Here is a 56,530-nt window from a genome sequence, read left to right as displayed (position 1 = left end):
CAGCAGACGAAGAACCTCCTCGTCTCGTACTCCCCGAAGAAGCTTGGGTTCTTCTAGCAGCACGAAGACAGGCGTTGGTTCCCGCCATTTTCGGCAGGAACCAACGACAGATTATTACCGTCTACCGCTTGAACGCCCGTAGTTGGCGGTCAGGGTTGTGGCGTACTGAGCCGGCACAGTCCAGCCCGCGAATGTCCGCGCAAGATACGACTGCAACGCTTCCGACACTCCCAGGAAGGGCCCGAACTGCGTACGCCATTCGTTCTGAGCGGCTGCGCTCGGGAAACCACGGAAAACTGCCACCTCAGGGTCTCTTTCACCCCAGCATCCCCACCTTCCGGAAGGGCCGGTCACGGCGATAACGTTCGCCGAAATCGCGATCGACCCCATGACGTCGCCGTCTGGCTCATGACCGATCGCCGCCCAGTAGTCATCCACACCGGCCTCGACGGATAGCGAGATCGCCGGGTACATCCGATAATCCGCGAGATAGAACGCGTCGCACTCCGGTTCAAGAACCAGCAGTTCGACGCATGTGTCGCCGTACCACCGCGCCATCGTGCAAAGCGCCGGCCAGAATTCCGGGGTAAGGACTGCATCGAACTCACAGAACAGTGAGTCGCCTATGTCCTTCTTGAAGACCTGGCCGGGCAACCTGGCGTCAAGGTCGAAGGTGGTCGCAGCATGAGACCGAACACGCAGATACTGGCTGCGGTCAGTCACGATCGAGCCCATCTCTGCCATCAGTCCTCACCCAACCTGATCTTGATGTCCATTTTTCTTGGATCCTGGACGGTAGTAATCCGCCGCCCGACTCGGTAATGTCCCCGTATTTCGACGAGATCGGGCAGTCGCTGTTGTGAACGAGCACCGGAGCCTTGTCGGCCAGCACATAGTAAGTGTGGTCTTCGGCGACGGTGAGGTTGTAGGTACGTGCTCGGAGGCCATACGAGCGGTCGGTCTCGACCCGAACGTTTTCCTCAGTACTGGTACGGAGGTTGGTGCGGGGGGGCAGGTCGCGGGCCAGGGTCCAGCGGTGTGCGGTACCTGACCGGCCGGGGCATCACCGACCTGAAACGGACCGCGCTGGTGGGCGGACACCCGTTGGACCTGTTGTTCTCCGACGCGGGCGAGAACACGGCGGTACTGATCGGCCCCGAGCCCGGCGGTGACGCCGCGCGGCGCCTCCGGCTCGTCCACGCGCGAGGCGACCTGCCCATGGGGCTACCCTCCGGAGGGCGTGGGGCTAAGCCCGGTCCGGTGAGCAGGGTGGTGCGGGCGCCCGCCTGGCGGATCCTGGCGGGCGGCACCGCGCCGGCAGTGTCGTTCGGCTGAGTCCCGCGGCGCGGCCGGGCCCGGCGGCCCACTCAGCCGTTGGTCAGGCTCCGTACGACGTACATCATGTGCTGAAGGTTTCCCGCCCACAGCCACTCCCTGCGCCCACCCATGCCCTCGCTGGTTGAGAGCGGGCCGTTCGCGCAGTCGCTGAGCCATTCCTCACCGCCTCCGGCTCCCGCTCTCCGGAACTCGGGCAGCCGGACGATCCGGCGGGCCGCACCGCGGGTGACGGCGATCCGGTCGGGCCCCCGGGGCAGCGTCTTGAACAGCAGGTACGAACTGGCAGTGGTGTAACGGAGCACGCCCCAGGACGGCCCTCCCTTCCCCGTGGAAGGGGCCTGCGCGAGGGCGCTCGGAGGCTGCACGCCGTAGTCGCCGTAACGGAGCAGCGGGGTATAGGGCCTGCCCGTCGCCCGCACCTCGTGCCACATGCGCCACTCCGCCCGCGCCCTCTCGCACGATCCCCCTTCCAGCATGCCGGCGGTCAGCTGAGGAAAGGCCCCGCCGAGCAGCGCAACGCTCCGCCAGGCCGCCAAGGGCATCAGCGCGTCGAGGGCGCACAGCGCCTCCTTACTCGCGTCAGGCCGGCCGTCGAGCACCGCTTCCATGTCGAGCAGCAGGTCCACGGGCACCTCCGCACCGGTCCGGGCCAGCAGGCTCCGGACGCGCTCTCCCCGGCGGTCGTCCCACTCCCCCGTGACCCGCACCCGGACGCCCAGTCCGCGCAGACAGCGCCGTGCCGTCTCCCCGGCCGCCGTCTGTCGCGCCTCCGTCCTCTCCGGCCCGGTGACCGGCCGCAGCAATCCCAACTCACAGTAGATTGAGAGCGCTTGGTCCACGGCGGGGAACTGGGCGTCCCCACCGCAGGGAGCGTCGGTCCACCCGCCGTGACGGCTCACGGCACTCACCCGACCGACGTACTTCCCCACCCCTGCGGTGAGGGCCTCCTGGGCCACTCCGGGCAACGGCGGCAGGTTCCACAGCGGCCTGATCGCGGCCCGAACGTCCGGCGCCAATCGCCGGAAGACCCCGGCCGCATGCGACCGGGCCGGCAGAACGGGAACATAGAGCGGTCCGGACGTCGCGGGCTCCCCCTCGGCACCACCCGTGCGCTTCCCTCCCCTTCAGGGTCGGTTCGCCGCAATGCGCGGGAAGAGAGCGCCGTTTCAGCCCGCATGGCCGATGCGTTCCCGTACCTGGTAATGGCGTGCCACGAGCTGCGCACGCGTCACGCGCGTGGGGCCGGACACGAAGGCCAGGGCGCGGGAAACCGCCTCGCGCAGACTGACGATGTGGTGGTGCACGCCCCCACCGCGTCGAAAAGGACGCGCTTCGTGCCGCCGAGCCGGGCGAGTCCACTGCCCATACATCGATCGGGCCAGGACTGGAAGGCACAGGAGCGGGACAGTGAACAACTCGACGACCTGTCGATAAAGGTGTTTTCCCGTATCCGTTTCCGTGAAGCGCCCGCTTGACCGGCAATTACGTTCGGGCACTTACCCCACCAAAACGCACACTACCTGAATTGGCGTCAACTACCGCTGATCCACTAGACTTTGCATCGCAACGGCAACAAGAAAGGGCGCCATCCATGGGCACCAAGTTCATCGAGGTAGACGAAACCCGCAAGGGACTTCCGGGCGTGGAAGAGGGAGTGAAGACGATCGAGGTCGGTGGTCAGACGATCACGACGCCGATTTACGTTCAGCGGATCGACTTCGACGACCTCGACCCCGAGGTGACCGAGGAGTTGACTACGGTCAAGTTCGCCGTGACGGTGACCGAGGAGATGGAGGACTTCACGGGGGAGGTGGACGAGGACGGCTCGCCGGTGACCGAAATCAAGGAAATTCAGGTTCCGAAGTGGCTTGAGGTCGACCTGGGCGCCGAATCCTTGAAGCGGTACGAGGAGGTAATGGCGCCCTACTTCGCCGCCGCGCGCGAAACCGAGGCCCCGGTGATCCCCGCGCCCCGCAAGCGCCGGAAGAAGTAATTCGCCGCACCCTCGCCACCCCTCTCCTGGAATTCGGGAGAGGGGTCGCCCCCGTTTCAGGGCGTCACTGTTTCGCGGACAGCGGCTCGTGGTGGCGCCAGAGGAGGTACCGGTCTTCCCGGCGGAGTTCCGCGGAGCCCCATTCGATGCGCATGACGCCGTGCTCCATGGAACACGCGTAGGCGACGAGCACCAAGCCGTGCCCCTCGGGTATCAGCGCCAGGTCGGGGTGGATTCCCGGCCCGTCGAGCTCTTCCTCCAGACCCAAGTCCAGGGCCTGTTGCATGGGCTCGGGCCCATGGCGCCGGATGAGATCGGCCCGGAGGCCGGTGGCGCGCCGCAGACGGGCGGTCGTGACGGGAACGTCCTTCTTCGCGTAGCGGAACGGATAGATCACCTGCCCACAGACGATCACCACCGTACGCCCCTGGAGACGAACGGACTCCCCGAACCGGCCCAAACCGGAACCGAGTGCCTCGCACTGCGCCGCGTACAAGCCGTGCTCGTAAGCCTCCAACGGCGCAGCGCGGCCATCGCCTTCCCCAACACGGTCAGGTCGTGGAGCCGGTGCTCGGCCGCCTCGCTCACCGCCAGCTGCGCGACGTCGGCGCGACGGGCGCGGGCGTGCTCCAGCCCGTCCGCCTCAAGGCGCGCCCACGTACGCAGCAGCATGCGGGCGTAGTCGGCGGGCGCGGTGCTGTGCAGGACGCCGAAGTAGGCGAGGCCGGCGACCTGGAACCCCGTCAGCACATCGGGCGCGGCAGCGGGCTCGGCGGGGCCGCGGCCGGCGGCGGTGGGGTCGGTTGCGGGGCCGAGGAACTGGGCGAGGAGCCGGAGGAAGATGGCGTAGACGCGGTCGGCGGGCCAGTCCAGGGGCCGGCCGGTCTCCCGGCCCGCGACCAGAGCGCGGACCTGCGAGGGGAGAAGGACGTCGGCCCAGCCCGTCGGGTCGTCGAGCACGGTGGTGTAGCGGGTGATGCCATCCGGCCCGGGAGCAGTCAGCGCCCGCAGGGTCTCCAGCAACATCTTGCGGGCGCAACAGCCGGGCCCCGCTGGCCCGCCCTGGTCGGCGACGAGAAGGTAGTTCGCCGCCTGGTGCACGACCAACTCGAGCTCCTCGCGGGTGCCAGGGGCCGGCCAGACCAGCGCGCTGGGCGGCAGCTACCCCGCCTGCGGCGGTCGGCCGCGAGCTGCAGGTCGGCACCGAAGTGACCCCGGGCCCGGGCGGCGTCCCAGCGGCGCACGATGAAGCACGTCGCCCGCGCCTGCGGGGCGAGACCGAAGAGATGCTCCAGCAGCCCTTCAGCGAACTCCTCCCCGCGATGGTCGGGGACGACGGTGAAGTCGAGTCCGAGGCCAAGCACCAGCCGCCGTCGGGCCGCTGCTCGACGGCGGCCTCGCCGCGCGCGCGACCCGCCGACGAGCGTCCACCCTGCACTCCGCCACAGGCCAACTCGCCTGGGCCACCCGCATCATCCGCGACGGCCACTACTCCGAAACCGCCGGTCGCGTGCTCTTCGCCGAACTCGCCGAATGCGTCGGCTGGATGAGCCACGACGTCGCCCAGTGGCCCGCCGCCATCCGCTAGCTCACCCTCGCCGTCCACGCCGGCCGCGAGAGCGGCGACCGCAACCTGACCGCCCACCTACTGCAGTGCCTCGCCCGCAGCTGGGGCTACCTCGGCAGACCCGAAGTCGCGGCCGACTGCATCGCCCTAGGCCTCTACGGCACCTACGGCCGGGCCCACCCAGTACTCCGCGCCGGCCTCTACGCCCTCGCCGGCCGCTTCGCCGCGCTGCGCAACGACGCCGCCGAAGCCCGCCGCAACCGGCTCCACGCCCAGGAAATCTTCCACGAGGAGACCCTTGAGGAGCTCCCCGCGTACGTTACCTACCTCGACACCGCCGAGCTCTGCTCCACCCTCGGCGAGGTCCTGCTCTCCCTCGCCCGCACCAGCGGCAACCCCCACCCCGCCGCTGACGCCGTCGCCGCGGCACGAGTCCTGTTCGTCGTCGGCGACTTCGACGCCGCCTGCCAGGCCGGCCGCAAAGCCCTGACCATGGGCACCGCCGTGGACTTCTCACGGGTCCGCCGACGTTTCCTCGACCTGGCCCGCGAGGCCCAGCCGCACGAGGCGGTACCAGCCGTGCGGGACCTCAGGGGACAACCACTCGCTGCCGCCCGGCCCTGACCCGCCCTGTCAACCTCCGCAACCCGCCGAGCTGGTCCCTGTCGTCGCAGTCCGCCAAGGAGCACGCGTGGACGAAGCCACCGCGTGGAAGGAGGCGCTGACCCCGGCCGCGTACGTAGGTCGGAATAGTCACGACCCTTCAGGGCTCTGTCCTATGAGGCTTCACCTCTGATTACTCAACCCATAGAGTCCGCGAACAGGGTCTTGGTTCCTTGATCGTCACAAGCCCGGCCGGTGTGCCCGGCCGGGCTTGCTTGCTTCACACAAGGAAAGTTAGCTGACGAGCTCGATGCCTCCGTGAGTGCCGTCTCCGTTGGCGCCGGGGTAGACGCCCAGGTTGCCGTTGGCCCAGCTGATGAGGATGTCGTTGATTTTGTGGGCGTTGTTGGCGAATGAGCCGGTAGTCAGGGTGCGCGCATTCTTCCAGGGGGAGCCGGCCTCACGGAGCTTGGTGTGGCCGTGGTACCCCTTGGTGTCGACGCCGGAGTAGATCCTCGTCTCGCCGTTCTGCCACTGGACCAGCAGGTCAGAGGTCGTCTTCCCGGTGAAGTCGCCCGTGCTGATCTGTACAGCGCCATCCCAGGACTTGCTGGCTTCAGTCAGCTGAACGTGGCCGCTCAGGCCCTTTGAGTGGATGTCCGTGTACATGGCGGTGGAGCCGTTCTCCCACACCACGAGGACGTCGTCGCGCTGGCTGTTGCCGGTGAATTTGCCGGCCGTCACGAGGCGTGCGTTCTTCCAGAAGGGATTGGGGTTGTTCTTCGCACCCTTCTGCAGGGTCTTCTCACCGTGGGCTCCCTTCTCGTCGAGGTGCGCATACTCGGTTACCTCGCCGTCCGTCCAGCGGACGAAGAGCCCGTCCCGGCCATCACCGGCGAAGTCACCACCGGTGATGGCTCGGGCGTACTTCCAGGTGCTGTTGGCACCGGCGATCTGGTACTCGGCAGAGAAGGGCGTCTTGGGGTCACTGCCCATGGAGCCCTGGTACAGGCTGGCCGATCCGTCCTTCCAGATGACGAACAGGTCCATGTATCGCTTGCCGTCACTGCGGCCGGTGAAGTATCCGGATGCCGTGTAGGCGGCGTTCTTCCAGTCCTTGCGGCTGAGGAGGTCGCGGGCGCCGATGGTCTGGATCCAGTCCGCGATGTCGTCCACACGGGTGCTGGTGGCGTTCCGGCGCGTCTCGCTCTCATCCGTGCCCCAGCAACCAGCCTGCCAGAAAGTGGAATTGATCGCGGCCAGCTCGGCCTTGCCGCCCTTCTCACGGAAGGCAGGTGAGCCCGTGTCGCCCTTGCACAGGGCGGCGTCGGCACTCTTGCCCGCGAGGTCCAGGGAGGCACCGGATATGGCGGAGACGTTGAAGTCGGTGGAGTGGAGGCGGTCAGGCGTCCACTCGTCCTTGGTACGGCCGTAACCGGCGGCGCGAAGGTCCTCGCCCTGCCGGGGCTCGCTCGTAGCCACAGGCACAGGGGTCACACCGGCCACTGGCTTTGCGAGCTTGACCATGACCAGGTCACGGTCTCCGCGCGGCACGAGTTCGACGGCGCCGACAGTGGTTCCGTCCGTCCCCGACAGGTCGGTGCGGCCCACAGTGACGCTCGTCTTCATCTTCGGGGTTCCGCCAGTGATGCGGAAGCCCGTCGAGGGGTCGTCGGCGAAACAGCTTGCGGCCGTGAGCACCCACTGGCTCTCCACCAGCGCACCGGTGCACGCGCGCTTGCCATCGCCGATGTCGATCTTGGCAGTGAATTGGTACTGCCCGTCCTTGGCCTCGTCGCCGACGACGGCGTGCGCCTGGGGGCCGGCCAGGATGCTGGTGGCGACGGAGGTGGCGAGGAGGCCTGCTATCCACGCGGCGCGCGGACCATTGCCAGACATGGAGGTTCCTTCAGGGTCGTGGGATCTACGAAAGAGGGCAGGCTGAGACTTCCTTCGCCTGCCGCTCACTTGTGGTTCGGCTGTCGCCGGCGGCCTACTTCTTGGCGACGATCTCCAGCAGGTCGAACTCGCGGCGCTGCGGGTCATCGGTCTCACCGACGCCGGTCCACTTGTTCTTGTCCAGGTTGTAGGACTTCTCCTCGTTGGCCGTCACCATGTTGAGCTTGACGGCGTAGGCGTTGCCTTTGGCCCCGTAGACCGAGGGAATCTCCAGGCTCAGGTAGCCGGTCTTGCCGGTGACGCGGAAGCAGAATTTACCTTGGCCGACGGTGTCCGTCGTCTGCATGCCGCGGGCGTAGACCTCAATGAGGTTGGGTCGGCTGTCGCAGGCGACGAGCATGATGTGGCCGTCACCGCGCTTCAGCTTGATGCCCCGGTCCTTCAGGATCTTGTCGGCTTGGGGGTACTCGAAGTCCTCGACACCTGTGGGCGGGGTATCGGCGGCCACCGCTGCGGTGGAGCCGGCGATGGCCGTAGCAGCGACGACGGCGCTGGCGGCCAGCACCCGGGAGAACAGCTTCATGGGTTGGTTCCTTGCCCCTCATAAGCAACGACGACAGAAAACGCGCATGGTCGCGCTGCCCGTCCAGCGAGGAACTCGTGGCCTTGCGATCTGCCTCTGAAGACCCTTGTCAAGGCTGATGGCGCGTCAACTGTGCCCTGCGCTCGGACTGGCGACCTATTGATATCACTTGAGAAGCTTGTCCGAAAAAGCGCTACATGCGCTATCTATGTCGTTTGGACTTCACAGGGGCTTACGAGAGCTTTGAGAGCTCTGACGGGAGAAGCCCCCAAAAGATATCATGTATAGGGCACGTATACGATCCGGAGGGTATTGCAGGCCTTTGCCGCTTCCCGGCAAGTTCCTGACCAAACCCGGTAAATATTGAGGAGATATGCACAAACGGAAGGCTTCGCGGCCTAACGCCGTGAAGATACGATTTGTCCGTTCTGCGGCAGCGATGACGACGACACTCGCGGTCTCGATCGGAGCGCTAGGGCTACCGGCCGCGATGGCAGCGCCTGCGGAGCAAGGTTCCGAAAGGAAGACGGCAGTCAGTGACCGCGGCCGGGTAGTCCAGGCGTGGCGGTCTGGAGACCGCGCGGTCAAGGCTGCCGCCGGCAAGGCTCTGCTCGGCTCGGACCAAGACATCCAGGAGTTCCTCAAGTCCGGCCAGCGCATGGCCGTCGAAGAGGACAACCGGTTCAAGGTTCTACGGATGTTGAACTCCAGCGGTAAGGGAGTTCGCGACGCCGCACAAAAGGCGCTGGATGACGGCTCCGGCGAGGCCCTGGCCAGCTTCCTCGACTCCGGCTACAAGGGGCCTTTCCAGGACGACCAGCGCGTCGCGGTCCTCACCGCCATGAACAACGGCGAGCGCGCGGTGCGCAACGCTGGCCAGAAGGCGCTGAACGACGGCTCCCCCGACGCGCTGGCGAAGTTCCTCGCCTCCGGGCAGTACACGGCCCAGGAGGAGGACGACCGCGTCGAACTCCTCTCGATCATGCGCGACGGTGGCCCGCAGGTGAAAAAGGCCGCTCAGGAGGCCATGAGCGGTTCCCCCGAGGACATTCGGGACTTCCTGGAGACCGGGCAGAACGTGGCGCGCGCCCGTGACCAGGAAACGATGACCATCGCCCAGCTCGCTGACGCCGCAGCGAAGGCGGGCAAGCGAGCCAAGCGCGAGACCGACGCGGCCAAGGCAGCAGCATCCCGCGCCGAACAGGCGGCATCGGAAGCCAAGAAGGCCGCACAGAAGGCTGCCAAGGAAACGGCAGAGGCCAAGAAGGACACAGGGCGCGCGGCCAATGCCGCAGGCCGAGCAGCGGACGCAGCCAACGGCGCCGCGGATGCCTCTCGCACGGCCATCCAGGCAGCGAACACGGCGATGTCGGCGGCGCGCACGGCCGCGACCGCAGCATCAAGGGCCGCGGCCGCGGCGGCTGCCGCTGGACAGGCAGCCCAGCGTGCCTACGAATACGCGAGCGCCGCGGCCAAGAACGCGGGGGAGGCTTCAGCTGCTCGTGAGGCAGCGCAGCAAGCCCGCGGTGCGGCGGCCGGCGCCCGTACCGCGGCAGCAGCCGCGCTGAGCGCGCTGAACGCGGTGAACGAAGCGGTGAACTCCGCGCATGCAGCAGCCAACGCCGGTGCCAACGCAGCTGACGCCGCGACAGCGGCGGCTGAAGCCGGCGCATACTCGGACACCGCTGGGGAGGAGGCCCGCCGGGCACAGGCCGCAGCCGCCAGAGCGCGTAACGCCGCCGCTGCCGCGAACGCCGCCGCCAATCGGGCCGAGGCACTGTCCCGCAAGGCCGCTTCGGCAGCGCAAGAGGCCCACAACGCAGCCAACAACGCGGCCAAGCATGCGGAGGCGGCGGCCAAGGCAGCCGACGAAGCAGCCAAGGCCGCTGGCAAGACCAAGGACTGGGCGAACAAGGCCACCGAGCACGCCAACGAAGCCATGAAGGCCTCGGACGCGGCAGCCAAGGCAGCCAAGCAGGCCCACGACGTCGAGCAGATCGCTCGCGCCTCTGAGGCTGCTCAGCTGGAGGCCGATAAGGCCCTGGCCATCCAGGAAGCTCAAGACCTGAAGGAGAAGGAGCAAGAGGGCAAAAAGGCCGAGGCCTGGCAGGAGGCCGACTCCGAACGGCAGGACAAGGAGACCGACGAACTCCTCAAAGAAGCGACTGCCAAGGGCAGCAGCACCCACGACGCAGTGACCAAGGGACGCCAGGCCGCGCTGCGCCTGATGTCCGTCGGCGGACCGTGGACTCAGGAAGCCGCCGCAGATGTGCTGTCCGGTGCGGACGCCGATGTGCAGCAGTGGCTGCGCTCGGGTCGACAGCTTGCGGTGGAACAGGACAACCGGGCCCGTGTCGGCCATCTCGTCGACCACGGCAAATCAGCGGTGAAGAAAGCCGCTGAGAAGGCGCTGTCCGGCTCCTCCGACCAGATCGAGGAGTTCCTGACAACCGGCCAGCATGTTGTCCAGGCCGACGACTACCGCGTTCAGGTCCTCGAACTGATGAAGGAGGGCGGCAAGTCCCTCAAGAAGGCGGGCAGCGACGTGATCGACGCAGGCACGCCCGATGCCCTGCGGAGCTTCATCGAAACCGGACAGTACACAGCCCGCGAGGAAGACGACCGCGCAGAGACGCTGTCGATCATGAATCAGGGTGGGCCCCGGGTGAAGGCCGCCGCCGAGGTGGCGCTCAGCGGCCCGACGTATATGTTGCGAGACTTCGTCGCTGAGGTCCAGTACAAGGCCGCCAAGCAGGATCACGACGCTGCGGTCCACGTCTCCGAGGTCAACCGCCTGGTTGCCAATGCCCAGCGCTCAGCCGCTGACGCCAAGGCACATGCTGCTCAGGCCGCCGAAGCAGCGGCCCGGGCCCGCCGCGCGGTCGTCGAGGCCGACAAGTACGCCAAGCAGGCCAAGGCATCGGCCAACGAGGCTCGTGGCTACGCAGACTCGGCCAAGAAGTCCGCACAGGATGCTGATCGCTCCGCCGCACGGGCCGCAGAGTCAGCCCGCCAGGCCAAGCAGGCGGCGGCCTCCGCCAACAATGCAGCAGCGGCTGCCACCGACTCGGCCAACCAGGCATCTGCTTCGGCGGCTCAGGCCCGCACGTATGCAGAGCTGGCCTACGCCTCGGCCGACTCCGCTCGCCAGTCCGCGCTCGCCGCACAGAAGGACGCCGCCGAGGCCGCCAAGGCCGCGGAGGAGGCGAAGCTGTTCGCGGTGACCAAGCAGCGTAAGGAGGCCGAGGAGTGGCGCAATAAGAATCCCAAGCCGGACGAGGGTGACCATCCCGGCACGGTCGACGCGCTGCAGGACTACGAGAACGGCTCGACCCTGTTTTCCTTCGACGGCACCTGCTATCTGAACGGCGTCCCTCTTCCCAGCAAGTTGGGTACTGGGTCCTGCGAATCTCTGGCCGCCGACTTCGACAGGTGGATGGGCCAAAACGCCAGCGGCCTCGCCATCGACTCCTTCAAGGACAGTGATCAGGCGCCCGCGATCCTGCTGGCCGGGTACTGCGCCTGGAAGAGCACCAGCATCTTCTCCAACGCGAACAACCGCGGTAAGTGCGGCCCGGACTTGATCAAGCAGCTGGCGGACGTTCCTCCCGCCACGATCACCAACGAGGCCGGTGTAGGCTCCGGACTTTCCAAGCTATTCCGGCCATTCGGCAAGAAGCTCGGCAAGAAGTTGGGCTGGAAGTGGTTGCAGGGCTCGCGGCCGCTCGACCAGATCGCCCGCAACCGGTACTTCCACGAGCTGTACAAGGACACGCTGCGGCGTGAGATGGAAAAGCCTGTGGTCAAGGACCCGTACCTGGTAAACGTGATGGATAGTCTGTGGCGGCCGGGCGCCAAGATCGGCAATGGCAGTTCTGCTGCGGCCGTGCGGTTCGAACTCGCCACGGGGAAGCCAGTCGGTGGCCGGTGGCACTCCGTGAAGGTCGAACAGTCCGTCGACGGATTGACAAACTGGCTCAAGAGCCGAGCGGGCCAGAAGGCGAGCACTAGCGATCTTCAGGCAGTGCACAATGTCCTGCGGGACTTGGAGAACGCTTTGAAGGGCAACTGATGTCAACGCCTCCGTGGTGGGATGATCTTCTCGCGGCCAGTGATGTGCTCGCGGCCAGCGACCGGGACGACCTTGAAGCGTGGCGGGGCGAACCCGAAACCGATGATTCCAGCCTGCTCGTAGAGCCCGACGAGGATGACGTCCCCCCGCCGATTATGCGCCTGGGAAACCTCGCGCAGGCGTTCGCCAAGAATGCCTCCAGGATGGATCCACTCGAGCGGCGCCAGGTGCTCGGCGTGCTGGAAAGGATCCTGGTCACTGGCAGCGAGATGGACGACACGGTCGTGGTCACCGGATTCTTCGAAGCGCTGCTTATGGCGTGGGACCAAGGATTTGATCTGCAGTCAGTCTGGAGTGACCTCGGCCCCAAATCCCAGGCTGCCTGTCTTATCCTCAATGAAGGCTGGGGAGTCGAGTCGCCCCCCTGGATGCGCTGATCCCAGTCGAAGGCCACGTCGATGTCAGAGGGCTGGGCCCGCAACCGCAGAGGTTGCGGGCCCAGCCTTTCATTGACGAGTTACTCATGACGAGTTACTCACGTGCACGAGCCCGGGCAGCACTTGTAGGACGTGTTTTCCGCGCTGGGCGGGTCTGCCGGTGGAGCGGCCGACGTCCGGGGGAGGACGGTCGATGCCATGTATCGGCTGGGGGAGGAAACGCTCGTCCGGCTGCCACCGGCCGAGGGCGGGGTCGCGGACGTGGCGCGGGAGCGGGAGTGGTTACCACCACCGGCGGGCGCGGCTGCCCGTGCCCGAGGCGCTCGAAGCCGGGGAGCCGGCCGAGGGGTTTCCGTGGCCGTGGTCGGTGTACCGGTGGCTGCCTGGGTGCCACCCCGTCGAGGGGGCGCTCGACGATCCGGCGGGGGGCGCCCGGAACCTGGCCGGGTTCGTGGCGGCGATGCGCGAGGTCATCCTGCCTTGGACACCGCCGCCTGCACACCGCGGCGGGCCGGCCCGCGATCGGCGCGCTGCGCCGCATCCCGGAGGAGGGTGTCGATTGCGACGCTGCGCTCGCCGCCGGGGAGGACGCGTTGGGCGCCCCCGAGCCGGCCGGGCCGCCGGTGTGGCTGCAGGCCGACCTGATGCTGGGGAACCCCTCCTGGCGTCCGGGGGCTCGCCGCCGTCATCGGTTCTGGGTGCGCGGGGGGGGCGGGCGATCCGGCCTGCGACCTCTTCCCGGCCTGGAACCTGCTGCCACTCGGAGCCCGCCCGGTCTTCCGCGACGCCCTCGGCGTGGGCGCCGCCGCCCGGCGCCGCGGCCCGGGCCGAAACCTCCCCCAGGACCTGCCCCCACCGGACGGCCGATCCCTCCGTAGCCCGCAGCGCCCGGCACGTCCTTCGGGCGGCGACGGGAGATGTCGCCAACGACACCGTCGCCGAGACGAGTTGACGGGATTCACCCCGCCTCCGCGACACGCCCGACACGCCCGGATCACCACCGGCCAGCCCGGAATCCTCCCCCGCCCCCCGTTCAGCCCGTCACCGGCGTGTCCCTCCCCCGCCCGGAGCAGTCTCGTCACCGAATGGAGCAATACGGACACGCTCCGGATGCCGCCATGAGGGTGCCGGGTGAACCTCGGATCAAGGAGGTACACCCAATGAAGTCAATTCGTACCGCTCTCTGCGGCACTCTGACGGCAGTCGCCGTCTGTGCGGCACCCGCCGCCGCCTACGCCCTCGAAGCCCCCTCGGCCTCGGCCGGTCAGGTCGTCAAGCACGGCGACCACGACCGCGACCACGGTGACCGCGATCACGGTGACCGTGACCACGGCCGGGACGACGACCACGGCCGCGACCACGACGGCCGGGACGACGACCACGACCGGAACAAGGGGCGTGACCACGACGACGGCTGGAACGAGGACCGCGGTCGTGACGGACACGACGACCACGGCAAGGACGACGACCACGGCCGGAACCATGACGGCCGGGACGACGACCACGACCGGAACAAGGGGCGTGACCACGACGACGGCTGGAACGAGGACCGCGGTCGTGACGGACACGACGACCACGGCAAGGACGACGACCACGGCCGGAACCATGACGGCCGGGACGACGACCACGGTCGTGACAACGACCACGGGCGGGACGACCACGGTCGTGACCACGACCACGGCCGGGGCCACCACGACGACCACGGTCGTGACCACGGCCGCCACCACGGCGACCACGACAAGGGTCACCACGACCGCCCGCACGGCTGGTCGCACGCGGGTGGCGGTGCCACCGCGCCGGTGGCCGCCGCGGAGTCGTCGTCCGTCGACACCCCCGTGCTCATCCTCGCGGGTGCCACGGCCGGTATCGCCGGTGGTCTGATCTGGTCCCGTCGCCGGGCTTCCCGCACGGTCAAGCAGTAACAGGAAGCGGACCGGAAACATGTCAGAAAAGCGCACAGGTGGTTTCGGCCGCCTGCTGACAGGGGCGGCCTGGGTAGCACTTCTGCTGGCCCTCTGGCTATGGGGCCATGACATCGCCGAGGAGCCGATATCCACGGCTCCGGTCACCGGTGACGTCAAGCCCTCGGGCCGCCCTCCCGCGCATGGCCTGCTCCCGGCGCACTCACCGCTGCCGGGGGCGGCCCCGCAGACCCTGGCCATCAGGGCCATGGGTCTGCGGGCCCCCATCGAGGGGCACGGCCTCGACCCCCAGGGCGGGGTCGAGGCCCCCTCGTACGACCGGCCCAACACCGTCGCCTGGTACAAGGACGGGCCGGCGCCGGGCGCCGTCGGGGCCGCGGTGCTCGTCGGACACGTCGACACCAAGACCTCGCGGGGCGTCTTCTACGAACTGAGCACCGTGAAGCCGGGCCTGAAGGTGAACGTCGTCCGCAAGGACGGCAGCACCGCCGAGTTCACCGTCGAGGACGTCGCCGTCGTCCCCCGGGACCACTTCGACGCCGACAAGGCGTACGGCCCCAAGGACCCGAAGCGCGCCGAGCTGCGTCTCGTCACCTGCGGCGGCGAGTACGACCGCGAACGGCACGAGTACACCGCCAACATCGTCGTGTCCGCCTACCTCACCGGGACGACCGGCGCACCCGCCACCCCGGCCCCGGTCCCGGCCCAGCAGTCGGCCGAGCCGGCGGAGTCACCGGAGCACGCGGACGCGGACGAGGGCGAGGGCGCGGACTCCGGCGAGTCCTGACGGAGGCCCCGCGTCACGCCCAGCGTCACGCCCCACGGCCCGCCCCGCGTCACGCCCCACGGCGCACCCCCCCCGTCACGCCCCACCCCGCCGCGCCCGCAGCGCGAACAGGTGCGGCACCCGTGGCCCGGAGTCCGGCAGCCGCCACCAGCCGCCCGGGTCCCGCACCATCCCGGGCACTCGCGGCCAGGGCAACAGCTCGGTCTCGCGCAGCACTTCGAGCTCCAGTCCGGCCCCGAGGACGGCCCCGACCGTCTCCCCGAGCCCGTGCCGCCACTCGTAGCTGGTCACGGCCTCCCGGAGCGGCGGGCCGTCCGTGTACGTCCGGGGGTTGTCGCCGCGGATCGGGCCCCGGCCCTCCAGGTAGTCGTGGCGCAGCAGCAGCGCCTCCTCGCCGGGCGCCGGGACCGGGCCCAGGGCGTTGAGCAGCGGGTGGAACTCCACCAGGTACAGGACGCCGCCCGGCCGGAGCAGCCGGGCGACCACGTCCGCCCAGGCCGCCAGGTCGGGCAGGTAGCAGAGCGCCCCCTTCCCGGTGTAGACGACGTCGAACCGCCGCCCGCCGAGCGCCTCGACGGCCCGGTGGACGTCGGCCCGGACGTACTCGACGTCCCGGCCGCTCCCGGCCGCGAGCCGGCGGGCCTCCTCCACGGCGGCCGAGGAGAAGTCCAGGCCGACGGTGCGCGCGCCCCGGTCGGCGAAGGCGTGGGTCTCGGTGCCGAGGTGGCACTGGAGGTGGAGGACGTCGCGGCCGGCGAGGTCGCCGAGGTCGGTCCACTCGAAGGGGGCGAACCAGTCCTCGGCGGTCCGGGAGCCGTCCAGTCCGTAGAAGTCGCTGGCGACGTGGACGGGGGTGCGGGCGTCCCAGTTCCGCTCGTTGGCGCGCAGCATCTCCTCGGTGCCGGGCATCTCCTCGGTGCCGGGCATCACGTCGGTGCCGGGCATCACGTCGGCACCGGGCGGGCGTTCACCGGGCGGGCGTTCACCGGACGCGGTGGTCGTGCGGTCGTCTGCCGTCATGGGGCCTTCCTACCACCGTCGGACACCTCGATCACCCCGCCGGCCGGCAGGGCGAAGGCGAGCGCTGCGGCGCGGCGCCAGCGGTTGCCGGGCAGGGCGGGGTGCAGCGCGGCGAGTGCGCCGCAGTACTTGGTGAAGACCGCGGGCCGGACACCGTGGGCGTGCAGCAGCCGGTCCGCGTCGGTCAGTCCGCCGGTGCCCTTGGTCTCGACGAGGACGAGGCCGGGGGCGCACCGCACCGTCGCGCCCGTCCGCCGGTCGGCGCAGACGAGGCCGGCGTCGCAGGTGACGCGTTCGCCGTCCGCGACCAGGGTGGCGCGCAGGTAGTCGGTGGTGACGGAGGGCGTGAGCTCGGCCGGGGCGGTGATGCCGTAGGCGGTGCGCAGGGTGGCGTCCAGCCAGGCGCGGTACGCCGGGTCGAGCGGGGTGGCGTCGCCGGTGAGCGGCAGCCGGTGCTTGACGGTGTCGCCCCGGCCGCCCTTGAGCTTGACCTCGAACTGCCGCTCCCCGCTGTCCCGGTAGACCCGCTCGCGGATCTTGAAGCGCTGTCTGCGGCCCTGCCGGTGCTCGTGGAAGGAGCGCAGGCCGGGGGTGTCGTAGTAGACGGAGTGGTAGTGGAAGGCCCGCCTGCCGTCGATGGCGAGGACCCGGTAGGCGCCGCCGGGACGGTGCGGGGCGGTGAGGGAGGCGACGAGGTCGCCGAAGACGCGGACGGGCACCAGGTAGCTGCGGTCGAAGCGGGTGAGCAGGCCGGAGCGGGCGTTGACCTCGGCGAGGGCGATGGTCCCGGCGGCTCCGACGGCGCGTTCCAGGGGGTGCGGCGTCCGCGGGCCGGGGACGACGGCGGCCGGGGCCGCGGTGCTCACGCGGCCTCCCAGGTGGGCGTCTCGCGCACCGACGGGCGGGCGGCGGGGGCCTGGTGGGCGGTGCCGGGCCGGAACTCGCGGTAGCGGACGTCGACGACCATGAGGTCGCGGACGTAGTCGATCTCGGTGACGGTCCAGTGCAGCGGTTCGCCGAGGCGGTGGGCGAGTTCGGCGCGGAGCGCGGCGGGGTCGGTGAGGACGACGTCGAGGGTGACGACGCTGCGGCGGGAGCGGGTGAGCAGCCGCGGGTGGTCGGCGACGTACACGACCAGCAGCAGGACGGCGCTCAGCGTGGCGGCGTACCCGAGGCCGAGGTGCGGCAGGCCGCAGAGCAGGCCGAGGACGAGGGTGCTGAAGTAGTAGGCGACCTCTTCGTGCTGCACCGCGTCGGAGCGCAGCCGGATGATGGAGAGCACGCCGAAGAGGCCGAAGCCGAGCGCGGTCCCGCCCTTGGCGCCCACCTCGGCGAGCGCCGCCACGACGGAGAACAGGGCGACGTTCAGGGCGAGGTAGGCGGGGACCAGGTCCCGCCGCCGGTGTCGCGGATGGTAGATCGCGAAGGTCAGCAGGCACACCGCGAGCAGGTCCAGACCCAGGTGGGCGGCGAGGTCACGCACGGATTCCACGGCTTCTTCCTCCCTCTGCGGCTGCGGCGGTCGCAGTCCACGGCGATCGTGGACCGCGCCGGGCGCAGAACATCAGGGAAACGATGGGTGAACGGAGGGGGTCCTCCGGGTCCATTCGAGCGAACCGTGCGGGTCCTTGACGGCGGAGCGGCGGAGCTGTCCGGATCCGGCGGGTTCCCGTCGTGTTCGGCGTACTTGCGGCGGGAGGAACCGCTGTGCCGCGTGGGCCGCGAGACCGTCCGGGTGCGGCCGTCGGGCCTCTGGCGGTCAGCGGCGCGGCGGGGCAGGCTGAGGCCCCTGCCGGCACCGACATCCGAGGAGGGCACCCGTGACCCCGATCCGATCGCAACCGGCCGCCCCCGAGCGCGTCGCCCTCGCCCCGGCGGCGGCCCGGCTGCTCCGGAGCCTGCGCCGGAAGCACGGGCCGCTGATGTTCCACCAGTCCGGCGGCTGCTGCGACGGCAGTTCGCCGATGTGCTACCCGAGGGGCGAGTTCCGCACCGGCGGCAGCGACGTGCTCCTCGCCGAACTGGCCGTCGAGGGGGTGGCCGAGCCGGTCGGCTTCTGGATGGCGGCGGACCAGTTCGAGCGCTGGCGGCACACCCACCTCACCGTCGACGTGGTGCCGGGACGCGGCAGCGGCTTCTCGCTGGAGGCCCCGGAGGGCGTCCGCTTCCTGATCCGCTCGCGGCTGCTGACGGACGCGGAGGCGCGGCTGCTCGCCCCGGCCGCGGACGGCGCCCGGGGCGGGGGTCCGGGGACGGGGGCGGGCCCGGAGACGGGGACGGAGGCGGCCCCGGAGACGGGGACGGGCTGACCGGCCGCACCGGATCGCGCTGAAGCCGAACCGCGGGATGCCGAACCGCCGGATACCGAACCGCCGGATGCCGAACCGCCGGATCAGGACGCCGCGTCCGCCAGCGACAGCGTGTGCAGCCGCTCCGGCGGCCCCGGCCGGGCGTAGTACCACCCCTGCGCCGTCTCGCAGCCCAGTATCCGCAGGTGGTCCGCCTGCGTCCCGGTCTCCACGCCCTCCACCGTCACCGACAAATCCAGGGTGTGGGCGAGCGAGACGATGCCCTCGACGATCTTCACGTCGACGGGGTCGGCGGGCGTGCACTGCATGCCGCGGGTGAAGGAGCGGTCGAGCTTGAGCGTGCTGACCGGCAGCCGGCGCAGGTAGGAGAGGTTGGAGTAGCCGGTGCCGAAGTCGTCGAGGGCGATGTCGACGCCCAGGTCGGCGAGTTGCCGCAGCGGCCGGAGCTGCTCCTCGTCGGCGCCGATCAGGGCGTTCTCGGTGACCTCCAGGCAGAGCGCCGACGGGTCGAGACCGGCGTTGTCGAGGACGGCGATGGTCTCGGCGACGAGCGCGGGGTAGCGCAGCTGCGACGGCGAGAGGTTGACGTTGACGCGCAGCGGCACCCGGCAGCGGCCGTCGCTGCGCCAGGCGCGGGCCTGCCGGGCCGCCTCCTCCAGGACCCAGCGGCCGAGCGGGACGATCAGCCCGGTGCTCTCGGCGAGCGGGATGAACTGGTCGGGCCCGAGCACCCCGTGGACCGGGTGCAGCCAGCGGACCAGCGCCTCGGCCCCGCGCACGGTGCCGTCGGCGAGCCGGACCAGCGGCTGGTACTCGATGAAGAACTCGCCGTTCTCCAGGGCGCCGGGCAGGCAGTTGGTGAGGTCGTGCCGGGCGATGGCGCGGGCGTCGCAGTCGGCGTCGGCGAGCTCGTAGCGGTTGCCGCCGGCGGCCTTGGCCCGGTACATGGTGATGTCGGCGCTGCGCAGCACCTCGGCGGCGTCGGCCTCCCCGGGGCGGCCGTTGACGATGCCGATGCTGGCGCGGACGGACAGGTGGCGGCCGTCGAGGTGGACGGGGTCGGTGAGGGCGGTGAGCATCCGCCGGGCGAGGGCGGTGACGTCGCGCTGGGCGGTGGGTCCGGTGGTGAGGGCCACGAACTCGTCGCCGCCGAGCCGGGCCACGAGCTCGTCCGGGCCGGAGGCGCAGGCGCGCAGCCGCTCGGCGACGGCGACGAGGAGCTGGTCGCCGACGGCGTGGCCGAGGCTGTCGTTGACGGCCTTGAAGCCGTCGATGTCGAGGTAGCAGAGGCCGAAGTGGCTGTCGGGGCCCAGGGGTCCGCCGGGTGCCAGGGTGCGGTCGAGGCGCTCGAAGAAGAGGGTGCGGTTGGGCAGGCCGGTGAGGTCGTCGTGGGTGGCCTGGTGGCGGAGCCGCTCGTGCAGCTCGCGGCGCTCGGTGATGTCCTCCATCAGCGCCAGCTGGTACTGGGGGCGGCCGGCGGCGTCGCGCAGCAGGGAGACCGTCAGATCGGTCCAGAGGACGCTGCCGTCGCCGCGGTAGTACGGCTTCTCGACGCGGTAGTGGTCGCGGTCGCCGCGGACCAGCTCGGCGTAGAGGCCCCAGACCTCGGGCGAGTCGTCGGGGTGGACGAGTTCGCCGACGTTGCGGCCGGCCACCGGGCGGTCGAGGCTGCCGAACATCCGGCAGAGCGCCTCGTTGACGTCGGTGATGTGCCCGTCGACGTCGGCGATGCCGACCCCGATGGCCGCGCCCTCGAAGACCGCGCGGAACCGCTCCTCGCTGGTGTGCAGGGCCTGCTCGGTCTCGGCGCGGGCGGCGAGGGCGGCGCGGGAGATGGCCTCCTGCTCGGCGAGGGCGCGTTCGCGGAGCTCGGCGGCGAAGCCGGCGGCGAGGGCGTGCTGGAGCCGGGTGCAGCGGGCGCGGCACTCGTCGGCGGGGACGGCGTCGTCCGGCGGGCAGTAGAGCAGCAGGTAGGCGTCGACGGCGCCGAGGATCAGCGGGAGGGTGGCGGGGTCGGTGCAGTGGCCGCGGACCAGGGCGGCGCCGACCTCGGTACCGGGGGCCGGGTCGAAGGCGCGGGCGTGCAGCGCGTCGCGGAGCCGGGCGGCCAGCGGGACCAGGAAGCGCTCGAACTCGCCGCGGGACAGCGGGGTGGACGCGGCCGGGTGGACGGCCCGGCTCCACAGCGCGGCGAACCGCCGCAGCCGCTCGTCCTGCACGGCGCTGTCGTCGGGGGCGTACGGGAGGGGGTACGGGAACGGTTCGGCGGTGCGCGCGCCGGCGGCGGCCTGCGGCTGACCGTGCAGGGTGCGGCCGTTCGGGGCGCCGGTCACGGCTTGCGCCCCACGCCGGCCACTCCGGCGAACCCCGCCGTGAAGACGGGGTCGGCGGCGGGCTCGGTCTCCCCGGCGCCCCGCGCCTCCGCCTCGCCGTCCGGGTCCTCCCGGGGGTCGGGGCGCCAGGTGGGCATGGGCACCAGCCCGGGCTCGACGAGGCTGAAGCCGTCGAAGAACCGGGCCACGTCGCGGCGCGAACGGGTGCACAGCGGTGAGCCGATGGTGCGGTAGACGTTCTCCACCTTCTCGCCCTCCTCGGGTTTCATCGGCCCGCCCTCGGTCGCGGCGTGGGTCAGGACGAGCAGGCTGCCCGGCGCGAGCGCGTCGCGCAGCCGGGCCACCGCCGCCCAGGGGTCGTCCTCGTCCGGTACGAAGTGCAGCACGGCGACGAGGAGCAGGGCGACCGGCCGGTCCAGGTCGAGCAGGCGGGTGACCTCGGGGCTGCGCAGGATGGCCTCGGGCGAGCGGAGGTCGGCCGCGAGGACCCCGGCCCGGGCGTTCCCCTGGAGCACGGTGCGGCTGTGCGCGACGGCGACGGGGTCGTGGTCCACGTAGACGACGCGGGACTCGGGGTCCGCGGCCCGGGCGGTCTCGTGGACGCTGCCGACGGTGGGGATGCCGGAGCCGATGTCCAGGAACTGGGTGACGCCCCGCTCGATCGCGTGGCGCACGGCGCGCCGCATGAACGCGCGGTTGGCCTGCATGATCTTCGGCATGTGCGGGAACGCCTCGATGGCGCGTCGCCCGGCCTCCCGGTCGACCTCGAAGTTGTGCGAGCCGCCCAGGTAGTAGTCGTAGATGCGGGACACGCTCGGCACGGACAGGTCGATGCCCGAAGGGGCCCGGCAAGGACGCTCCATCACTCTGTCTCTCCAGCTCATCGCAGGGGTGTTGAGGGGTCTGAGCAGAGGCTACTGATCGTTCGTTCGAATGGTAGAAGCAAGCGGAAAAGCACGGTCCGCATGTGCTCGCCGCTCCCCCTTCGACTCCAGCAGGTCTGCGGTTCGTCGCGGTTCAAAACCACTCGTTCGCGTGAGATGCGTCTCTGTCTGCCGTCATGGGTGCCGCCGGTGTGTCCACCCCCTCCGCCCCGGCTCGTACGGATCGGGACCAGGTCTCGCATTATTGATCACATCATTGCCGACTACAGCAAATGATCATGGACCGCCGCTCCCCGCGCAAGGGGCGCGTCCCGGTTCGGGAGGGCGCGCGGACGTGCGACAGGGACCGCCCCGGGCGTCGGACGCCGGGGGTGCGGCCCCTGTCGTACGTCTGGTGCCAACGAGAGGTTTGCCCGGCCGGAAGCCGGTGCGCGTGTGCGGAGGTTACGGGCGCAGCGCGCCCGGTCCCGTCAGCGGCGCGGCCTGCGGTACGGCGTTCTTCGGGTGGTGCGGGTCGAGGAACCACCGGCGCGCCGAGACCAGCCACCAGACTCCGGCGAAGCCGAGCACCGCGACCACCGCGATGGGAGCGTAGTTGAAGGTCTCCAGCGTCACCGGGTGCACCTGCGGCAGCACGAAGAGCACGGTGATCAGCGCCACCCACCCGACGGCCACCACCCCGATCGGCCGCGACCAGCGGCCCAGGTGCCAGGGACCGCGCTCGAAGCGGTCGCCGAGGCGCAGCCGCAGGAAGGTCGGGATGACGTAGGCGATGTACAGCCCGATGGTGGCGATGCTGGTCACGGCCGCGTAGGCGGTCTCGTTGATCAGGTACGGCAGACCGAGGACGAACGCTCCCCCGGCCGCGAGCCACACCGCGTTGGTGGGCGTCCGGGTCGACGGGTTGATGCGGTGCCAGACGCGGGAGAAGGGCAGCGCGCCGTCGCGCGAGAAGGCGTAGATCATCCGGGAGTTGGCGGTGACGGAGGCCATCCCGCAGAACAGCTGGGCGGCGATGATGACCAGCAGCAGCGCCTTGCCGCCGCTCGCGCCGAGCGCGTCCATCAGGATCTGGGCCGGCGGCACCCCGGTCGTCGAGTCCAGCGAGCCGTCGTAGCTCTGGATGGCGAACGTCATGCCGACGAGCAGCACGAACCCGGCGATCCAGGAGAGCCAGATGGAGCGGACGATGCCGCGCGGGCCGGCGGTCGACGCGTCGTTGGTCTCCTCGGTCATGTGGGCGGAGGCGTCGTAGCCGGTGAAGGTGTACTGGGCCATCAGCAGCGACAGCAGCCCCACGTAGAAGCCCGAGTCCCAGCCGGTGCGGTTGACGAACTCGCCGAAGACGACGGACGACGACTGGTGGTGGTCCGGGACGAACGCCAGCGCGCCGACGATGACGAGCACGCCGACGACGTGCCACCACACGCTGACGCTGTTGAGCACGGCGACGATGCGGACGCCGAAGGTGTTCAGGACGGCGTGCAGCAGCAGGATGATCCCGAAGAGGGTGATGGTGTGGCCGGGGGTCGCCGCGAAGTCGAACTGGAGGTCGAGGTAGGCGTTGAGGAAGGAGGCCGCGCCGAAGTCGACGCCCGCGGTCACCGCGATCTGGCCGAGGACGTTGAACCAGCCGGTGAACCACGCCCACGCCGCCCGGCTGCGCTCCGGGGCCATCCGGTGGGCCCAGAAGTACAGCCCCGCGCTGGTCGGGTACGAGGAGCACACCTCGGCCATGGCCAGCCCGACGATCAGGGTCATCAGGCCGACCCCGACCCAGCCCCAAGTGATCATGGCGGGGCCGCCGGTCGTCATCCCGTAGCCGTACATGGTCATGCAGCCGGACAGCACGGAGATGATGGTGAACGAGACGGCGAAGTTGGCGAACCCGCTCATGCTGCGGGCGAGGGTCTGGCGGTAGCCGAGCTGGGCGAGGCGCTCTTCGTCGGAAACACCGGAAGCGCCGGAGGCGCCGGAGACGCCTGAGACGCCGGGGACTTCGAGTGGCACGGAAACCTCTTCCTCGGTTCGATGGGCCGGAGCGGCGGTGGGGGAAACCGTGGTGCGGTCGTGCGGGTCGTGCGGGTCTTGCGTGTCGTACGGGTCGTACGGGTCGCGCCGGTCGTACGGGTCGTGCTGGTCGTGCTGAGGGGGTTTTGGGGGGCTCAGCCGGGCCGCGGCGGCCGGCCCGCCGCGGCCCGGGCCGCCCAGGCCCGGTACCGCAGGAACAGCTCACGCGGTTCCCCGCAGTACGACCAGGGCGCGTCGCAGGCGTACGGACCGATCGCGGCGAACACCTCGTGCGCCTCGGCGTGCCGGCCGGCGAAGCCGAGGGCGTGCGCGAGGTAGTTGGCGTCGTCCGCGAAGTTGGCGTGCGGCCGGGGCGACCGGTGCCGCCACCAGCCGTCGAGGACCCGGTCGATGTGCGGACAGTCGTTCCAGGGGTGCACCGTCAGCCCGTACGCCCCGCCGGACTCCGCCCTGCGCTGCCGGTAGGACTCGGCGAGGGCGACCAGGGGGAGGACGGCCAGCGGCAGTCCCGCGGGGGCGGTCTGGGCCTGTTCCAGGGCCCAGTGGAACATCTCGCCGCCGGATCCGTGGTTCCGGTCGAACAGGAAGGTGAGCACCTCGTGGTGCGCCTCCCGGTTGTACGGGTCCCGGGCCGTCGCCTCGGTCCAGATCCGCCCCAGCAGCTCCCGGTCGGGGGCGTGGACGCGTACCAGGGCCAGCAGGACCACCCACGGCGAGGGGTCCGCCGGGGCCGCCTCGGCGGTGGCCACGCAGGTCTCCCAGGCCTGTTCCATCAGCTCCCGGCCCGCGTCCCGGCCGGCGACCAGCGAGCGCAGGGCCTGGACATGGGCCAGTACGGCGAGGGCGTCCGGGGAGCCGGGTTCGGCCCGGCTCCAGGTCTCGGCGAAGCGGAGGTTCACCCCGGCCCGGGCGAGGACCTGGAGCCGGAAGATCCGCCGGTCCCAGTCGTGGCCGGTGGCCGCGAGCAGGTCGCGGGGGCCTTCCCAGCGGCCCATGGCGGCGTCGTCCACGGCGGCGCGCAGCGGGCGGTCGTCACGCGCGGGGTGTGCGTCGAGCTCCGCCTCCGCGGGGTCGGCCGGCCCCGCCCGCCGCGCGGACCGGCCGAATCTGCGGCGCTGCATCCGGGCGCCCCTCCCTGCCTCGCGGTCGTCTGCCGAACGGTTCACGTGCGGTGGCGCAGCGCCCGCGGACGATCAATGGCATTGCCATGACAAACGCCACGGCGGGCCGCGCGAGCGGGAAAGGTGCACACCGGAACCGGATCGACGGCCGTCGGGCGGCGGGACGGGCGAACACCCCGTCCCGGGCACACGGGTGGGCGCACGCCCGACGGAACCACCGCGACCGGAGACGATCGGCCCTGGCCTCGGTGCGGCCACAGCTTATACACACAATCGTGCGAGGGGACCGGGCTCCCGGATATCGACTTCATCAACTTCTCTCACTCCACCCCCACTTGCCGCAGCGCACGTCGCCGAGCAGCGGACACCTCCAGCGGGAAGTAGAGGTAACACACGCCACCCGAGCCGCTCTTGACCCGCCCCTGCGCGTCGTGCCGCTTGGTCCGCAGCCAGACGTTCTCGAACTGGCGCCTCTTGTACACCCGTTGCACGGCGGCGTCCGAGGGCGCCGCCGGATCGTGGACGACCACGTCCCCGCCCTTGGTGAAGCCGGTGACGCACATCAGGTGCCCGGCCGTGCCGTACCCGGCCCCGTCCAGCTCGGCGGCGAGGAAGGACTGCGAGGTGATGACGGGGACGCCGGCCCGGACCAGCCGCTCGGCGTCGTTCAGCGACCGCAGCCGGGTGACCGTGCTCTGCAGGTCCCGGTAGGTCGCCGCGTAGGCCGCGTTGAACGGCCAGTTGCCGCACCCCTTGTACTGGTAGTCGTAGGTGAACCGGGCGGCGTGGCAGACCTGCGGGTCGGCGTAGGACGGATCCACCCAGGCCAGGTCTGCGGCGGACGGCCGGCGCCCCCAGTACTCCACCGCCATCTGCGAGGAGGTCGGACTGCACCACGCCTCGCCGCCGTTGTCGTACTCCGGGTACTGCCCCTTGTGGATCTCCTGCGAGTAGCGCGGGACGCTCAGCCGGTGCCCCGCCCCCTCCCCCGGCTTCGAGGCGGGCACGGTGAACCGGTCCGGGATGTCGGACCCCATCGCCCCCACCCGCCACACCGCCGGGGTGCGCCCGCTGCCCGGCCGCCGGCAGAGCGTCAGCCGCAGGGTGTACGAGACGAACCGCGCGCCGCCCGCCGGGACGACGGCGAGGGTGTCGGTGGAGACCTCGCTCCGGCCGTCCTTCTGCCCGTCGACCGAGGTGCGCCGGATGTCGCCGGCCGCGTCCCCGGAGGTCCAGCGGCCCATGACGTACCAGGGGGTGTGCTTGCGGTCGGCGTAGGCGGCGCGCACCTCGGCCTGGATCCAGGTGCCGGGCGGGGTGTGGGCGTTCCAGGAGACGATGATCTCGGTCGCCGGGGCGGGCAGGGTACGGACCGGGGAGGTCCAGGTGGCGTACTCCCAGCGGGCGGTGGTCCCGGTGTGCGGGTCGGTGTACTCCAGGGTGCCCGCCGGCCGGTCGAGTACCACGCCCGGCCGGCGCCCGTCGCGGACCGCCGTTCCCGCGCGGGTGCCGGCGCGCCAGTCGGCGAGGGTGGTCCAGGAGTGGTGGTCGACGGTCCCGGAGGTCCGCCGGGCGCCGCCCTCGGGGACGGCGGCCAGGGCGGTGCCGGCCCGGGAGAGCGACGCGGCCGCCGTGACGGCGAGGGCGGCGGCCAGGACGGAACGGCGGGGCGGGCGGGGTGACGAGGAGGACGTGGGTCTGCTGGCCATGGCGTGGTCTCCCGGTTCGGCTGTGCAGTGACCGTAGGGGGCCCGCCACGCGGTCCGGTCGAACCGCGCGGTCCGGACGGGCCCACTATCCCGGGCCGGACGGCCGGGAGCCAGTGACGTGGCGTACGGCGCGCCAGGCTGGTGGAGCCCGCCCGCGCCCCGCGGCCTAAGGTGACCCCGTGCACGCCCCCTCCCCCGCCTCCCCCTCCCCCCTCACCGCCCTCGCCCGCCGGCTGCGCGCCCGCCCGCCGTCCCTCGGCCCGGTCCGGCTGGTCGCCGTCGACGGCCACGCGGGCTCGGGGAAGACCACGTTCACGGCGCGGCTCGCCGAGGCGCTGGGCGGCGGTACGCCGGTCCTGCACCTGGACGACCTCGCGACGCACGACGAGCTGTTCGCATGGACGGACCGGCTCCGCGCCGGGATCCTCACCCCGCTGTCCCAGGGCAGGACCGCCCGCTACCGGGCCTACGACTGGACGGCGCGCCGCTTCACGGGACCGGAACGCGAACTCCCGGCCGCGCCGGTGGTCCTGCTGGAGGGGGTGGGCGCGGGGCGCCGCGCCCTGCGCCCCCACCTCGCGTGCCTGCTCTGGATGGATCTGGGCCGCAGTGACTCCTGGGGCAGGGGTCAACTCCGCGACGGGGAGGAGCAGGCGGAATTCTGGGCCGGATGGATGCGGGCGGAGCGCGCGCATTTCGCGGCGGACCCCACGCGCCCCTATGCCGAACTCCTGGTGCGTCAGAGTTCCTTGGGGTACGAGGTGCTGCCGGGACCTCACGGGACCGACTGAACCCCGCCCTTCCCTACGCTGCGTAGTCACCGCGTCCCAGGACCCGCCGCCCCCGCACGTCCGGCACCCGCGGACCACCCCAACTCGGCTTGACCCCGGGCCCTTACAGGACTTACGTTCTGAAGGAGCGACCCGGGAAGGGTCGCCGACGGACGCGAAGCCCCCGGTTGTTCCCCCGTGACCGGGGGCTTCGTACTCCCCACAGGGCGTCGTTTCGCCCCATTTGCCCCACCACTCGGCCGAGAGACCATCACCCACGGTAACAACCTGCCGTGGCGCCTCACGAATGCTCCGGAACCGCTCCCGGCGACCACGAAGGAAACCTCCGCACCCTACGGGCGACGCCGATCGCGCAGGTACGATGCCAAGCGGCGCACCCGTCGTCGGCGGGCGCCGGCAACACTGGTCAACTCCCGCCCACAGAACAATGGTTCGAACGACGCGGCCGGGCACCCGCCCGGCGGCGCGGCACGGGGGCAGGGTTTGTGGGGGATGCGATGGACTTCGGCACACAGGGCCCGCCCGCCCCGGCAGATCTCGCCTGGCTGCGCGGTGTGGACGCCTGCACGATGGGCGCCTACGCCCAGGCGGAGGAGGAGTTCCGGACGGCGGTGCGCGTCGACCCCGGGATGGCGGACGCCTGGCTGGGCCTGCACGCCCTGCGGGCCGAGACCTCCACCGCGCTGCTGCGCATGTACCGCCACCGCGACCGGTTCGGCCAACAGCGCGCCCGCCACCGCCGCCCCCTGAACTCCTGGTACTGGCTGGGCTGGTGGGTCCAGCCCGTCCTGGAGACCGGCCGCGACCTGCTGCTCGCCCACGCCTCCCACTGGCTGGACGGCCGGCACGTCCCCGAGCTGGACCGGGCGCTCGCCGAGTGCCCGCCCGTCGACACCGACCCGCAGGTCCGCTTCCTGCACGCCTGCCGCGCCTACCTCGTCAAGGACTGGGAACAGCTCGTCCGGCACACCGAACCCTTACTCGACGACTCCCTGCTCGGCATCGAGGCCGGGCTGTTCGGCGGCATGGCCCGGGTGCGCCTGGAGATGTACGGCCAGGCGGAGCCGCTGCTCTCCACGGCGCTGATGCGCTGCCGCAGCGAGCAGCCGCAGCGCAAGGAGCTCCGCTACTGGCTCGCCCGCGCCCACGAGGGCACCGGCCGCAGCGCGGCGGCGCTCCCCCTCTACCGCGCCGTGCACCGGGTGGACCCGACCTTCATGGACACCTCCGCCCGGCTGACCGCCATCTCGGCGGGCGACGGGTTCGACGAGCACGCGGACCTGTCCCCGCCGCTCCCCTACGGCGGCCCCGGCCAGGACCCGCCGGACGCCGCGGACACCGCCGGCGATCCGGAGGCGCGGGCCGGCGACGTCCTCACCGGCACGGCCCCGGCGCCCGCTCCCGTCGGCGGGGTACGGGAGGTGGCCCGGGTCCCCCCGCAGCCCTCCGCCCCGCCCGTGCCCGGCCCGTCCGACCCCGTCCTGCTCGCCAAGGCGCTCGCCGAACTGGAGCGCATGGTGGGCCTGGAGCCGGTCAAACGGCAGGTCAGGGCGCTGTCCGCGCAACTGCACATGGCTCGCCTCCGGGCCGGCCAGGGCCTCCCCGTCCAGCCCCCCAAGCGGCACTTCGTCTTCTCCGGCCCCTCCGGCACCGGCAAGACCACGGTGGCCCGGATCCTCGGCCGGGTCTTCTACGCCCTCGGGCTGCTCGGCGGCGACCACCTGGTCGAGGCCCAGCGGGCCGACCTGGTCGGCGAGTTCCTCGGCCAGACGGCGGTCAAGGCCAACGAGCTGATCGACTCCGCGCTCGGCGGCGTCCTCTTCGTCGACGAGGCGTACAGCCTCTCCAACTCCGGCTACAGCAAGGGCGACGCCTACGGCGACGAGGCCCTCCAAGTGCTCCTCAAGCGCGCCGAGGACAACCGCGACCGCCTCGTCGTCATCCTGGCCGGCTACCCCGAGGGCATGGACCGCCTCCTCGCCGCCAACCCCGGCCTCGGCTCCCGCTTCACCACCCGCGTCGACTTCCCCAGCTACCGCCCCGCCGAACTCACCGCGATCGGCGAGGTGCTGGCCGGGGAGAACGGGGACGCGTGGGACGAGGAGGCACTGGACGAACTGCGTTCGATCAGCACCCATGTCGTGTCGCAGGGCTGGATCGACGAGCTGGGCAACGGCCGGTTCCTCCGCACCCTGTACGAGAAGAGCTGCGCGTATCGGGACCTACGGCTGTCCGGCTACGGCGGTTCCCTCTCCCGCGACGACCTCGCCACTTTGCGGCTGCCGGACCTGATGCAGGCATACGGCGAGGTGCTCTCGGGCCGGGGCCCGGAGAAGTAGCCCCGGCCCCGCCCTTTCACCGTTTCCTGCGGGGGCAAGCCCCCGCACCCCCGGGGCGGGTTATCTCAGCCCGTCCGGCGTTTGAGGACGAGCGGCGAAGGGGCGGGACTGGGGCGAACTCACCCCGACACGGCCTCCCGCTCCAAGGGCACCCGCGCAGCGGCCAGCGTCACAGGCCCGCGAACCCGATGTGCAGGATCCCGCACCTCCCCCACCAACATCTCCAACACGTCCTCCAACGCCACCAACCCAAGCACCTTCCCAGAAGCATCGGCGACAGCAGCCAGATGAGCAGCAGCCCGCCGCATCACCGTCAGCGCGTCATCGAGCGGCAGCTCGGCCCGCAACGTCTCCACCCGCCGCCACACATGCTGCGGCACGGGCCGGTCCCGTTCCTCCAGATCCAGCACGTCCTTCACATGGATGTACCCCATGAAGGCGCTACCGGAGGAACGCACCGGAAACCGCGAGTACCCGGTCCGAACGGTCAGCTCCTCGATCTCCCGAGGAGTGACGGACGGCGCCACGGTCACCAGACCACCCGGATCCAACAACACATCGGTAACCGGCCGGCTCCCCAGCTCCAGAGCGTCCTCCAGCCGCTCCTGCTCGACGGAATCGAGCAGCCCGGCCTGCCGCGAGTCCTCCACCAGATGAGTCAGCTGCTCACTGGTGAAGACGGCCTCCACCTCATCCTTGGGTTCGACCCGGAACAGCCGCAGCACCCCGTGCGCGCAGGCGCCGAGCAGCCGGGTGACCGGCCGGCAGAGCCGGGCGAAGGCGACCAGGCCGGGGCCCAGCCAGAGGGCCGCCCGGTCGGGAGCGGACATGGCGAGGTTCTTCGGCACCATCTCGCCGATGACGAGGTGCAGGAAGACCACCAGGGCCAGCGCGATGACGTACCCGAGCGGATGGATCAGCCCACCGGGCAGGCCCACCGCGTGGAACACCGGCTCCAGCAGCTGCGCCACCGTCGGCTCGGCGACCGCGCCGAGCGTCAGCGAGCAGACGGTGATGCCGAACTGGGCCGCCGCCATCATCTGCGGCAGGTTCTCCAGTCCGGTCAGCACGGTCCGGGCCTGCTTGGACCCTTCCGCGGCCCGCGGTTCGATCTGGCTGCGGCGCACCGAGACGAGGGCGAACTCGGCGCCCACGAAGAACCCGTTGGCCAGCACCAGCACCAGGGCGAAGAGGAGTTGCAGCACACTCATCGCACCTCTCCCCCCACCATCGCCGCACGGACGAAACGCACCCGCTCCGCCCGGTGATGCCCCACCCGCCGCACCGACAGCCGCCAGCCGTCGGGCAGTTCGGCCGTGTCCCCGGGAACTGGAATGCGGCCGAGCAGATCGGCGACGAGCCCGGCGACGGTCTCGTACGGACCCTCCGGCGCGTCGAGCCCGATCCGGTGCAGGGCGTCCACGCGGCAGCTCCCCTCCGCGTCCCACGCCGGGCGCCCGTCCTCACAGGGGACAGGGGCCAGGTCGGGCCGGGCGGCGTCGGCGTGGTCGTGCTCGTCGCGGACCTCGCCGACGAGCTCCTCGACGATGTCCTCCAGGGTGACGACACCGGCCGTCCCGCCGTACTCGTCGACGACGACGGCCATCGGCTGCTCGCTGCGCAGCCGCTCCAGCAGCGGCTGCACCGGCAGGCTCTGCGGGACGAGCAGCGGGGCGACGGCGATCCGGGTGAGGGGCGTGCGCAGCCGCTCCTCGGCGGGGACGGCCAGCGCGTCCTTGAGGTGGACCACGCCGACGACCTCGTCCAGCCGCTCCCGGTAGACGGGGAAGCGGGACAGGCCGGTGGCCCGGGTCAGGTTGAGGACGTCCTCTGCGGTGGCGCCCGCCTGGAGGGCGCTGACCTTCACCCGGGGCGTCATGACGTGCTGGGCGGTCAGCTCGCCCAGGGAGAGGGTCCGCACGAAGAGGTCGGCGGTGTCCTGCTCCAGGGCGCCGGCCCGGGCGGAGTGCCGGGCGAGCGAGACGAGCTCGCCGGGCGTGCGGGCGGAGGCCAGCTCCTCGGCCGGCTCCACGCCCAGCGCCCGCACCATCCGGTTGGCGACCGTGTTCAGCAACGTGATCACGGGCCGGAAGAAGTGGGAGAACGCGCTCTGCGGGCGGGCGACGAAGCGGGCGACCTGGAGCGGCCGGGAGACCGCCCAGTTCTTGGGCACCAGCTCGCCGAGGACCATCTGCACGGCGGCGGCCACCAGCATGCCGGTCACCACCGCCACGCCGGGCGCGGCGCCGGCCGGCAGCCCGGCCGCGCCGAAGACCCCGGTGAGCAGCCGCCCGAGGGCGGGCTCGGCGAGCATGCCCACCACCAGGGAGGTGATGGTGATGCCCAGTTGGGTGCCGGAGAGCTGGAAGGAGAGTTCGCGCAGGGCCTCGACGACGGTGCGGGCCCGGGGGTCGCCGTCCGCCGCGGCCCGCTCGGCCTCCGGCTTCTCGACGGTCACGAGGCCGAACTCGGCGGCGACGAAGAAGCCGTTCGCGAGGATCAGGAGCAGGGCCGCCGCCAGGAGCAGCAGCGAGACGGTGATACTCATGGCGCCGCCTCACGATGGGGGGCGGCGCAGGTACTACAGGACGGTCCGTCCATCCCGGAGGGGATCACTCCTCGGTTCGCAGGTGTCCCGCGGGCCGCTCGGGAGCGGCCGGGTGGCGGGACGGGGCAGGTGGGTGCCCGTGTACACCAGAGTAATCAAGGAACCGGGAACGGCGTGGCCCGACCGGTCTCAGGTCGTGGTGCGACCGGTCTCAGGTGGTGGCCCGGCCGGTGCCGAGTTCGGCGACGAGCGCGTTCAGGGTACGGGCCTGGGTGATGGCCTGCTCCCTGGCCATGCCGGGCTGAATGCCCATGGCGGGCAGCGTCGTTCCGTCGGCGAGGTCGAGGTGCACCCAGGAGTCGCCGGGCCGGAGGTTGACCCGGACGATCTCGGCCCAGGCCAGCCGCCGGACGGTGGTGAGGTTCACCACGGTGACGCCCTCGGGCGTGGCGACGACCTTGGGGCGGGCGAGCAGGGCGAGGACGCCCAGGCCCAGCAGCCCGGTGCCGATGAAGGTGGCCCGGTCCCCCGCGGTGAACGACTCCAGCAGGAACGACATCACCGTCATGACGACGACGAGCGCACCGCCGACGCCCAGCAGCACGACCCGGGTGAGGGTCGGGCGGAACACGGCCGGGAGGCTGGTCTGGGCGTTTCCGGGCGCTGCGGGGCTGGTCACGTCGGTGCGTTCCTTCGTCGGACGGTGCGCGGGGGCCGCGGGGTCAGAGGCGGCAGGCGTGGATGCCGGTGGTGAGGATGGCGCGCGCGCCGAGGTCGTACAGCTCGTCCATGACGCGCTGCGCGTCCTTGGCCGGGACCATCGAGCGGACGGCGACCCAGCCCTCGTGGTGCAGCGGCGAGACGGTGGGCGACTCCAGGCCGGGGGTGAGCGCGACGGCGCGCTCGACGTGCTCGACGCGGATGTCGTAGTCCATCATCACGTAGCGCCGGGCGACGAGGACGCCCTGCATCCGGCGGAGGAACTGCTGGACCTTGGGGTCGTCGGCGGGGGCGCCCGCGCGGCGGATGACGACGGCCTCCGACTCCAGGATCGGCTCGCCGATGATCTCCAGCCCGGCGTTGCGCAGGGTGGTGCCGGTCTCGACGACGTCGGCGATGACCTGGGCGACGCCCAGCTGGATGGCGGTCTCGACGGCGCCGTCCAGGTGGACGACGTCGGCGTCGACGCCGTGGTCGGCGAGGTGCTTGGTGACCAGGCCCGCGAAGGAGGTGGCGATGGTCATGCCGCCGAACTCGGAGACGTCCTTCGCCGTGCCCGGGCGGGTGGCGTAGCGGAACGTCGAGCCGGCGAAGCCGAGCTGCATGATCTCCTCGGCCCGGGAGCCGGAGTCCAGCAGCAGGTCGCGGCCGGTGATGCCGATGTCGAGCTTGCCGGAGCCCACGTAGACGGCGATGTCGCGGGGGCGGAGGAAGAAGAACTCGACCTCGTTGGCGGCGTCGACGAGGACGAGTTCCCTGCGGTCCTTGCGCTGCCGGTAACCGGCCTCATGGAGCATCTCCGACGCAGGCTCGGAGAGAGAACCCTTGTTGGGGACGGCGATGCGCAGCATGAGGGCGGTTCCTTAGTGCAGGGGGATTGGGGGAAAGCGGGGGGCGGATCAGAGGTGGGCGTACACGTCGTCGAGCGAGATGCCGCGGGCGACCATCATCACCTGGAGGTGGTAGAGGAGCTGGGAGATCTCCTCGGCGGTCGCCTCGGCGCCCTCGTACTCGGCGGCCATCCAGACCTCGGCCGCCTCTTCGACGACCTTCTTGCCGATGGCATGGACGCCCTTGCCCACCAGTTCCGCGGTGCGGGAGGTGGCGGGGTCGCCGGCGGCCTTCTGCTGGAGCTCGGCGAAGAGCTCCTCGAACGTCTTCCTGTCCATGGTGGTCCCTACCCTACGGGGTCCGCCCCGGGTCTCAGTGCCAGGGCTCGGACACCGAGCGGAGGGTGACCGCCGTGGCGACGGCCGCGGTGACGGCCTCGTGGCCCTTGTCCTCGGTCGAACCCTCCAGTCCGGCGCGGTCCAGGGCCTGTTCGTCGGTGTCACAGGTGAGGACGCCGAAGCCGACCGGGACGCCGGTGTCGGTGGAGACCTGGGTGAGGCCCTGGGTGACGCCCTGGCACACGTAGTCGAAGTGGGGCGTGCCGCCGCGGATGACGACGCCGAGGGCGACGATCGCGTCGTAGCCGCGGCCGGCGAGCACCTTGGCGGCGACGGGCAGCTCCCAGCTGCCGGGGACGCGCAGCAGCGTCGGCTCGTCGATGCCGAGGTCGTGCAGGGCGCGCAGGGCGCCGTCGACCAGACCGTCCATGACCTTCTCGTGCCACTGGGCGGCGATCACGGCCACCCGCAGGTCACGACAGTTCTTCACACTCAGCTGGGGGGCGCCCTTGCCGCTCACGTCACTCCTTGGTTTGTCGCAGTTGCCGGTGGTGCTACTGGTTCGGTGCTACTGGTTGTCGCAGGGGGAGACCTGGTGGTCGTCCAGCCAGGGCAGGTCGTGCCCCATCCGGTCCCGCTTGGTGCGCAGGTACCGCAGATTGTGCTCGCCCGCCGCCACGGGCATCGGCTCCCGGCCGGAGATCTTGATGCCGTGTTGTTCGAGGGCGATGGTCTTGTCGGGGTTGTTGGTCATCAGCCGGATGGAGCGGATGCCCAGGTCGGTGAGCATCTGCGCGCCGGCCGCGTAGTCCCGGGCGTCGGCGGGGAGACCGAGTTCGAGGTTGGCGTCCAGCGTGTCGTGGCCGGCCTCCTGGAGCTCGTAGGCCCGCAGCTTGGACAGCAGCCCGATGCCGCGGCCCTCGTGGCCGCGCAGGTAGACGACGACGCCGCGGCCCTCGGTGGCGATCCGCTCCAGCGAGGCTTCCAGCTGGGGGCCGCAGTCGCAGCGCAGGGAGCCGAAGACGTCGCCGGTGAGGCACTCGGAGTGCACCCGGACCAGGACGTCCTCGCCGTCGCCGAGGTCGCCGGAGACGAGGGCGATGTGCTCGACGCCGTCGCGGACGGAACGGTAGCCGTGCGCCCGGAACTCGCCGAAGGCGGTGGGCAGCCGGGTGGTGGCCTCCCGCTTGACGGTGGGTTCGGCGGACTTCAGGTACGCGATCAGGTCCTCGATGGAGATGATCGCCAGGCCGTGCTTCCGCGCGAACGGGATCAGTTCGGGCAGCCGCAGCATCCGGCCGTCCTCGCCGGCGATCTCCACGATGGCGGCGGCGGGCCGCAGCCCGGCCAGCCGGGCGAGGTCGCAGCCGGCCTCGGTGTGGCCGGGGCGGACCAGGACGCCGCCGGGCTTGGCGCGCAGCGGGAAGATGTGGCCCGGCCGGACGAAGTCCTCGGGGCGGCTGTCGGCGGAGGCCAGCAGCCGGATGGTGGTGGCCCGGTCGGTGGCCGAGATGCCGGTGCCGACGCCGTGCGCGGCGCTCGCGTCGACGGTGACGGTGAAGGCGGTGCGCATGGTCTCGGTGTTCTTCTCGACCATCTGCGGGAGGTCGAGCCGGTCGACGTCCTCGGCCTCCATCGGCATGCAGATCAGGCCGCGGCACTCGGCCATCATGAAGGCGACGGTCTCGGCGGTGGCGAGCTCGGCGGCGACGACGAGGTCGCCCTCGTTCTCCCGGCCCTCGTCGTCCACCACCACGACGGGCCGGCCGGCCGCGATGTCGGCGATGGCGCGCTCGACGGGGTCGAGTCCGGTGGCCTTGGGGGCCTCGTGCGGGGCGGTCATGGGTCACTCCGTGGGGGTCGTGGACGGGCTGTGCGGATCGGCCGGTCAGGCGGCCCGGGTGAGGGCCGGCTCGGCGGCCGGGGCGCGGCGGGCTGCGGCGCGGGAGCGCAGCCACCAGTCGCGCAGGCCCCACAGGACGAGGCCGAGGTAGACGACGTAGACGACGCCGCCGAAGGCCAGCCCGCTGGAGAAGGCGAGGGGGACGCCGACGAAGTCCACCAGCAGCCAGGCGAACCAGAACTCGACGAGCCCGCGGGCCTGGGCGACCATCGCGGCGAGCGTGCCGACGAAGATGTACGCGTCCGGCCAGGGGTTCCAGGACAGCTCGGGCACGGCGGTGAACAGGCCGCCGACGGCGAGCGTGCCCACGGCCGTCCCGCCGAGCAGCAGGGCCCGTTCGCGCCAGGTGGCGAAGCGCACGGCGAGGCCGTCCTGCGTCCCGCGCCGCCCGAGGTGCCACTGCCGCCAGCCCCACACCGAGACGCCGATGACGAGGAGCTGCTTGCCGACGCCGCCGCCGAGGTGGGCGGTGGCGTAGGCGGTGACGAGGATCAGGCCGGCGAGGAACTGGACGGGCCAGGTCCATATGGACCGCTTCCAGCCGAGGGCCAGGGCGATCAGTCCGGCCGTGTTGCCGATCAGGTCGGACCAGATGACGTGCTGGCCGAAGGCGGCGAACGCCTCGTCGCCGAGCCAGGAGACGGCGCTCATGCCCGGCCCCCCGCGTTGATCCGGTCACCGAGCAGCCGCTCGGTGTACTTCGCGAGCACGTCGACCTCCAGATTGACCAGGTCCCCGACCTTCTTGATGCCGAGGGTGGTCAGCTGGAGCGTGGTGGGGATGAGGCTGACGGTGAACCAGTCGTCCCCGGCCTCGACCACGGTCAGGCTGACGCCGTCCACGGTGATGGAGCCCTTGTCGACGACGTACCGGGCGAGGTGGGCGGGGAGCGAGACGCGGACGGTCTCCCAGTGCTCGCCGGGCGTCCGCTCGGTGATCGTCCCGGTGCCGTCCACGTGCCCCTGGACCAGGTGGCCGCCGAGCCGTCCGCCGAGCTTCATCGGGCGTTCGAGGTTGACGCGCGCGCCGGCGTCGAGGGCGCCCAGGCTGGAGCGGTCGAGGGTCTCGGCCATGACGTCGGCGGTGAACTCGCCGTCGGCGGTGGTGACGACGGTCAGGCAGACGCCGTTGACCGCGATCGAGTCGCCGTGCCCGGCGTCCTCCGTGACGAGTGGGCCGCGCAGCCGGAACCGGGCCGAGTCGCCCTGGCGTTCCACGGCGACGACCTCGCCCAGTTCTTCGACGATTCCGGTGAACACTGGTCAGTTCTCCTCTGGGGCGGTGGCGAGGGGGGCGGCGGTGACCCGCAGGTCCGGGCCGATGCGGACGACGTCGGTCACGTCCAGGCGCAGGGCCCGGTCGATGGTGCCGATGCCGGCGTCCCCGAGGGCGGCGGGCCCGGCGCCGAGCAGCGCCGGGGCCAGGTAGGCGACGACGCGGTCCACGGCGCCGGCGGCCAGGAAGGCGCCGGCGAGCCGGGGGCCGCCCTCCAGCAGGACGGAGCGCACGCCGCGGCCGTAGAGCTCGGCGAGCAGGGCGGGGATGTCGACGCCGGCGCCGTCGGCGGGCAGCCGGGCGACGTCCACCCCGGGCAGGTGCCCGGTGTCGGCGTCCTTGCCGACGGCGATCAGGGTGGGCGCGGCGTCGTCGAGGACGCGGGCGCCGGGGCGGACGGTGGCGTGGGTGTCGACGACGACGCGCAGCGGCTGGGTGACGGCGCGGTCGTCGGGGAGGCCGCGGACGGCGAGGTGCGGGTCGTCGGCGCGCAGGGTGCCGGAGCCGACGACGACGGCGTCGGCCTCGGCGCGCAGCCGGTGGACGTCGGCGCGGGAGCCGGCCGAGGTGATCCAGCGGCTGGTGCCGTCGGCGGCGGCGCTGCGGCCGTCGAGGGTGGCGGCGTACTTCCAGAGCACGAAGGGCCGGCCGCGCAGGACGGCGGTGAGCCAGGCGGTGTTGCCGGCCGCGGCCTCGTCGGCGAGCAGGCCGCCCTCGGTGTCCACGCCGGCCGCCGCGAGGGTGGCCGCGCCGCCGGTGGCCGCCGGAGTGGGGTCCGCGACGGCGTAGACGACGCGGGCGACGCCGGCGGCGATCAGCGCCTGGGCGCAGGGGCCGGTGCGTCCGGTGTGGTTGCAGGGTTCGAGGGTGACGACGGCGGTGCCGCCCCGGACATCGCGTCCCGCCGCGGCGGCGGCGCGCAGCGCCTCCACCTCGGCGTGCGCGGCTCCGGCGCGGCGGTGCCAGCCCTCGCCGGCGACCCGCCCGGCGGCGTCGAGCAGGACGCAGCCGACGACGGGGTTGGGGCTCGTGGAACCGAGGGCGCGCGCGGCGAGCGCGATGGCGCGTCGCATCGCGTCTGCTTCGGTCGCGGTGGCCACCGGGGTCCTCCTGCCTCTTCGGGCACGGACTCCGGGGCTGTCGTGAGAACGACGGAAAAGCGGGGACGACGGCGCCGGGAACGCCGCGTGCCCCGTGCGGGACCCTCCTGGAGAGGACGGCCGCACGGCCACGGCTCTGCTGCCGGTGCCTGCCCGCCGCGCACTGCCTCCCATCCGGACTTTAACCGTCGGTCCAGGAATTTCACCTGGTCAACCGGCCGCTGGCTGCGGCCGGGTCGCGGACTGTAACCGCCGGTTCGGAATTTCACCGACCCCGGAGTGCGCTGCGTAATGATCTTTTCTGGTACATGGCGCCCGAGCCGTTGTCCAGGGGACGTCCGGCTCCGACGGTCCGAGCGTACGCCGAGCCGCCGCGCGGTGTCCACGGGACTTGACAGAGCGTGTGGCAGGTCACGCACGGGCCCGCGTACCGTGCCCCAGGGGGCCGGTGAACAGCGACGGGACTGGGGGTCCGCGGCATGGAGGTTCAGGGCGGGAACCGCACGGAGGGGGCCGGCAGCCGGAATGCCGGTCTCCGGAAGGGGGCCGGGGACCCGCGCCTGCGCCGGGCCCGGCTGGCCGTCGCCGCCGTCTTCGCCGTGCACGGCGCCGTCACCGGCAACTTCGCCACCCGCGTCCCCTGGATCAGGGACCACCTCCACCTGAGCGCGGGCGAGTTGGGCCTGGCACTGGCCTTCCCGGCGATCGGGGCGGCGCTGGCGATGCCACTCGCGGGCCGGGTCACCCACCGCTTCGGGACCCGGGCCGCGCTGCGCGGGCTGCTCGCCCTGTGGTGCGCCTCCCTCGCCCTGCCCGCCCTCTCCCCCGGACTGCCGGTGCTCTGCGCGGCGCTCGCGGTGTACGGCGCGGCGTCCGGGACGGCGGACGTCGCGATGAACGCGCTGGGGGTGGAGACGGAGGAGCGGCTCGGCCGGTCGATCATGTCCGGGCTGCACGGGATGTGGAGCGTGGGCGCGCTGGCCGGCTCGGCGGCGGGCACGGTGGCGGCGCACGCGGGGACGGACGCGCGGTGGCACCTCGGCGCGGCGGCCGCCGTCCTGGTCCTGCTGGGCGCGGCGGTGTGCGGCCGGGTGCTGGACGTACGGCCGCGGGCGGAGGAGAGCGCGCCGCCGCGGTTCGCGCTGCCACCGAGGTCGGCCCTGGTCATCGGGGCCGTCGGGTTCTGCGCGGTGTTCGCCGAGGGGGCGAGCCTGGAGTGGTCGGCGGTCTACCTGCGGGACGTCGTCGGCTCCGGGGCGGGGCTCGCGGCCGCCTGCACCACGGCCTTCTCCTGCGCGATGGCGGCGGCCCGCTTCGCCGGCGACGCGGCGGTCCGCCGGTTCGGGCCGGTGCGCACGGTCCGGGCGGGCGGGGTGGTGGCGGGGTGCGGCGGGGCGCTGGTGGTCGGCGCGCCGGGGGCGGCCCTGACGATCGCCGGTTTCGCCCTGGTGGGGCTGGGCATCGCGGTGGTCGTCCCGCTCGCCTTCGCGGCGGCGGCGCGCAGCGGGCCGGAGCCCAGCCAGGCCATCGCGGGGGTGGCGACGATCACGTACACGTCCAGCCTGGTCGCCCCGTCGGCCATCGGGCAGCTCGCCGACGCCACCTCGCTGACGGTCTCGTTCGGGCTGGTGACGGTGCTGGCCGCGCTGCTGGCGGGCACCGCGGGGGCGCTGCGGCCAGGGGCCGGCGGCGGGGCGCGGGCCGCCGCGGCGGAGGGCGGCTGAGCATCGGAGGGAGGGACGCCGGCCGTCCCCATCGAGGGACGGAACGCCTCCGCGGGCCGCGCGGCCGGGGTTACCGGTCGCACGGCCCGCGGTGGAAGGGGACCTCAGAGGGTGAACGTGAGCTCAGTGGCCTCAGAGGCTGATGCCGAGGATGTTGACGGTGTTGCGGACGTACTTGCCGCCGTGACCGCCCTTGTGGCCCCAGCCGTCGTTGTCGCAGTCACGGTCGTGGCCGCGGTGCTTCCAGCCGTTGTCGCAGTCGTCACCGCGGCCCCAGCCGTGGCCCCAGCCGCTGTGGTGACCCCAGCCACCACCGTGGCCCCAGCCGCCACCGTGACCCCAGCCACCGCGGTCGCAGTCACGGTCCCAGCCGCCCTTGTGGCCCCAGCCACCGCCGTGACCCCAACCACCGCCGTGGCCCCAACCACCGTTGTGGCCCCAGCCGCCGTTGTGGCCCCAGCCGCCCCGGTCGCAGTCACGGTCCCAGCCGCCCTTGTGGCCCCAGCCACCGCCGTGACCCCAACCACCGCCGTGGCCCCAACCACCGTTGTGGCCCCAGCCGCCGTTGTGGCCCCAGCCGCCCCGGTCGCAGTCACGGTCCCAGCCGCCCTTGTGGCCGCCGCCCCAGTTGTTCCAGCCGGAGATGTAGATGTTGCCCCAGCTGTTGTGGTGGTCCCAACCGCCGTGGTGGCGGCCGCGGTCGCAGTCGCGGTCACGGTCGTGGTCGCGGTGGTGACGACCCCGGTCGCAGTCGCGGTCACGGTCCCGGTCGCGGTCGCGGCGGTCACGGTCGCGGTGCTTGTCGCGGCCCTTGTCGCGGTCGCGGTCCCGGCCGTGGTCCCGGCCGTGGTCCCGGCCGTGGTCCCGGCCGTGGTCCCGGCCGTGGTCCCGGCCGTGGTCGTCGTCCCAGCTCGCCACCTTCGGCGTGGACGAGGACTGCGGCGCGGCGACGGCCACCCCGGCGGCCGGAACGATGACGCCCGCGGCGAGGACCGCGGCGGCCGCTGAGCGGCCGACGAGCTTACGCATGTATGTCTCCTGGTTTGGCAGGAAATCGGACAATCAACGCATACCTCGCCCCACCCCGGGACCTGCCGAGCGTCCCGGTCATACAGCCTTACGAGGTGTTAATTGCGCCGATCGCAGCAGCGCCCGGGCGACTCCGCCCGCCGCCCCCACCGGCCGTCAGCGGCCTGACCGCCGCCCGCCGTTCTCCGCGCGGACCACCGCTGACCCGCGCTTAACATGGTGCGGATCACCTCGAACAACCACAGTGGGAGCATTCATGGGCCTCGGCGTGCGCTGGACCCTGCACGGTGACGGGCGCACCCCCGCCCCCGGGGCCGTCGTAGCGCCGGACGAACGGCTCTCCTGGCCGCGGACCGCGGGCCTCGGCGCGCAGCACGTGGTGGCGATGTTCGGCGCGTCATTCGTCAGTCCGGTATTGATGGGCCTGGACCCCAACCTGGCGATCATGATGTCGGGCGTCGCCACCATCATCTTCCTGCTCGCCACGCGCGGCCGGATCCCCAGCTACCTGGGGTGCAGCCTGTCGTTCGTCGGCGTGGCGGCCGTCATCCGCGCCCAGGGCGGCGACAGCGCGGCCGTCACCGGAGCGATCTTCGCGGTGGGCGCGGCGCTGTTCCTGAGCGGGCTGGCGGTACGCCGGTTCGGCGCCCGGATCATCCACGCGGCGATGCCGCCCGTGGTGACCGGCGCGGTGGTGATGCTGATCGGCTTCAACCTCGCCCCGGTGACCGCGAGCACCTACTGGCCGCAGGACCAGTGGACGGCCCTGCTCACCATGCTGTTCACCGGGCTGGCCGTGGTCTGCCTGCGCGGCTTCTGGTCGCGCGTGGCGATCTTCCTGGGCCTGGTCTTCGGGTACGCCCTCTCCTGGGCCCTCGACCGGATCTTCGGAAAGATCCACTCCGTCAACGGCGGCCCCGAGGCCGTGGACCACTGGCGACTCGACCTGTCGGGCGTCGGCAAGGCGGACTGGATCGGCCTGCCCTCCCTGCACGGCCCGTCCTTCGGCTGGTCGGCGGCGCTGGTGGCGCTGCCGGTGGTGATCGCCCTCATCGCGGAGAACGCGGGGCACGTCAAGGCCGTGGGCGAGATGACCGGCGACCCGGTGGACGACCAGCTGGGCACCGCGATCTCGGCCGACGGCGCGGCGACGATGCTGTCCACGGCGGTCGGCGGACCGGCCAACACCACCTACTCCGAGAACATCGGCGTCATGGCCGCGACCCGGGTCTACTCGACCGCCGCGTACTGGGCGGCGGCCTGCTTCGCGCTCCTCTTCGGCGTCTGCCCGAAGTTCGGCGCGGTCGTCGCGGCCGTGCCCGGGGGCGTGCTGGGCGGCATCACCGTCATCCTCTACGGCATGATCGGCCTGCTCGGCGCGCAGATCTGGGTGCACAACAAGGTGGACCTGCGCAATCCCCTGAACCTGGTGCCCATCGCGGCGGGCGTGATCATCGGCGTCGGCGGCGTCAGCCTCAAGATCAGCAAGAACTTCGAGCTCAACGGCATCGCCCTGGGCACTATCGTGGTCCTCACCGGCTACCACGCGCTGCGCTTCCTCGCCCCGCCCCACCTCAAGGCGCAGGAGCCGTTGCTGGACGAGGGGACGAGCGGGTACGACGGGCCGGCGGCCGAGGTCGGGCGGGACGGTCGCGATGGGGGCGACGGGCGGGACGGCCGGCCCGGGGCCTGACGGACCGCCGCCGACCTGCGGCGTCGTCACGGACCGTCACCCATTCCGGTTAACTTGAGGGCCCGACCCCCTACCCTCCGTATTCGCCTGTCACTCTGTGTGCATGGAGATGACGCGAGCACGGACCACACCGCCCAACACACCACCCATGACCGGCATCGAACGGGTCGTCGCCCGGATGCGGGCGCTGGCCGCCGAGTTGCCGCCGGAGGACGGGGTGGCGGTGTTCAACGGGGTGTATCTGGCGGTCACCGAGGAGGTGGCGCGGCGGGTGCCGGACGGCGGGTTCGGCGACCACCTGGCCACGGCCACGCTGGACGTGCTGTTCGCTAGCCGCTATCTGGGTGCCGTCGACGAGGCGGCGGCCGGACGAAGACCGCCGGCCTGCTGGCGCCCGCTGTTCCAGCTCCGCGGCCACCCCGCCGTGCGGCCGGTGCAGTTCGCGCTGGCGGGCATCAACGCCCACATCGGCCACGACCTGCCGCTCGCCCTCGCCGACACCTGCCACGGGCTGGGCGCCGAGCCGAGCGACCTGGAGGCGGATTTCCACCGGATCGGCGAACTGCTGGTCTCCCTGGAGGAGCGGATCCGCGAGGCCCTGATGCCGGGCCCCGACCTGCTGGACGTGGCCGATCCGCTCACCCACCTGCTGGGGTCGTGGACGCTGGAGGCCGCGCGCGGGGCGGCGTGGGCGGCCTTCCGGACGCTGTGGGCGCTGCGTGAACGGCCGGGGGTGGCGGGCGAGTTCGCCGAGCGCGTCGACGCGAGCGTGGGGCTGGTGGGGCGCTGCCTGCTGACCCCGCTGGGGTGCGGGGACGGCCGGGACGACGGGCGGCGCCCCGCGCACCGGACGGCCGGCGGCGGGGCGCTTCCAGGAGGCCGGTCCCTGGTCCGGCCCTCGGGTCAGTCCTCCGGCAGCTCGACGGGCGCGATCTCGTCGTAGACGTCGCCCGGGCCGGGGTTGGTCGGGTCGGTGGCCCCGCCGAACTGGTGCATCACGCCCCAGACGGCGTTCAGCGCGGTCTGCACGGCGCCCTCGGCCCAGCCGGCCGTCCAGGAGATGTCGTCGCCCGCGAGGAAGATGCCGCGCTTGTCCTCGGGGAGGCGGTCCTGCATGAAGTGGGTGAACAGGCGGCGCTGGTAGCGGTAGTGGCCGGGGAGGTTGGCCTTGAACGCGCCCATGAAGTAGGGCTCGTTCTCCCAGGAGATCGTCACCGGGTTGCCGATGATGTGCTTGCGGATGTCGACGCCGGGATAGATCTCGCCGAGCGACTTGAGCATGACCTCCAGGCGCTCGTTGGCGGAGAGCGGCAGCCACTTGAGGCTGTCGTCGCACCAGGTGTAGGAGAGGCAGATCACGGCGGGCTTGTCCGGCCCGTCGTCCAGGAGGTAGGTGCCGCGCGTCATGCGGTCGGTGAGCGTCATCGACATGACGTCCCGGCCCGACGCGTCCTTGTCCAGCCAGAACGGCCGGTCCACCGGCACGAACAGCTTGGAGGACTCCATGTAGTGGGTGCGCTCGACCGCCGTCCAGTGGTCGATCGGGAGGAGCGCGTCGTCGCACTCGATCTTCGACAGCAGCATCCAGGACTGCGCGGTGAAGATCGCCGCCCGGTAGGTGCGGATGTCGCCGTTGGCGTCGGTGACCGTGATCCGGTTGCCGGCCGTGCGGTGCAGCCGGGTCACGGCCGGGCGGGGCGCGCCGTCGTGCAGCGAGGACAGCGAGGTGCCGTGCGGCCAGTGGACGAGCTTCGCCGGCTCGCGCTCCCAGAGCCGGAGCGGGAGCTGCTGGCTGCCGCCGACGATGCCGCGGTGGTGGTCGTCCGCCTCGGTGTAGACGACGCGCAGGATCTCCAGGATGGAGTTGGGGAAGTCGGTGTCCCAGCCGCCGGTGCCGAAGCCGACCTGGCCGAAGATCTCCCGGTGGCGGAAGGACTTGAAGGCTTCCGACTCGCAGAGGAAGCCGTAGAAGGTCTGGTTGTCGAGCTTCTCGACCAGCTTGGCCCAGATCTCGCGGATGCGGGGCACGTCGCGCTCCCGCATGGCGCGGTTCATGTCGGAGAAGTCCGCGCCCTCCTCCAGGCAGGCGTTCCAGGCGGTGGCGACGTCACGGTAGACCTGCGGGAGGTCGTCGACGGTCTCCGCGTAGTGGCTCTCGCCCTTGAGGTCCACGACGGTGGACGGGGTGCAGGGGGCCAGCGGGTTGGGGAACGGCTTGGTCTCCAGGTCCACCAGGTCGATGTAGTGCTGGAAGGCGGTGGAGGACGGAGGGAAGCGCATGGCGCCCATCTCGGCGGTCAGACCCGCGTCCTGGCCCTCGGCGCAGCCGTCGAAGCCGACCGTGCGCAGCCGGCCGCCGATCTGGTCCGCCTCGTACACGACGGGCTTGAGGCCCATCTTCATCAGCTCGTACGCGGCCACGATGCCCGAGAGGCCGCCGCCGATGACCGCGACCTCGGCACCATGCTCGGTGGCCGGTATCTGGCCCAGGCCGGCGGGGTGTGCCAGGTAGTCGTCGTAGGCGAAGGGAAAGTCCGGGCCGAACATGGTGATCGGCGGCTCGTTCTGCTGGACCTGCTCGTCGTGGACGGCGGTGGGCACCGTGGACGTCATCGGCTGAACTCTCCTGCGTGCAAGGGGGTGTGAAGTGAGGCGAAGGGGGTGGGCTCAGGCGAGCCGGGTGTAGAGCTCCGGCCTGCGGTCGGCCAGATAGGTGTTCTCGGCCCGGGACCGGTGCAGCAGCGCGGGATCGGCCTCGGCGACGAGCAGGTCCTCGTCGGCGCCGGCCCGGGCGCGTACGGTCCCGTCCGGGGCGGCCAGGCAGGACAGCCCGGCGAAGGCGAACTCGCCTTCGGTGCCGCACCGGTTGACGTAGGCGATGTAGAGCTGGCTCTCCCAGGCGCGGGCCGGGACGATCGTCTGCGGCACGATCTCGTAGGGCCGCATCAGCGCGGTCGGGGCGAGCAGCAGCTCCGTGCCGGCGAGCGCGTGCGCCCGCACGGGCTCCGGGAACTCGACGTCGTAGCAGATCAGCAGCCCCAGCCGGACGCCGTCGAGCTCGGCCTGTACCACCGCCTCCGTGCCGGGCGTGAAGTACGTCGTCTCGTACGCGCCGAAGAGGTGGGTCTTGCGGTAGTGGGCGAGCGGGGTGCCCTGGGGGCCTATGAGCTGGAGCGCGTTGTAGATCGCGGCGCCGTCGCGCTCCGGGTAGCCGTACCCGATGGCCAGTCCGTGCCGGGCGGCGATCGCGGCCACGGCCTGGGCACCGGGGCCGTCGGCCGGTTCGGCGCGGTCGGGGACCAGGTCATCCAGGGCATAACCGGTGAGGTAGAGCTCGTTGGTGAGCAGCAGCCGGGCACCGGACTCCGCCGCGCGGCGGGCCGCGGCGTCCAGCGCGCCGAGGGTGGCGTCCGTCGAGGACGGAACGCCGCAGGGCCCTTGGAACAGCGCGATACGCAGCGGCTTCATATGTCCTCTTCGAGTGTACGGCGCGGTGGCGTGAAGGCGTTTCGATGAACTTTCGACGGGATTCCGGTCAGGATTCCGTTAAACGCCTTGACGGTACGGCCCGGCGTCAGGGAGCGACAAGCTACGGATGTTGCGTGCTGCCGAGCGATTCGTTGCGCCTTTTCCGGCGTCAGCGGCGATTCGTTGCGCGCCTGTGCGACAGCACCGACTCCCCCGGCCCGCGGGTGATCGTCAGCGGCCTGACGCCGCCGCAGCGTTCCCCATCATCCGCCCCAGCACCCGCGCCAGCACCGAGCGCTCCTCCACGGACAGCCCGGCCGTCAACGGGCCCTCCAGGCCGACGAGGACCCGCCGCATGTCGTCGAGCATCCGTCGGCCCTCCTCGGTGACCTGGAGCACCGCCTTCCGCCCCCGTCCGGCGGGTGTCGTGCGCGCCACGGCGCCGGCCTGCTCCAGCCGGCCCACCGTGGCCTGCATGCTCTGCGCGGTCACCCCGGCACGCCGCGCCAGTTCGCTGTAGGAGAGGCCGGGCTCGCGGGCGAGGTGGCCGAGGGCGCCCATCATGCGCAGCGAGTACCCGTCCCGGGCGGACAGCACGTGGTGGGCAGCGTCCTGGACGAACCGGCCGAGCCCGATGAGCATCAACGGCAGCGGCATCCCCGGCGGACCACCGGCAGACGGATCACCGGCGGGCGGACCACCGGCAGACGGCGCGTCCGGGGCGGCGGCTCCGGGCTCCGTGCGGAACGCTTCCGTCCGCTCGTCCCCGGCCATCCCCATCACCTCTCGCCGCATCTCGCCCGCATCGCATCCGCGTCACGCCCGCCTTACCGCCGGTCTCCCGTAACCGGGGCCACTTCCGGCCACGCCGCCCAGGGATGCTAGCGTCTCACGATGTTTAAGCCAGACTGAAACCCTCGGCCGGCCCGGTTCTGCCCGCCCGACCGCGATGGGAGCGGAAAGCCATGACGAAACTCCTGCTCAGCCTGCATGTGCTGGCAGCGATCCTGCTCATAGGTCCGGCGACCGTGGCCGCCAGCCTCTTCCCCCGCTTCGCGCGGCAGGCCCTGGCCCCGGACGGCGACCGCACCAAGAAGGGCACCGCGGCCCTGCGGATCCTCCACCGCATCACCCGGGTCTACTCGGCGATCTCGGTGACCGTTCCCGCCTTCGGCATGGCGACGGCGCAGCGGATGGGCGTCCTGGGCGACACCTGGCTGGTCATCTCGATGGCGCTGACCGCGGTGGCCGCGGTGCTGCTGGCCATCGCGGTGTTCAGCCAGGACGCGATCATCGACGCGCTCGACCTCCAGGACACCGAGCCGGAGGCGGCCCCGAAGCTCGCCGCCGGCCTGCCCAGACTGTCGATGATCACCGGACTCTTCGCCCTGACCTGGGCGGTCGTCACGGTTCTCATGATCGTCCGGCCGGGTTCGACGACCGGAGCCTGACTCGGGCAAGATCGGTTCCTCACGTCCGCTCACCCGACGAGAGGAACCTCCCATGACCGAATGGCAGTTGACGCGGACCTTCGCCGGCCCCACCGGCGAGGTCCGCTGGGACCGTCTCGGCGCGGCCGGCCGGCCGCCGGTCGTCCTGCTGCACGGCACCCCGTTCTCGTCCTTCGTCTGGCGCGCGGTGGCCCGGTCGCTCGCCCGCGACCACCAGGTGTACGTGTGGGACATGCCCGGCTACGGGCAGTCGGAGAAGGCGGCGGGGCAGGACGTCTCCCTGGCCGCCCAGGGCCGGGTCCTCACCGAGCTCCTGGCCCACTGGGGACTGGCCGAACCCCTGGTCGTGGCGCACGACTTCGGCGGCGCCGTCGCCCTGCGCGCCCATCTGCTGCACGGCGCCCGCTACCGCGCGCTCGCCCTCGTCGACCCGGTGGCGCTGGCCCCGTGGGGCTCGCCGTTCTTCCGGCTCGTCGGCGAACACGCCCCCGTCTTCGAGCAGCTGCCGCCCGCGCTACACGCCGCCCTCGTCCGCGAGTACATCGGCACGACCGGCGGCCCCGGCCTGCACCCCGCGACCCTGGAACGGCTCGTCGAGCCCTGGCTCGGCCCTGCGGGCCAACCCGCGTTCTACCGGCAGATCGCCCAGGCCGACCAGCGCTACACCGACGAGATCCAGGGCCGCTACGGCGAGATCACCCTCCCGGTGACCGTGTGCTGGGGCACCGACGACGCGTGGATCCCGGTGGAGAAGGGCCGCGAGCTTGCCGCCGCGATACCCGGCGCCACCTTCGAACCGATCCCCGGCGCGGGCCACCTGGTCCAGGAGGACGCGCCCGCCCACCTCACCACCATCCTCCACGAGTTCCTGCGCACGACGGCGGCTTCCTGACCCTCGACGCGGCACACCGCAACGGCCGAAAAGCGACCCTGCGACTGCAACGCGTGGTGCTGTCGCTCCAAAAGCGAGCCACTGGGACGGCGCCTCGCCGGCGCCGTCCCTCGTGCGGGGGACCAGGGGGGAGCCACCCACGACCGGCTCGCCGCACTGGCCCCTGACAAGCGCTGCACGACAGTGATCGACGGAGCGCCGGCCTACGAAGCGAGGGCGTTCGATCCGGCCCCGGGAAACGGGCCCGACCCGCGGGACAACGCGCCCGCACGGCACTGGTCCGCCTGGTGCCACGGCGCGGCGGGTGTCGACCTGGCCCGCGCGGAGCCGCTGACATCGATCTCGCCGACCGCGACCACGACCACGACCACCTGTGCCACGGCACCCTGGACAACCTCAAGCTGCCGCTCTGCACCCAGCGGCTGGGCTCGCCCGCCCGGGCGAACAGGCCGGCGTTCGGGCGCCCCGGCGGGCGAGGAGGCGCCCGGGCCGTTCACGGGCCCGGGCGGGATCGGAACACCACCTGCCGCGCTTCGGAGCACCGGACGGCGTACCGTCGGCCCCGCTCCCGGACCCGCCCCCGCCTCCGGGCACGGGGATCAGGACGGCGCCCCGGAACTGAACCGCCGCAGCAGCGGCGAAAGCACCAGCACCGACTTCGTCCGCTCGACGAACGGCTCGCCGGCGATCCGCTCCAGCACCCGTTCGAAGTGCCGCATGTCGGAGGCGAAGATCTGGACGATGGCGTCGGCCTCACCGGTGACGGTGGAGGCGGACGCCACCTCGGGATAACGGGAGAGGCCGCGGTGGATCGCCTCGGGCGAGGTGTTCCGGCGGCAGTAGAGCTCGATGAAGCCCTCGGTCTCCCAACCGAGGGCCCCCGGGTCCACCCGGACGGTGAATCCGGTGATGGCCCCTTCGGCACGCAGCCTGTCCACGCGCCGCTTCACCGCGGGCGCGGACAGGCCGACCTCGGCACCGATGTCGGCGTAGGAGCGCCGGGCATCCTCGGCCAGGGCGTGCACGATACGTTCGTCGAGCTCGTTGAGTCGCACTGCGGGTGAATCACTTTTCTACGGGATCCTGCTCTTCCTCCAGCAGTAGATCACGTCTCCGGCGTCCACCCCGACTCGCGGCGGCCGGGCTAGCCCTTCGCCGGTGCCTCGACGGCGTCGGTGCCGGCGGGACCCTCGGGGCCGTCCGAGCCTCCGTCCGCGTCGTTCAGCTTCGAGTGCCGCATGCCGTAGGCGAAGTAGATGACGAAGCCGACGGCCATCCAGAGGCCGAAGACCTCCCAGGTGATGACGGGCAGCTCGTACATCAGGTAGAGGCAGAATCCGAAGCCGAGCACCGGGAAGATCATGCCGAGCCGCAGCCGCAGTCCGCCGAAGAACGGGATGCGGACCCCGGAGAGCGGGACGGTGAAGGAGCGCTTCATGTCCGGCCGCTTCACGGCGAGGACGATGACGGCCACGTTGACCAGGGCGAACGCGAACAGGGTGCCGATGCTGGTGGCGTCCGCGAGCTCGGCCAGCGGGACGGCCGCGGCGAGGACGCCGCAGAAGGCGCAGGTGATGATCGTGTTGGCGACGGGCACGCCCTTGCGCGGGCTGACCTTGGCGAAGGCCTTGGGGACCAGGCCGTCGCGGGCCATCGCGAAGAGGATGCGGGTCTGGCCGTAAAGGACGGTCAGCACCACGCTGGCGATGGCGATGACGGCACCGGCCGCCAGCAGCACGGCCCAGAAGCTCTGGCCGGTGACGTCCTTCATGATGCCGGCGAGCGCGGCCTCGGAGCCCTCGAACTGCTTCCAGGGCAGGGCGCCGACGGCGATCGCGGCGACCAGGACGTAGAGCGCGGTGACGATCAGCAGCGACAGCATGATCGCCTTGGGCAGGTCCTTCTTCGGGTTCTTGGCCTCCTCGCCGGCGGTGGAGGCGGCGTCGAAGCCGATGTAGGAGAAGAACAGGCTGGCACCGGCGTTGCTGATGCCGGCCAGGCCGAGCGGCATGAACGGCGAGTAGTTGCCGGCCTTGATGCCGGTGAAGGCCACGGCGCAGAACAGCAGCAGGGCGGCGATCTTCACGCCGACCATGATGGCGTTGGCGCGGGCGCTCTCCTTGGCGCCGCCGAGCAGGAACGCCATGCAGAGGAGCACGACGAGCAGGGCGGGCACGTTGAAGATGCCGCCGTCACCGGGCGGGTTGGCCAGCGACTCCGGGATGGTGACGCCGATGGTGCCGTCCAGCAGCTCGTTGAGGTACTGGCCCCAGCCGACGGCCACGGCCGCGACGGAGACGCCGTACTCCAGGATCAGACACCAGCCGCAGATCCAGGCGACGATCTCGCCGAGCGTGGCGTAGGAGTACGAGTACGAGGAGCCGGAGACCGGGATGGTGCCGGCCAGCTCCGCGTAGGACAGCGCGGAGAAGAGCGCGGTGAGGCCCGCGAGGACGAACGAGATCACGACGGCGGGGCCGGCCTCGGGCACGGCGTTGCCGAGGACCACGAAGATGCCGGTGCCGAGGGTGGCGCCGATGCTGATCATGGTCAGCTGCCACATGCCGAGCGTGCGGCGCAGCGTGCCGCCTTCGCCCTGGCCGCCCTCGGCGACCAGTCGCTCGACCGGCTTGCGCCGCATCAGCCGGGAACCGGTCCTGGCGGGCGGCTGCGGGGGGCGCTTGCCGTTGCCGGCGGCGGGGGGCGCTGTGTCTTGGTCCAGCACGGGGGTCGCTCCGTTCATTGCGGCCAGTGGAGCCACCGGTACCGCAAGCGGCCACCCGTCGGTTGCGTCGGCAGGGGGACGACCGAGAAAGGAGGGGGACCGCGAGCCAGCGGTACCCGCCACTCCACGTACTGCGCGGAACCCTACGAGGTAGGGACCCGCGCTCGTAATGCACCATTCTTGCGCATGCCCGTACGATCGTTGCGTCTGCATGCCAAGAATGGACGTTCGTTGCATGTCACCTTACGAATCGGTACATGTAGGCGTCAACCACAGCAGGCGCGAGACCTGCGGAAAACGACGAAAAGGGGCGCGGCCGAATCGGCCGCGCCCCTTTTCCGGGCTCGTAGCGGGACTACTGCCAGCTGGCGTGCAGCGGCTTGCCCTCCGCGTAACCGGCGGCGCTCTGGACGCCGACGACGGCCCGCTCGTGGAACTCCGCGAGGTTGCTCGCGCCCGCGTAGGTGCAGGACGAGCGGACGCCCGCGATGATCGAGTCGATCAGGTCCTCGACGCCCGGACGGGCCGGGTCGAGGAACATCCGCGAGGTGGAGATGCCCTCCTCGAACAGACCCTTGCGGGCGCGGTCGTAGGCGGACTCCTCCGAGGTGCGGTTGCGCACGGCACGGGCCGAGGCCATGCCGAAGCTCTCCTTGTACAGCCGGCCCTCGGCGGACTGCTGGAGGTCGCCCGGGGACTCGTACGTCCCGGCGAACCAGGAGCCGATCATGACGTTGGAGGCGCCGGCGGCCAGCGCCATGGCGACGTCGCGCGGGTGGCGGACGCCACCGTCGGCCCAGACGTGCTTCCCGTACTTCTTCGCCTCGGCGGCGCACTCCAGCACCGCGGAGAACTGCGGGCGGCCCACGCCGGTCATCATGCGGGTGGTGCACATGGCGCCCGGGCCCACACCGACCTTGATGATGTCCGCGCCGGCCTCGATGAGGTCGCGCACGCCCTCGGCGGCGACGATGTTGCCCGCGACGATCGGGACCTGCGGGTCCAGCGACCGGACGGCCTTGATCGCGGCGATCATCGACTCCTGGTGGCCGTGGGCGGTGTCCACCACGATGGTGTCCGCTCCGGCGTCCAGCAGCGCCTTGGCCTTGCCGGCCACGTCGCCGTTGATGCCCACGGCGGCGGCGATGCGCAGCTTGCCGTCGGCGTCGGTGGCGGGGGTGTACAGGGTGGCGCGGAGGGCGCCCTTGCGGGTGAGGATGCCCGCCAGCTTCCCGTCCTTGTCGACCGCGGGGGCCAGCTTGCGGTGGGCCGCGTCCAGCTGGTTGAACGCCTCGCGCGGGTCGATGTCGGCGTCGAGGAGCAGCAGCTCCTTGGACATGACCTCGGACAGCTGGGTGAAGCGGTCGACGCCGGTCAGGTCGTGCTCGGTGACGACGCCGACGGGCCGGTGGTCCGCGTCCACGACGACGCCGGCGCCGTGCGCCCGCTTGGGCAGCAGGGACAGCGCGTCGGCGACGGTCTGGGTGGGGGCGAGGACGATGGGGGTGTCCAGCACGTGGTGCCGGCTCTTGACCCAGGTGATGACGTCGGTGACGACCTCGATCGGGATGTCCTGGGGGATGACCACGAGGCCGCCGCGGCGGGCGACGGTCTCCGCCATGCGGCGGCCCGCGATGGCGGTCATGTTGGCGACCACGAGCGGGATGGTGGTGCCCGTGCCGTCCGGGGCGGACAGGTCCACGCCCTGGCGGGAGCCGACCGCGGAGCGGCTCGGCACCATGAAGACGTCGTCGTACGTCAGGTCGTACGGCGGCTTCAGATCGTTGAGGAAACGCATACTGGCTCTCTCACCTGCAGGAATAGAACTACGAAGCGGGTGGGGAGTCAGCTCGAACCAGCGCCGGATCGGGCTGAGGTTCCTGGACCCATCATCCACGATGTCGTGGGCTGTTGGCCAATGACTGTGAGATTTCGCGGCATTCCTGTGGATTCGGCCAGCCGGTCGCGGCGGCCCCTGTGGCATCGGCCAAGCCCGGCCGGAAGGGCTGCGGACCCGCCCCCGTACGGTGGCGCCATGGCGCATCAGGAGATCATCTACCGCCCCTCGGGGCCGGAGGACGACGCGGCCGTGGCCGCCCTCGACGGCTCGTTCACCACCGACACCGTCTACGAGGTGACCGCCTCGCCGGACGGCTTCACCCTCCGGCCGGTGCGGGTCGACCCGCCCGTCCGCAAGGTGTTCCCGGACGACGAGCCGGACGGCGAGGAAGCGGGGGACGACACCCGCCGGTACGCGGCCTTCGACGGCGGCGTGCTCTGCGGTTTCGTCGTCACCGCCTACGAGCCGTGGAACCGCCGGCTGAGCGTCGAGGACATCGAGGTGGCCCCGGAGTACCGGGGGCGCGGCATCGGCAGCCGGCTCATGGACCAGGTCTTCGCACGCGCCCGGGAGTGCGGCGCGGGGCACGTGTGGCTGGAGGTCACCAACGTCAACGCTCCGGCCATCCGCTCCTACCTCCGCATGGGTTTCACGTTCTGCGGAATGGACACGACGCTGTACTCGGGAACGGAATCGGAGGGCGAGATCGCCCTCTTCATGAGCCGCCCCTGCCCCTGAGCCTCTCGCCCCTGACCCCCTCGGCCCTGCCCCCGGACGCTCAGACGTCCGGGTCGGCGCGCTCCAGCGCCGGGCGGGGCCCGGGAGCGGACTCCGTCAGCAGGTGGTCGGCCGCGGCCGTGTCCGTCACCAGGCTGGTGACCAGGCCCGACCGCAGCACCGCGCCGATGGCCGCCGCCTTGCGCGAGCCGCCCGCGATGGCCACGACCTCCGGGATGCGCCGGAGCCGGTCCGCCTCCACGGTGATGCAGCGCTCGCCCAGATCCCGCCCGATCCGGCGGCCCTCGGCGTCGAAGAGGTGCGCCGACATCTCGGCGGCGGCGCCCAGCGACGCGTAGTGGGTGCGCTCCTCGTCCGACAGCATGTCGTAGACCGTGGAGATGCCCGGCTCCCAGGAGCCGATGGAGACCGCGGCGACGGTCACCTTGTCGAAGTACTCGAAGGCCCGCGCGATCCCCGTCTGCCCGCGCAGGGCGGCGGCGGTGGCCGGGTCGGGGAGCAGCATCGGGGCGTAGATCGGGTGGGCCTCGCCGCCGGACACCTGGGCCGCCCGGCGCACGGCCTCCACCGAGCCGCGCTCGGCGGTGCCCGCGTCGTAGACGCCGGTGAGCTGGACGACGGTGCAGGGCGGCAGCCGGTGCAGGGCCGCCGCCATGTGGATGGTGGAGCGGCCCCAGGCCAGGCCGAGGACGTCGCCCTCGTTGACCAGCTCGCCGAGCAGCCCGGCGGCCACCTCGCCCAGGTTCTCCGGATCGGGCGCGTCCTCGGCCGCGTCGGCCGGGGACTCGACGACGACGGCGTGCCGCAGGCCGTAGCGGGCCCGCAGCGCGTCGGAGCGCTCCGCGTCCAGCTCGGCGGGCACTCGGATCTCGATGCGCACCAGATCGCGTTCGAGCGCCGTCTCCAGCACCCGGGCCACCTTGAAGCGGCTCACGCCGAACTCCTCGGCGATCTGGATCTTGGACTTGCCCTCCAGATAGAAGCGGCGGGCCATGGCCGCCGCCTGCACGAGTTCGGCGGGCCCCATCGGCGTCACTGAACGGCCCGTCGACACCGCGTTCTCCTCACTGCTGCGTTCACCTTGTGGACTCGACCGTCACATCCTGTCAGAAAACGGCGGTCCCGATCTTCGTCCGGCCCGGGCGGCGGCCCGAGGAGGCCCCCGGACCCGGTCGTCTCAGTGCCCGCAGGCCCAAGGCGCGGCCGTGGTGGCCGTCTCCGCGAGCTCACGCAGTGAGCGTACGGCGGCCGCCGGGTCATCGGTACCGTAAACGGCCGAACCTGCGACGAACACGTCGGCGCCCGCCTCGGCACACCGTTCGATGGTCTCGGCCGAGACGCCGCCGTCCACCTGGAGCCAGAGCTCCAGGCCGTGCCGGGAGATCAGCTCCCGGGTGCGGCGGATCTTCGGCAGCATGATGTCCAGGAACTTCTGCCCGCCGAAGCCCGGCTCCACGGTCATGATCAGGAGCATGTCGAGCTCGGGAAGCAGGTCCTCGTACGGCTCGATCGGCGTCGCGGGCTTGAGCGCCATCGACGCGCGCGCCCCCTTGGCCCGGATCTCCCGCGCCAGCCGCACGGGCGCGGCGGCGGCCTCGGCGTGGAAGGTGACCGAGCCCGCGCCCGCCTCGACGTACTGCGGGGCCCAGCGGTCCGGGTCCTCGATCATCAGGTGGCAGTCCAGCGGCGTGGACGTGGCCCTGCTCAGCGACTCGACGATCGGGACCCCGAGCGTGAGGTTGGGGACGAAGTGGTTGTCCATCACGTCGACGTGGAGCCAGTCGGCGCCCTTCACGGCCTGCGCCTCGTCGGCCAGGCGGGCGAAGTCCGCGCTCAGGATGCTGGGGTTGATCTGGACGGTCATGCCCCAAGCCTGCCATGCGGCGGCCGCCGGCCGGACAGCGAGGGTCGCCCTCGCGGAAGGGTCCGACCGGTTCCCCGGGGCGGAACCCGCCGGGCGGTGACGCCCTCGCGGACGGCCGGGGCCTCGCGGGGCCCCGGAACCGGCCCCTCAGCCCGTACGCCGCAGCAGCGCCAGGTACATCGCGTCCGTGCCGTGCAGGTGCGGCCACAGCTGGACGTCCGGGCCGTCGCCGAGCGCGGGGACGCCGCCGAGCAGCGGCCGGGCGTCGATCCACTCGGCCTCGACGCCGTCGCGCTTCAGGACGTCCTGGACGACGGCCTTCGTCTCCGCCGGGTGCGGCGAGCAGGTCGCGTACCCGACGACGCCGCCGGTGCGCACGGACCGCAGCGCCTCGTGCAGCAGGTCGCGCTGGAGCGGCCCGAAGCCGGCCACGTCTTCGGGGCGCCGCCGCCAGCGGGCCTCGGGGCGGCGGCGGAGGGCGCCCAGGCCGGTGCAGGGGACGTCGACGAGGACGCGGTCGAAGGTGCCCTCGCGCCACGGCGGGCGGGTGCCGTCGGCGGTGACGACCTGGTACGGGCCGGGGTTGCCGGCCAGGGCGCGGCCGACCAGCCGGGCGCGGTGCGGCTGGCGCTCGGCGGCCAGCAGGGCGGCGC

General features: G+C 71.8%; 51 protein-coding genes, 3 pseudogenes and 1 riboswitch (1 of these 55 cut by a window edge). Of the genes and pseudogenes, 18 read left to right on the top strand and 36 right to left on the bottom strand.

The features are described from left to right. Positions 1 to 57: the 3' portion of an acetaldehyde dehydrogenase ExaC gene (gene exaC / locus JNW98_RS04705; protein ID WP_223766778.1), read on the top strand. The gene continues 1,464 nt to the left of window position 1, outside the view; 57 of the gene's 1,521 nt are visible here — the last part of the coding sequence; its start codon lies beyond the left edge, outside the window; the stop codon is at positions 55 to 57. A gap of 57 nt (positions 58 to 114) precedes the next feature. Here exaC and JNW98_RS04700 read toward each other — a convergent pair whose 3' ends face one another. Further along, on the bottom strand, positions 115 to 744 hold the full coding sequence (locus JNW98_RS04700; RefSeq protein ID WP_223766777.1) for a hypothetical protein: 630 nt from the start codon (positions 742 to 744) through the stop codon (positions 115 to 117). Further along, complete coding sequence (locus tag JNW98_RS04695; protein ID WP_223766796.1) at positions 716 to 1,015, bottom strand: hypothetical protein; 300 nt, start codon at positions 1,013 to 1,015, stop codon at positions 716 to 718. The genes JNW98_RS04700 and JNW98_RS04695 overlap by 29 nt, the downstream gene beginning before the upstream one ends. Positions 1,016 to 1,038: 23 nt before the next feature. Here JNW98_RS04695 and JNW98_RS04690 point away from each other — a divergent pair, with 23 nt between their 5' ends. After that, positions 1,039 to 1,335: a hypothetical protein gene (locus JNW98_RS04690; RefSeq protein WP_223766776.1), complete on the top strand. Its 297-nt coding sequence runs from the start codon at positions 1,039 to 1,041 to the stop codon at positions 1,333 to 1,335. A gap of 32 nt (positions 1,336 to 1,367) precedes the next feature. Here JNW98_RS04690 and JNW98_RS04685 read toward each other — a convergent pair whose 3' ends face one another. Continuing rightward, on the bottom strand, positions 1,368 to 2,393 hold the full coding sequence (locus tag JNW98_RS04685) for a beta family protein (RefSeq protein ID WP_223766795.1): 1,026 nt from the start codon (positions 2,391 to 2,393) through the stop codon (positions 1,368 to 1,370). Between the two features lie 111 nt (positions 2,394 to 2,504). Then, the gene (locus tag JNW98_RS04680) at positions 2,505 to 2,642 is read right to left on the bottom strand and encodes a hypothetical protein (protein ID WP_223766775.1); all 138 of its coding nucleotides are present in this window, start codon (positions 2,640 to 2,642) and stop codon (positions 2,505 to 2,507) included. 287 nt (positions 2,643 to 2,929) lie between these two features. Between JNW98_RS04680 and JNW98_RS04675 the strand changes: the two genes are divergently transcribed. Beyond that, positions 2,930 to 3,331 (top strand): hypothetical protein, encoded by a 402-nt coding sequence (locus JNW98_RS04675; protein WP_223766774.1) that lies wholly within the window; start codon positions 2,930 to 2,932, stop codon positions 3,329 to 3,331. A gap of 64 nt (positions 3,332 to 3,395) precedes the next feature. On the opposite strand, the gene JNW98_RS04670 is transcribed toward JNW98_RS04675, so the two are convergent. Both JNW98_RS04670 and JNW98_RS04665 read right to left on the bottom strand, forming a co-directional pair. Then, entirely contained in the window at positions 3,396 to 3,749 is a 354-nt protein-coding gene (locus JNW98_RS04670; protein ID WP_223766773.1) for a hypothetical protein, read from the bottom strand. Next, positions 3,743 to 4,438, bottom strand: a complete 696-nt coding sequence (locus JNW98_RS04665; protein WP_223766772.1) for a hypothetical protein — start codon at positions 4,436 to 4,438, stop codon at positions 3,743 to 3,745. The genes JNW98_RS04670 and JNW98_RS04665 overlap by 7 nt, the downstream gene beginning before the upstream one ends. A gap of 526 nt (positions 4,439 to 4,964) precedes the next feature. On the opposite strand from JNW98_RS04665, the gene JNW98_RS37035 reads away from it, so the two are divergent. After that, entirely contained in the window at positions 4,965 to 5,522 is a 558-nt protein-coding gene (locus JNW98_RS37035; RefSeq protein ID WP_504754399.1) for a hypothetical protein, read from the top strand. A gap of 273 nt (positions 5,523 to 5,795) precedes the next feature. On the opposite strand, the gene JNW98_RS04655 is transcribed toward JNW98_RS37035, so the two are convergent. Further along, positions 5,796 to 7,400, bottom strand: a complete 1,605-nt coding sequence (locus tag JNW98_RS04655) for a S1 family peptidase (protein WP_223766770.1) — start codon at positions 7,398 to 7,400, stop codon at positions 5,796 to 5,798. A gap of 94 nt (positions 7,401 to 7,494) precedes the next feature. Beyond that, a complete protein-coding gene (locus JNW98_RS04650; RefSeq protein WP_223766769.1) occupies positions 7,495 to 7,983 on the bottom strand; it encodes a hypothetical protein in 489 nt (162 codons plus the stop codon). Between the two features lie 439 nt (positions 7,984 to 8,422). On the opposite strand from JNW98_RS04650, the gene JNW98_RS04645 reads away from it, so the two are divergent. The 5 genes and pseudogenes from JNW98_RS04645 to JNW98_RS04625 all read left to right on the top strand — a co-directional run bounded on the left by JNW98_RS04645 (position 8,423) and on the right by JNW98_RS04625 (position 15,201). Beyond that, positions 8,423 to 12,055 carry an ALF repeat-containing protein gene (locus tag JNW98_RS04645; protein WP_223766768.1) on the top strand — a complete coding sequence of 1,211 codons (3,633 nt, stop codon included), beginning with the start codon at positions 8,423 to 8,425 and terminating at the stop codon, positions 12,053 to 12,055. Further along, a complete protein-coding gene (locus tag JNW98_RS04640) occupies positions 12,055 to 12,492 on the top strand; it encodes a hypothetical protein (RefSeq protein WP_223766767.1) in 438 nt (145 codons plus the stop codon). Before JNW98_RS04645 ends, JNW98_RS04640 begins: the two co-directional genes overlap by 1 nt. 136 nt (positions 12,493 to 12,628) lie before the next feature. Then, positions 12,629 to 13,444: pseudogene (locus tag JNW98_RS04635) on the top strand (phosphotransferase); the annotation flags it as partial. A gap of 208 nt (positions 13,445 to 13,652) precedes the next feature. After that, positions 13,653 to 14,414: a hypothetical protein gene (locus JNW98_RS04630; protein WP_223766766.1), complete on the top strand. Its 762-nt coding sequence runs from the start codon at positions 13,653 to 13,655 to the stop codon at positions 14,412 to 14,414. A gap of 19 nt (positions 14,415 to 14,433) precedes the next feature. Continuing rightward, a complete protein-coding gene (locus JNW98_RS04625; RefSeq protein WP_223766765.1) occupies positions 14,434 to 15,201 on the top strand; it encodes a class F sortase in 768 nt (255 codons plus the stop codon). A 75-nt stretch (positions 15,202 to 15,276) separates the two neighbouring features. Here JNW98_RS04625 and JNW98_RS04620 read toward each other — a convergent pair whose 3' ends face one another. The 3 genes from JNW98_RS04620 to JNW98_RS04610 all read right to left on the bottom strand — a co-directional run bounded on the left by JNW98_RS04620 (position 15,277) and on the right by JNW98_RS04610 (position 17,713). Continuing rightward, the gene (locus JNW98_RS04620; RefSeq protein WP_223766794.1) at positions 15,277 to 16,128 is read right to left on the bottom strand and encodes a class I SAM-dependent methyltransferase; all 852 of its coding nucleotides are present in this window, start codon (positions 16,126 to 16,128) and stop codon (positions 15,277 to 15,279) included. A gap of 89 nt (positions 16,129 to 16,217) precedes the next feature. After that, positions 16,218 to 17,087, bottom strand: a complete 870-nt coding sequence (locus JNW98_RS04615) for a polyphosphate polymerase domain-containing protein (protein WP_223766764.1) — start codon at positions 17,085 to 17,087, stop codon at positions 16,218 to 16,220. Then, positions 17,084 to 17,713 carry a DUF4956 domain-containing protein gene (locus JNW98_RS04610; protein WP_223766763.1) on the bottom strand — a complete coding sequence of 210 codons (630 nt, stop codon included), beginning with the start codon at positions 17,711 to 17,713 and terminating at the stop codon, positions 17,084 to 17,086. Before JNW98_RS04610 ends, JNW98_RS04615 begins: the two co-directional genes overlap by 4 nt. Positions 17,714 to 18,041: 328 nt before the next feature. On the opposite strand from JNW98_RS04610, the pseudogene JNW98_RS04605 reads away from it, so the two are divergent. Then, a pseudogene (locus JNW98_RS04605) lies at positions 18,042 to 18,422 on the top strand (DUF779 domain-containing protein); the annotation flags it as partial. 191 nt (positions 18,423 to 18,613) lie between these two features. Here JNW98_RS04605 and JNW98_RS04600 read toward each other — a convergent pair. From JNW98_RS04600 to JNW98_RS04580, 5 genes are all read right to left on the bottom strand, one after another. Next, complete coding sequence (locus JNW98_RS04600; RefSeq protein WP_223766793.1) at positions 18,614 to 20,749, bottom strand: putative bifunctional diguanylate cyclase/phosphodiesterase; 2,136 nt, start codon at positions 20,747 to 20,749, stop codon at positions 18,614 to 18,616. A 110-nt stretch (positions 20,750 to 20,859) separates the two neighbouring features. Further along, the gene (locus JNW98_RS04595; protein WP_223766792.1) at positions 20,860 to 21,726 is read right to left on the bottom strand and encodes an SAM-dependent methyltransferase; all 867 of its coding nucleotides are present in this window, start codon (positions 21,724 to 21,726) and stop codon (positions 20,860 to 20,862) included. A 465-nt stretch (positions 21,727 to 22,191) separates the two neighbouring features. Next, positions 22,192 to 23,757: an amino acid permease gene (locus tag JNW98_RS04590; protein WP_223766762.1), complete on the bottom strand. Its 1,566-nt coding sequence runs from the start codon at positions 23,755 to 23,757 to the stop codon at positions 22,192 to 22,194. A 155-nt stretch (positions 23,758 to 23,912) separates the two neighbouring features. After that, positions 23,913 to 24,899: a hypothetical protein gene (locus JNW98_RS04585; RefSeq protein WP_223766761.1), complete on the bottom strand. Its 987-nt coding sequence runs from the start codon at positions 24,897 to 24,899 to the stop codon at positions 23,913 to 23,915. A gap of 320 nt (positions 24,900 to 25,219) precedes the next feature. Next, on the bottom strand, positions 25,220 to 26,608 hold the full coding sequence (locus tag JNW98_RS04580; RefSeq protein WP_223766760.1) for a C39 family peptidase: 1,389 nt from the start codon (positions 26,606 to 26,608) through the stop codon (positions 25,220 to 25,222). A 179-nt stretch (positions 26,609 to 26,787) separates the two neighbouring features. Here JNW98_RS04580 and JNW98_RS04575 point away from each other — a divergent pair, with 179 nt between their 5' ends. Further along, positions 26,788 to 27,399, top strand: a complete 612-nt coding sequence (locus JNW98_RS04575) for a uridine kinase family protein (RefSeq protein ID WP_223766759.1) — start codon at positions 26,788 to 26,790, stop codon at positions 27,397 to 27,399. 497 nt (positions 27,400 to 27,896) lie between these two features. Further along, positions 27,897 to 29,738, top strand: coding sequence for an AAA family ATPase (locus tag JNW98_RS04570; protein ID WP_223766758.1), 1,842 nt, complete (start codon positions 27,897 to 27,899; stop codon positions 29,736 to 29,738). Between the two features lie 119 nt (positions 29,739 to 29,857). Here the strand turns inward: JNW98_RS04570 and JNW98_RS04565 are convergent, their stop codons facing one another. The 10 genes from JNW98_RS04565 to ribD form a co-directional block, all read right to left on the bottom strand. Continuing rightward, a complete protein-coding gene (locus JNW98_RS04565) occupies positions 29,858 to 30,949 on the bottom strand; it encodes a hemolysin family protein (RefSeq protein WP_223766757.1) in 1,092 nt (363 codons plus the stop codon). Then, positions 30,946 to 32,280 (bottom strand): hemolysin family protein, encoded by a 1,335-nt coding sequence (locus tag JNW98_RS04560; RefSeq protein WP_223766791.1) that lies wholly within the window; start codon positions 32,278 to 32,280, stop codon positions 30,946 to 30,948. Before JNW98_RS04560 ends, JNW98_RS04565 begins: the two co-directional genes overlap by 4 nt. A gap of 217 nt (positions 32,281 to 32,497) precedes the next feature. Beyond that, on the bottom strand, positions 32,498 to 32,965 hold the full coding sequence (locus JNW98_RS04555; RefSeq protein ID WP_223766756.1) for a PH domain-containing protein: 468 nt from the start codon (positions 32,963 to 32,965) through the stop codon (positions 32,498 to 32,500). Positions 32,966 to 33,008: 43 nt separating this feature from the next. Then, entirely contained in the window at positions 33,009 to 33,857 is an 849-nt protein-coding gene (hisG, locus tag JNW98_RS04550) for an ATP phosphoribosyltransferase (RefSeq protein WP_223766755.1), read from the bottom strand. A gap of 48 nt (positions 33,858 to 33,905) precedes the next feature. After that, positions 33,906 to 34,175: a phosphoribosyl-ATP diphosphatase gene (locus JNW98_RS04545; RefSeq protein WP_004952249.1), complete on the bottom strand. Its 270-nt coding sequence runs from the start codon at positions 34,173 to 34,175 to the stop codon at positions 33,906 to 33,908. Positions 34,176 to 34,209: 34 nt separating this feature from the next. After that, on the bottom strand, positions 34,210 to 34,695 hold the full coding sequence (gene ribH, locus JNW98_RS04540; protein WP_223766754.1) for a 6,7-dimethyl-8-ribityllumazine synthase: 486 nt from the start codon (positions 34,693 to 34,695) through the stop codon (positions 34,210 to 34,212). 48 nt (positions 34,696 to 34,743) lie between these two features. Then, the gene (locus tag JNW98_RS04535) at positions 34,744 to 36,018 is read right to left on the bottom strand and encodes a bifunctional 3,4-dihydroxy-2-butanone-4-phosphate synthase/GTP cyclohydrolase II (protein ID WP_223766753.1); all 1,275 of its coding nucleotides are present in this window, start codon (positions 36,016 to 36,018) and stop codon (positions 34,744 to 34,746) included. 45 nt (positions 36,019 to 36,063) lie between these two features. Further along, entirely contained in the window at positions 36,064 to 36,729 is a 666-nt protein-coding gene (locus JNW98_RS04530) for a nicotinamide mononucleotide transporter family protein (RefSeq protein ID WP_223766752.1), read from the bottom strand. Continuing rightward, on the bottom strand, positions 36,726 to 37,337 hold the full coding sequence (locus tag JNW98_RS04525; RefSeq protein WP_223766751.1) for a riboflavin synthase: 612 nt from the start codon (positions 37,335 to 37,337) through the stop codon (positions 36,726 to 36,728). The genes JNW98_RS04530 and JNW98_RS04525 overlap by 4 nt, the downstream gene beginning before the upstream one ends. Before the next feature lie 3 nt (positions 37,338 to 37,340). Beyond that, positions 37,341 to 38,453, bottom strand: a complete 1,113-nt coding sequence (ribD, locus tag JNW98_RS04520) for a bifunctional diaminohydroxyphosphoribosylaminopyrimidine deaminase/5-amino-6-(5-phosphoribosylamino)uracil reductase RibD (protein ID WP_223766750.1) — start codon at positions 38,451 to 38,453, stop codon at positions 37,341 to 37,343. 156 nt (positions 38,454 to 38,609) lie between these two features. Beyond that, a riboswitch (FMN riboswitch) is annotated at positions 38,610 to 38,740 on the bottom strand. A 192-nt stretch (positions 38,741 to 38,932) separates the two neighbouring features. Here ribD and JNW98_RS04515 point away from each other — a divergent pair. After that, positions 38,933 to 40,177, top strand: coding sequence for an MFS transporter (locus tag JNW98_RS04515; RefSeq protein ID WP_223766749.1), 1,245 nt, complete (start codon positions 38,933 to 38,935; stop codon positions 40,175 to 40,177). A gap of 132 nt (positions 40,178 to 40,309) precedes the next feature. Here JNW98_RS04515 and JNW98_RS04510 read toward each other — a convergent pair whose 3' ends face one another. Next, on the bottom strand, positions 40,310 to 41,206 hold the full coding sequence (locus JNW98_RS04510) for a hypothetical protein (protein ID WP_223766748.1): 897 nt from the start codon (positions 41,204 to 41,206) through the stop codon (positions 40,310 to 40,312). A 256-nt stretch (positions 41,207 to 41,462) separates the two neighbouring features. Between JNW98_RS04510 and JNW98_RS04505 the strand changes: the two genes are divergently transcribed. Beyond that, positions 41,463 to 42,899, top strand: coding sequence for a uracil-xanthine permease family protein (locus JNW98_RS04505; protein ID WP_223766747.1), 1,437 nt, complete (start codon positions 41,463 to 41,465; stop codon positions 42,897 to 42,899). Positions 42,900 to 43,047: 148 nt separating this feature from the next. Further along, positions 43,048 to 43,704, top strand: a pseudogene (locus JNW98_RS04500) (DUF5995 family protein); the annotation flags it as partial. Between the two features lie 98 nt (positions 43,705 to 43,802). On the opposite strand, the gene JNW98_RS04495 reads toward JNW98_RS04500, so the two are convergent. From JNW98_RS04495 to JNW98_RS04485, 3 genes are all read right to left on the bottom strand, one after another. Beyond that, entirely contained in the window at positions 43,803 to 45,512 is a 1,710-nt protein-coding gene (locus tag JNW98_RS04495; RefSeq protein ID WP_223766746.1) for a flavin monoamine oxidase family protein, read from the bottom strand. Between the two features lie 54 nt (positions 45,513 to 45,566). Next, on the bottom strand, positions 45,567 to 46,367 hold the full coding sequence (locus JNW98_RS04490; RefSeq protein WP_223766745.1) for a carbon-nitrogen hydrolase family protein: 801 nt from the start codon (positions 46,365 to 46,367) through the stop codon (positions 45,567 to 45,569). Between the two features lie 231 nt (positions 46,368 to 46,598). Further along, the gene (locus JNW98_RS04485) at positions 46,599 to 47,024 is read right to left on the bottom strand and encodes a MarR family winged helix-turn-helix transcriptional regulator (protein WP_223766744.1); all 426 of its coding nucleotides are present in this window, start codon (positions 47,022 to 47,024) and stop codon (positions 46,599 to 46,601) included. A 308-nt stretch (positions 47,025 to 47,332) separates the two neighbouring features. On the opposite strand from JNW98_RS04485, the gene JNW98_RS04480 reads away from it, so the two are divergent. Both JNW98_RS04480 and JNW98_RS04475 read left to right on the top strand, forming a co-directional pair. Further along, complete coding sequence (locus JNW98_RS04480) at positions 47,333 to 47,818, top strand: DUF2269 family protein (protein ID WP_223766743.1); 486 nt, start codon at positions 47,333 to 47,335, stop codon at positions 47,816 to 47,818. Between the two features lie 52 nt (positions 47,819 to 47,870). Further along, entirely contained in the window at positions 47,871 to 48,710 is an 840-nt protein-coding gene (locus tag JNW98_RS04475) for an alpha/beta fold hydrolase (protein ID WP_223766742.1), read from the top strand. A 599-nt stretch (positions 48,711 to 49,309) separates the two neighbouring features. Here JNW98_RS04475 and JNW98_RS04470 read toward each other — a convergent pair. The 3 genes from JNW98_RS04470 to JNW98_RS04460 form a co-directional block, all read right to left on the bottom strand. Beyond that, positions 49,310 to 49,765, bottom strand: a complete 456-nt coding sequence (locus tag JNW98_RS04470) for an Lrp/AsnC family transcriptional regulator (protein ID WP_004948618.1) — start codon at positions 49,763 to 49,765, stop codon at positions 49,310 to 49,312. 89 nt (positions 49,766 to 49,854) lie between these two features. After that, on the bottom strand, positions 49,855 to 51,435 hold the full coding sequence (locus JNW98_RS04465) for an amino acid permease (protein WP_372459160.1): 1,581 nt from the start codon (positions 51,433 to 51,435) through the stop codon (positions 49,855 to 49,857). 355 nt (positions 51,436 to 51,790) lie between these two features. Next, the gene (locus JNW98_RS04460; protein ID WP_223766741.1) at positions 51,791 to 53,233 is read right to left on the bottom strand and encodes a GuaB1 family IMP dehydrogenase-related protein; all 1,443 of its coding nucleotides are present in this window, start codon (positions 53,231 to 53,233) and stop codon (positions 51,791 to 51,793) included. Positions 53,234 to 53,470: 237 nt separating this feature from the next. On the opposite strand from JNW98_RS04460, the gene JNW98_RS04455 reads away from it, so the two are divergent. Further along, on the top strand, positions 53,471 to 54,013 hold the full coding sequence (locus JNW98_RS04455; protein WP_223766740.1) for a GNAT family N-acetyltransferase: 543 nt from the start codon (positions 53,471 to 53,473) through the stop codon (positions 54,011 to 54,013). 40 nt (positions 54,014 to 54,053) lie between these two features. Here the strand turns inward: JNW98_RS04455 and JNW98_RS04450 are convergent, their stop codons facing one another. The 3 genes from JNW98_RS04450 to JNW98_RS04440 form a co-directional block, all read right to left on the bottom strand. After that, a complete protein-coding gene (locus tag JNW98_RS04450; RefSeq protein WP_223766739.1) occupies positions 54,054 to 55,040 on the bottom strand; it encodes a sugar-binding transcriptional regulator in 987 nt (328 codons plus the stop codon). 150 nt (positions 55,041 to 55,190) lie between these two features. Further along, positions 55,191 to 55,877 (bottom strand): ribulose-phosphate 3-epimerase, encoded by a 687-nt coding sequence (gene rpe, locus JNW98_RS04445; protein ID WP_223766738.1) that lies wholly within the window; start codon positions 55,875 to 55,877, stop codon positions 55,191 to 55,193. Between the two features lie 147 nt (positions 55,878 to 56,024). Beyond that, positions 56,025 to 56,530 (bottom strand): RsmB/NOP family class I SAM-dependent RNA methyltransferase (locus tag JNW98_RS04440; protein ID WP_504754398.1); only part of this gene is annotated, 506 nt, incomplete at its 5' end.

It is taken from the genome of Streptomyces huiliensis (genome assembly GCF_020037025.1).
GTDB classification, from domain to species: Bacteria; Actinomycetota; Actinomycetes; order Streptomycetales; family Streptomycetaceae; genus Streptomyces; species Streptomyces huiliensis.
This window is presented reverse-complemented; position numbering and strand designations above follow the sequence as displayed.

Bases quoted from the DNA above. Each gene is read 5' to 3' on its own strand.
- JNW98_RS04460 (WP_223766741.1), bottom strand. From the start codon at position 53,233: ATGCGTTTCCTCAACGATCTGAAGCCGCCGTACGACCTGACGTACGAC.
- JNW98_RS04505 (WP_223766747.1), top strand. From the start codon at position 41,463: ATGGGCCTCGGCGTGCGCTGGACCCTGCACGGTGACGGGCGCACCCCC.
- JNW98_RS04650 (WP_223766769.1), bottom strand. From the start codon at position 7,983: ATGAAGCTGTTCTCCCGGGTGCTGGCCGCCAGCGCCGTCGTCGCTGCT.
- JNW98_RS04675 (WP_223766774.1), top strand. From the start codon at position 2,930: ATGGGCACCAAGTTCATCGAGGTAGACGAAACCCGCAAGGGACTTCCG.
- JNW98_RS04645 (WP_223766768.1), top strand. From the start codon at position 8,423: ATGACGACGACACTCGCGGTCTCGATCGGAGCGCTAGGGCTACCGGCC.
- JNW98_RS04700 (WP_223766777.1), bottom strand. From the start codon at position 744: ATGGCAGAGATGGGCTCGATCGTGACTGACCGCAGCCAGTATCTGCGT.
- rpe (WP_223766738.1), bottom strand. From the start codon at position 55,877: ATGACCGTCCAGATCAACCCCAGCATCCTGAGCGCGGACTTCGCCCGC.
- JNW98_RS04475 (WP_223766742.1), top strand. From the start codon at position 47,871: ATGACCGAATGGCAGTTGACGCGGACCTTCGCCGGCCCCACCGGCGAG.
- JNW98_RS04545 (WP_004952249.1), bottom strand. From the start codon at position 34,175: ATGGACAGGAAGACGTTCGAGGAGCTCTTCGCCGAGCTCCAGCAGAAG.
- JNW98_RS04640 (WP_223766767.1), top strand. From the start codon at position 12,055: ATGTCAACGCCTCCGTGGTGGGATGATCTTCTCGCGGCCAGTGATGTG.
- JNW98_RS04595 (WP_223766792.1), bottom strand. From the start codon at position 21,726: ATGGAGCGTCCTTGCCGGGCCCCTTCGGGCATCGACCTGTCCGTGCCG.
- JNW98_RS04495 (WP_223766746.1), bottom strand. From the start codon at position 45,512: ATGACGTCCACGGTGCCCACCGCCGTCCACGACGAGCAGGTCCAGCAG.
- JNW98_RS04585 (WP_223766761.1), bottom strand. From the start codon at position 24,899: ATGCAGCGCCGCAGATTCGGCCGGTCCGCGCGGCGGGCGGGGCCGGCC.
- JNW98_RS04480 (WP_223766743.1), top strand. From the start codon at position 47,333: ATGACGAAACTCCTGCTCAGCCTGCATGTGCTGGCAGCGATCCTGCTC.
- JNW98_RS04535 (WP_223766753.1), bottom strand. From the start codon at position 36,018: ATGACCGCCCCGCACGAGGCCCCCAAGGCCACCGGACTCGACCCCGTC.
- JNW98_RS04580 (WP_223766760.1), bottom strand. From the start codon at position 26,608: ATGGCCAGCAGACCCACGTCCTCCTCGTCACCCCGCCCGCCCCGCCGT.
- JNW98_RS04510 (WP_223766748.1), bottom strand. From the start codon at position 41,206: ATGCGTAAGCTCGTCGGCCGCTCAGCGGCCGCCGCGGTCCTCGCCGCG.
- JNW98_RS04485 (WP_223766744.1), bottom strand. From the start codon at position 47,024: ATGCCGCTGCCGTTGATGCTCATCGGGCTCGGCCGGTTCGTCCAGGAC.
- JNW98_RS04455 (WP_223766740.1), top strand. From the start codon at position 53,471: ATGGCGCATCAGGAGATCATCTACCGCCCCTCGGGGCCGGAGGACGAC.
- JNW98_RS04490 (WP_223766745.1), bottom strand. From the start codon at position 46,367: ATGAAGCCGCTGCGTATCGCGCTGTTCCAAGGGCCCTGCGGCGTTCCG.
- JNW98_RS04515 (WP_223766749.1), top strand. From the start codon at position 38,933: ATGGAGGTTCAGGGCGGGAACCGCACGGAGGGGGCCGGCAGCCGGAAT.
- JNW98_RS04630 (WP_223766766.1), top strand. From the start codon at position 13,653: ATGAAGTCAATTCGTACCGCTCTCTGCGGCACTCTGACGGCAGTCGCC.
- JNW98_RS04565 (WP_223766757.1), bottom strand. From the start codon at position 30,949: ATGAGTGTGCTGCAACTCCTCTTCGCCCTGGTGCTGGTGCTGGCCAAC.
- JNW98_RS04570 (WP_223766758.1), top strand. From the start codon at position 27,897: ATGGACTTCGGCACACAGGGCCCGCCCGCCCCGGCAGATCTCGCCTGG.
- JNW98_RS04620 (WP_223766794.1), bottom strand. From the start codon at position 16,128: ATGCCCGGCACCGAGGAGATGCCCGGCACCGAGGAGATGCTGCGCGCC.
- hisG (WP_223766755.1), bottom strand. From the start codon at position 33,857: ATGCTGCGCATCGCCGTCCCCAACAAGGGTTCTCTCTCCGAGCCTGCG.
- JNW98_RS04655 (WP_223766770.1), bottom strand. From the start codon at position 7,400: ATGTCTGGCAATGGTCCGCGCGCCGCGTGGATAGCAGGCCTCCTCGCC.
- JNW98_RS04450 (WP_223766739.1), bottom strand. From the start codon at position 55,040: ATGGGGCCCGCCGAACTCGTGCAGGCGGCGGCCATGGCCCGCCGCTTC.
- JNW98_RS04530 (WP_223766752.1), bottom strand. From the start codon at position 36,729: ATGAGCGCCGTCTCCTGGCTCGGCGACGAGGCGTTCGCCGCCTTCGGC.
- JNW98_RS04625 (WP_223766765.1), top strand. From the start codon at position 14,434: ATGTCAGAAAAGCGCACAGGTGGTTTCGGCCGCCTGCTGACAGGGGCG.